This window comes from Brevibacillus reuszeri, from assembly GCF_001187725.1.
Taxonomy (GTDB): domain Bacteria; phylum Bacillota; class Bacilli; order Brevibacillales; family Brevibacillaceae; genus Brevibacillus; species Brevibacillus reuszeri.
In genome coordinates this window covers 2068534-2126204 of sequence record NZ_LGIQ01000009.1, presented here as the reverse complement: position 1 = coordinate 2126204, position 57671 = coordinate 2068534, and the positions used below count along the sequence as shown (strand labels likewise).

General features: G+C 45.7%; 48 protein-coding genes and 1 riboswitch (2 of these 49 only partly in view). Of the genes, 4 read left to right on the top strand and 44 right to left on the bottom strand.

Translation table 11 applies throughout. The features are described from left to right. The 8 genes from ADS79_RS24320 to ADS79_RS24285 all read right to left on the bottom strand — a co-directional run. On the bottom strand, window positions 1-278 hold the beginning of the coding sequence (locus tag ADS79_RS24320; RefSeq protein ID WP_049740921.1) for a sensor histidine kinase. Its footprint begins 865 nt before the window's first position; only the first 278 of its 1143 coding nucleotides appear in the window; it begins with the start codon at window positions 276-278; its stop codon lies off the left edge, out of view. Next, window positions 275-1291: a polysaccharide deacetylase family protein gene (locus ADS79_RS24315; RefSeq protein WP_049740920.1), complete on the bottom strand. Its 1017-nt coding sequence runs from the start codon at window positions 1289-1291 to the stop codon at window positions 275-277. Before ADS79_RS24315 ends, ADS79_RS24320 begins: the two co-directional genes overlap by 4 nt. Window positions 1292-1460: 169 nt before the next feature. Beyond that, entirely contained in the window at window positions 1461-2666 is a 1206-nt protein-coding gene (metK, locus tag ADS79_RS24310) for a methionine adenosyltransferase (RefSeq protein WP_174769593.1), read from the bottom strand. Between the two features lie 141 nt (window positions 2667-2807). Next, window positions 2808-2908, bottom strand: a riboswitch (SAM riboswitch). A gap of 131 nt (window positions 2909-3039) precedes the next feature. After that, window positions 3040-5607 (bottom strand): S8 family serine peptidase, encoded by a 2568-nt coding sequence (locus ADS79_RS24305; protein ID WP_049740918.1) that lies wholly within the window; start codon window positions 5605-5607, stop codon window positions 3040-3042. Window positions 5608-5788: 181 nt separating this feature from the next. Then, complete coding sequence (locus ADS79_RS24300) at window positions 5789-6784, bottom strand: SLAP domain-containing protein (RefSeq protein WP_049740917.1); 996 nt, start codon at window positions 6782-6784, stop codon at window positions 5789-5791. A gap of 40 nt (window positions 6785-6824) precedes the next feature. After that, window positions 6825-7787: an SLAP domain-containing protein gene (locus tag ADS79_RS24295; protein ID WP_049740916.1), complete on the bottom strand. Its 963-nt coding sequence runs from the start codon at window positions 7785-7787 to the stop codon at window positions 6825-6827. Between the two features lie 90 nt (window positions 7788-7877). Continuing rightward, window positions 7878-8822 (bottom strand): accessory Sec system S-layer assembly protein, encoded by a 945-nt coding sequence (locus ADS79_RS24290; RefSeq protein WP_049740915.1) that lies wholly within the window; start codon window positions 8820-8822, stop codon window positions 7878-7880. Between the two features lie 570 nt (window positions 8823-9392). Continuing rightward, a complete protein-coding gene (locus ADS79_RS24285; RefSeq protein ID WP_049740914.1) occupies window positions 9393-9755 on the bottom strand; it encodes a response regulator in 363 nt (120 codons plus the stop codon). Window positions 9756-10165: 410 nt separating this feature from the next. Here ADS79_RS24285 and ADS79_RS24280 point away from each other — a divergent pair, with 410 nt between their 5' ends. The 3 genes from ADS79_RS24280 (at window position 10166) to ADS79_RS24270 (ending at window position 13630) form a co-directional block, all read left to right on the top strand. Beyond that, on the top strand, window positions 10166-11755 hold the full coding sequence (locus tag ADS79_RS24280; RefSeq protein ID WP_049740913.1) for a hypothetical protein: 1590 nt from the start codon (window positions 10166-10168) through the stop codon (window positions 11753-11755). A 162-nt stretch (window positions 11756-11917) separates the two neighbouring features. Continuing rightward, on the top strand, window positions 11918-12781 hold the full coding sequence (locus tag ADS79_RS24275) for a tyrosine-type recombinase/integrase (RefSeq protein ID WP_049740912.1): 864 nt from the start codon (window positions 11918-11920) through the stop codon (window positions 12779-12781). Window positions 12782-12832: 51 nt separating this feature from the next. Then, a complete protein-coding gene (locus tag ADS79_RS24270) occupies window positions 12833-13630 on the top strand; it encodes a hypothetical protein (RefSeq protein WP_049740911.1) in 798 nt (265 codons plus the stop codon). Between the two features lie 228 nt (window positions 13631-13858). Here ADS79_RS24270 and ADS79_RS24265 read toward each other — a convergent pair whose 3' ends face one another. The 7 genes from ADS79_RS24265 to ADS79_RS24225 all read right to left on the bottom strand — a co-directional run bounded on the left by ADS79_RS24265 (window position 13859) and on the right by ADS79_RS24225 (window position 26934). Continuing rightward, complete coding sequence (locus tag ADS79_RS24265; RefSeq protein ID WP_049740910.1) at window positions 13859-14512, bottom strand: hypothetical protein; 654 nt, start codon at window positions 14510-14512, stop codon at window positions 13859-13861. 395 nt (window positions 14513-14907) lie between these two features. Beyond that, on the bottom strand, window positions 14908-15603 hold the full coding sequence (locus ADS79_RS24260; protein WP_049740909.1) for a hypothetical protein: 696 nt from the start codon (window positions 15601-15603) through the stop codon (window positions 14908-14910). 241 nt (window positions 15604-15844) lie between these two features. Then, the gene (locus ADS79_RS24255; protein WP_049740908.1) at window positions 15845-16738 is read right to left on the bottom strand and encodes a leucine-rich repeat domain-containing protein; all 894 of its coding nucleotides are present in this window, start codon (window positions 16736-16738) and stop codon (window positions 15845-15847) included. Between the two features lie 452 nt (window positions 16739-17190). Then, on the bottom strand, window positions 17191-17460 hold the full coding sequence (locus tag ADS79_RS24250; RefSeq protein WP_049740907.1) for a hypothetical protein: 270 nt from the start codon (window positions 17458-17460) through the stop codon (window positions 17191-17193). Window positions 17461-18348: 888 nt separating this feature from the next. Further along, window positions 18349-21987 (bottom strand): Ig-like domain-containing protein, encoded by a 3639-nt coding sequence (locus tag ADS79_RS24235; protein WP_049740904.1) that lies wholly within the window; start codon window positions 21985-21987, stop codon window positions 18349-18351. Window positions 21988-22138: 151 nt separating this feature from the next. Beyond that, window positions 22139-25264, bottom strand: coding sequence for an S-layer homology domain-containing protein (locus ADS79_RS24230; RefSeq protein ID WP_084766064.1), 3126 nt, complete (start codon window positions 25262-25264; stop codon window positions 22139-22141). 455 nt (window positions 25265-25719) lie between these two features. Further along, complete coding sequence (locus tag ADS79_RS24225) at window positions 25720-26934, bottom strand: TolC family protein (protein WP_049740902.1); 1215 nt, start codon at window positions 26932-26934, stop codon at window positions 25720-25722. A gap of 286 nt (window positions 26935-27220) precedes the next feature. On the opposite strand from ADS79_RS24225, the gene ADS79_RS24220 reads away from it, so the two are divergent. Then, window positions 27221-27880 (top strand): YigZ family protein, encoded by a 660-nt coding sequence (locus ADS79_RS24220; RefSeq protein WP_049740901.1) that lies wholly within the window; start codon window positions 27221-27223, stop codon window positions 27878-27880. A gap of 73 nt (window positions 27881-27953) precedes the next feature. Here the strand turns inward: ADS79_RS24220 and ADS79_RS24215 are convergent, their stop codons facing one another. The 29 genes from ADS79_RS24215 to atpD all read right to left on the bottom strand — a co-directional run. After that, window positions 27954-32462, bottom strand: coding sequence for an S-layer homology domain-containing protein (locus ADS79_RS24215; protein ID WP_049741130.1), 4509 nt, complete (start codon window positions 32460-32462; stop codon window positions 27954-27956). Window positions 32463-32638: 176 nt separating this feature from the next. After that, window positions 32639-33739, bottom strand: coding sequence for a glycosyltransferase family 4 protein (locus ADS79_RS24210; protein ID WP_049740900.1), 1101 nt, complete (start codon window positions 33737-33739; stop codon window positions 32639-32641). 27 nt (window positions 33740-33766) lie between these two features. Next, window positions 33767-34504 carry a WecB/TagA/CpsF family glycosyltransferase gene (locus ADS79_RS24205; protein ID WP_049740899.1) on the bottom strand — a complete coding sequence of 246 codons (738 nt, stop codon included), beginning with the start codon at window positions 34502-34504 and terminating at the stop codon, window positions 33767-33769. A 70-nt stretch (window positions 34505-34574) separates the two neighbouring features. Continuing rightward, complete coding sequence (gene fabZ, locus ADS79_RS24200) at window positions 34575-35033, bottom strand: 3-hydroxyacyl-ACP dehydratase FabZ (RefSeq protein WP_049740898.1); 459 nt, start codon at window positions 35031-35033, stop codon at window positions 34575-34577. A gap of 165 nt (window positions 35034-35198) precedes the next feature. Further along, window positions 35199-35720 carry a CDP-alcohol phosphatidyltransferase family protein gene (locus ADS79_RS24195; protein ID WP_049741129.1) on the bottom strand — a complete coding sequence of 174 codons (522 nt, stop codon included), beginning with the start codon at window positions 35718-35720 and terminating at the stop codon, window positions 35199-35201. A gap of 280 nt (window positions 35721-36000) precedes the next feature. Next, window positions 36001-36255, bottom strand: a complete 255-nt coding sequence (locus tag ADS79_RS24190) for a DNA-directed RNA polymerase subunit beta (protein ID WP_049740897.1) — start codon at window positions 36253-36255, stop codon at window positions 36001-36003. A 28-nt stretch (window positions 36256-36283) separates the two neighbouring features. Further along, window positions 36284-37105 (bottom strand): flagellar hook-basal body protein, encoded by an 822-nt coding sequence (locus ADS79_RS24185; protein WP_049740896.1) that lies wholly within the window; start codon window positions 37103-37105, stop codon window positions 36284-36286. A gap of 16 nt (window positions 37106-37121) precedes the next feature. Then, on the bottom strand, window positions 37122-38138 hold the full coding sequence (locus tag ADS79_RS24180; protein WP_049740895.1) for a flagellar hook-basal body protein: 1017 nt from the start codon (window positions 38136-38138) through the stop codon (window positions 37122-37124). Between the two features lie 6 nt (window positions 38139-38144). Continuing rightward, the gene (gene mreB / locus ADS79_RS24175) at window positions 38145-39161 is read right to left on the bottom strand and encodes a rod shape-determining protein (RefSeq protein WP_049740894.1); all 1017 of its coding nucleotides are present in this window, start codon (window positions 39159-39161) and stop codon (window positions 38145-38147) included. An 80-nt stretch (window positions 39162-39241) separates the two neighbouring features. Next, window positions 39242-39526, bottom strand: coding sequence for a sporulation transcriptional regulator SpoIIID (gene spoIIID, locus ADS79_RS24170; protein ID WP_003388385.1), 285 nt, complete (start codon window positions 39524-39526; stop codon window positions 39242-39244). Window positions 39527-40300: 774 nt separating this feature from the next. Continuing rightward, window positions 40301-41035, bottom strand: coding sequence for a stage II sporulation protein SpoIIQ (locus tag ADS79_RS24165; RefSeq protein ID WP_049740893.1), 735 nt, complete (start codon window positions 41033-41035; stop codon window positions 40301-40303). 91 nt (window positions 41036-41126) lie between these two features. Beyond that, window positions 41127-42140, bottom strand: a complete 1014-nt coding sequence (gene spoIID / locus ADS79_RS24160) for a stage II sporulation protein D (protein WP_049740892.1) — start codon at window positions 42138-42140, stop codon at window positions 41127-41129. Between the two features lie 193 nt (window positions 42141-42333). Then, window positions 42334-43659, bottom strand: coding sequence for a UDP-N-acetylglucosamine 1-carboxyvinyltransferase (gene murA, locus ADS79_RS24155; RefSeq protein WP_049740891.1), 1326 nt, complete (start codon window positions 43657-43659; stop codon window positions 42334-42336). 18 nt (window positions 43660-43677) lie between these two features. Then, on the bottom strand, window positions 43678-44424 hold the full coding sequence (locus tag ADS79_RS24150) for a YwmB family TATA-box binding protein (RefSeq protein WP_049740890.1): 747 nt from the start codon (window positions 44422-44424) through the stop codon (window positions 43678-43680). Window positions 44425-44524: 100 nt separating this feature from the next. Then, entirely contained in the window at window positions 44525-44755 is a 231-nt protein-coding gene (locus tag ADS79_RS24145; protein ID WP_049740889.1) for a DUF1146 family protein, read from the bottom strand. Between the two features lie 180 nt (window positions 44756-44935). Next, window positions 44936-46462 carry an NADH-quinone oxidoreductase subunit NuoN gene (gene nuoN, locus ADS79_RS24140; protein ID WP_049740888.1) on the bottom strand — a complete coding sequence of 509 codons (1527 nt, stop codon included), beginning with the start codon at window positions 46460-46462 and terminating at the stop codon, window positions 44936-44938. 3 nt (window positions 46463-46465) lie between these two features. Then, on the bottom strand, window positions 46466-48007 hold the full coding sequence (locus ADS79_RS24135) for a complex I subunit 4 family protein (RefSeq protein ID WP_049740887.1): 1542 nt from the start codon (window positions 48005-48007) through the stop codon (window positions 46466-46468). Continuing rightward, complete coding sequence (nuoL, locus tag ADS79_RS24130) at window positions 47991-49913, bottom strand: NADH-quinone oxidoreductase subunit L (RefSeq protein ID WP_049740886.1); 1923 nt, start codon at window positions 49911-49913, stop codon at window positions 47991-47993. The genes ADS79_RS24135 and nuoL overlap by 17 nt, the downstream gene beginning before the upstream one ends. 27 nt (window positions 49914-49940) lie before the next feature. Then, the gene (gene nuoK / locus ADS79_RS24125) at window positions 49941-50252 is read right to left on the bottom strand and encodes an NADH-quinone oxidoreductase subunit NuoK (protein WP_049740885.1); all 312 of its coding nucleotides are present in this window, start codon (window positions 50250-50252) and stop codon (window positions 49941-49943) included. Further along, window positions 50249-50758, bottom strand: coding sequence for an NADH-quinone oxidoreductase subunit J (locus ADS79_RS24120; protein ID WP_049740884.1), 510 nt, complete (start codon window positions 50756-50758; stop codon window positions 50249-50251). The genes nuoK and ADS79_RS24120 overlap by 4 nt, the downstream gene beginning before the upstream one ends. Before the next feature lies 1 nt (window position 50759). Beyond that, window positions 50760-51173: an NADH-quinone oxidoreductase subunit NuoI gene (gene nuoI / locus ADS79_RS24115; RefSeq protein WP_049740883.1), complete on the bottom strand. Its 414-nt coding sequence runs from the start codon at window positions 51171-51173 to the stop codon at window positions 50760-50762. An 80-nt stretch (window positions 51174-51253) separates the two neighbouring features. Continuing rightward, window positions 51254-52261, bottom strand: a complete 1008-nt coding sequence (nuoH, locus tag ADS79_RS24110) for an NADH-quinone oxidoreductase subunit NuoH (RefSeq protein WP_049740882.1) — start codon at window positions 52259-52261, stop codon at window positions 51254-51256. After that, complete coding sequence (locus tag ADS79_RS24105; protein WP_049740881.1) at window positions 52261-53409, bottom strand: NADH-quinone oxidoreductase subunit D; 1149 nt, start codon at window positions 53407-53409, stop codon at window positions 52261-52263. The genes nuoH and ADS79_RS24105 overlap by 1 nt, the downstream gene beginning before the upstream one ends. Before the next feature lie 3 nt (window positions 53410-53412). Beyond that, entirely contained in the window at window positions 53413-54882 is a 1470-nt protein-coding gene (locus ADS79_RS24100) for an NADH-quinone oxidoreductase subunit C (protein ID WP_412679384.1), read from the bottom strand. Then, a complete protein-coding gene (locus ADS79_RS24095) occupies window positions 54879-55397 on the bottom strand; it encodes a NuoB/complex I 20 kDa subunit family protein (protein WP_049740880.1) in 519 nt (172 codons plus the stop codon). Before ADS79_RS24095 ends, ADS79_RS24100 begins: the two co-directional genes overlap by 4 nt. Then, on the bottom strand, window positions 55388-55759 hold the full coding sequence (locus tag ADS79_RS24090) for an NADH-quinone oxidoreductase subunit A (RefSeq protein ID WP_049740879.1): 372 nt from the start codon (window positions 55757-55759) through the stop codon (window positions 55388-55390). The genes ADS79_RS24095 and ADS79_RS24090 overlap by 10 nt, the downstream gene beginning before the upstream one ends. Window positions 55760-56065: 306 nt before the next feature. Continuing rightward, window positions 56066-56806 carry a DUF6042 family protein gene (locus tag ADS79_RS24085; protein ID WP_049740878.1) on the bottom strand — a complete coding sequence of 247 codons (741 nt, stop codon included), beginning with the start codon at window positions 56804-56806 and terminating at the stop codon, window positions 56066-56068. Between the two features lie 221 nt (window positions 56807-57027). Further along, window positions 57028-57426 carry a F0F1 ATP synthase subunit epsilon gene (locus ADS79_RS24080; RefSeq protein WP_049740877.1) on the bottom strand — a complete coding sequence of 133 codons (399 nt, stop codon included), beginning with the start codon at window positions 57424-57426 and terminating at the stop codon, window positions 57028-57030. A 27-nt stretch (window positions 57427-57453) separates the two neighbouring features. Then, a protein-coding gene (gene atpD / locus ADS79_RS24075) for a F0F1 ATP synthase subunit beta (protein WP_049740876.1) crosses the window boundary here: on the bottom strand, window positions 57454-57671 show its 3' portion. 1192 nt of this gene lie beyond the right edge of the window; 218 of the gene's 1410 nt are visible here — the last part of the coding sequence; its start codon lies off the right edge, out of view — the gene reads right to left on this strand; its stop codon occupies window positions 57454-57456.

Sequence of the window (57671 nt, the reverse complement as noted above, 5' to 3'; positions counted from 1 at the left end):
TATGCGATCCGAATGTCTTCCTCGGTGTACATATGAAAATTACGACTCACCAATACGAGCCTGTTCCGTGATTTTTGGTACGCAAGCTCCAATGCATCTACCTTCTGAATGACCTTGGAAATTTCCTGTCGCAGCTCGTGCAAATCAAGCTTCAGCGAGTTGCCTTGTTGTCTTGCGTTTTCAGCTATATCAAATATTTGGGTTTTGCTTGTCTCAACCGTTTCGATCGTCCGCTTGATTACCCCATCGAGCACGCTGATGTCTATGGCTTTGTTCATGATTGCTCTCCTTCAAACTCATTTTTCGCTTTCGTGAACAGCTGATGGAGGCTGGTCTCATCCACATCTCGTAACCCGACGCCATTTCTCGGGATGGCAAACGGATTCGTTCCACGTTTTACTAGCCCTGGTGTAGTAGTAAATACATACTTGTAACCGGCTTGTCGTGCCGTCTCCAGCACGATGCTGTTGGTATAACCAAACGGCAGGGAGATTGCGTTTACGTCGTGACCAATCCAAGATCCAAGACCTACTCGTGACATCACGAAATCAACATAGAGCCGATTTCTATACTCCCCTTCGCCTTCCAAACGGTCCAGATCCTTTAAATAGACCGGTGCCGTCCCTGGTCCAAGGTCTCCCCATTCATTACGCTCCTCATCTTCATGCAGGCTGTACGTATGAGAAGCAACATCAACCAGTCCAGAGGCTATCATTTCTTTTACCTGTTGACGAGATAATGGTGTCGTCATGTTTTCGCGCTTTCGCTCTGCTACATCTCGTATCCTGCCTGCAATGGCAAAGTTGACGGATGGATACCCATATTCACGCATAATCGGGAACGCTTCTGTATAGTAGCTTTCATATCCGTCATCAAATGTAATGAATACCGCATTCTCCGTGGGCAAGGTACCTGTGTCAACAAATTGCGTAAACTCTGCAAGTGTGATCGGATGTAGATCATTGTCATGTAAAAACGCCATGTGCCGAGCAAACAGTTCTGGCGATATGACGTATTTCTGATCCTTTTGATCAGTTACATGATGATAATTTAAAACGACAACCTGATTGTTGTACCACTTTTTTTGAATTACGGTTGCTTTTTGGATTGCCGTGACGTTTGGCTCAGCATTCTGTGCATCACTTATGTAGTTAGACGTATCAACTTGGGGAAAAGGTTGCACTTTTTGCGCATTCTTTTTTACCAAATCCGATTCACCAAGTAATCCACCAGCCACAATAAGAAACAAAAAGGTAACAAACACGATCAGGAAGAGCCTTCTATTTCGCAAAAAACCCCTCCTCACTTCCCATTTTATGAGATTCGACATAACCCTACAAAATCCTTTGTCCGCGCGTCCCCAATAACTCCCAACGCCGGACGCGCACTATGCAGCCACGCTGACGATTTTCACAACAAAAAGAGCCTAGTAACAGTACTAGGCTCTTTCTTTACCGTTCTTATTTTGCAAGTTGTGCTGCTTCTTGCTTCAGTACTTCCGCTTTGTCTGTTTGCTCCCAAGGAACATTCAGGTCATTACGTCCGAAGTGGCCATAAGCAGCTGTTTGTTTGTAAATTGGACGACGCAGGTCGAGCTCTTTAATGATACCAGCTGGACGAAGGTCGAAGTTTTTGCGAACCAGTTTCACCAGATCTTCTTCGGAAATGGTTCCTGTACCAAATGTATCTACAGCGATGGAAACAGGCTGTGCTACACCAATTGCGTAAGCTACTTGAACCTCGCACTTGTCAGCCAATCCTGCTGCTACGATGTTTTTTGCTACATAACGAGCAGCGTATGCACCGGAACGGTCTACTTTGGTTGGATCTTTTCCGGAGAAAGCACCGCCGCCATGACGAGCATAACCGCCGTAGGTATCTACGATGATTTTGCGACCAGTCAAGCCAGCATCCCCTTGTGGTCCGCCAATTACGAAACGGCCAGTTGGGTTGATGAAGTATTTGGTTTCTGCATCCAGAAGTTCAGCAGGAACGACTGGCCCTACTACGTGCTCAACCAAATCTTTTTGGATTTGCTCCAGCGTTGTTTCTGGAGCATGTTGCGTAGAAATAACGATGGTATCGATACGAACAGGCTTGTCTCCATCGTACTCAACCGTTACTTGTGTTTTACCATCTGGGCGCAGGTAAGCCAGAGTGCCGTTTTTGCGCACTTCAGTCAGACGGCGAGCCAGTTGGTGGGACATGCTGATTGGCAGTGGCATCAGCTCAGGTGTTTCGTTGCAAGCAAAGCCAAACATCAGACCTTGGTCACCAGCACCGATTGCTTCGATTTCAGCGTCAGTCATTTTGCCTTCGCGCGCTTCCAGAGCTTGGTCAACACCAAGAGCGATATCAGCAGATTGTTCGCCGATCGCAGTGATTACACCGCAAGTATCTGCGTCAAAACCAAACTTGGCACGATCATAACCAATTTCACGGATGGTTTCACGAACCAGTTTTTGAATATCAACGTAGGTGTTTGTGGTGATTTCACCAGCTACGAGCACCAATCCAGTTGTTACAGATGTTTCGCATGCTACACGAGCATTTGGATCTTTAGACAGAATCGCATCGAGGATAGAGTCAGAGACTTGGTCACAAATCTTATCCGGATGCCCTTCAGTTACGGATTCAGATGTAAAGAGACGACGACCTTTTTGCAAAGCCATGAGAAAAATACCTCCTTTGACCTCATACAAATAGTGTGGTAGCCGAGACAGGATTTTATCGACGTAAACGCAATAAAAAAAACCTTTTCCGAGTTTTTGGAGGAAAAGGTTTGAGCGCTTTTTGCTTCCTTCATCCTCTTATCGGCCAGAACAGATGTCCGTTCTGCTGGTTAGCACCGCTCTAGTCGGTTGCCGGGTTTCATCGGGCCAGTCCCTCCGCCTGCTCTGGATAAGAGTATCCATTACGGAATATAGAATAATTGTTTTTTTCTATGGTGTCAATAGACACATTTTACAAAGCATGCATTTCCAGTACAAACAATAAGATCAGTTCCTTCATACCTTCTGCATTCGCATGCTCTTGCTGTTATAATTTGTACGCTTTGGAAAGCAAGACAACCACTTCAGCTCGCGTGGCGATACCCTGCGGTTTGAACGTCGATCCGTATCCGTTCACCCATTTTCGCGCTGTAAGAGCCTCGATCGCTGACGAAGCCCAGTGGCTGGTCGGCACATCCCGATAGGAGGACGTACTTCGGCTATACAGCATAAGCTTTTGGGCCCGGGCAATCATAGCCGCCATTTCTGCGCGGGAAATCGCTTGGTCAGGCCTCATGCGATTGTTCGGGTATCCCTTCAAGATGCCTTGCTGATAAGCCAGTCCCAAATTGTTATACGCCCAGTGACTTTTTGGCATGTCACTGAAAGCTGCGTTCCCTCTGTATGTGCTGCCTACAGATTGTCCACTTGCTCTCATCGCCTGAATGAGCATCGTCGCAAATTGCGCGCGAGTCACAGCCTGATTTGGCTTGAATGTAGCATCATCGAAGCCTTTGACAATTCCTCTACCACTCAGCTTCACGATCTCCGGGCGCGCCCAGTGATCGGAAATATCGCGATATCCTGCGACAAGCACCTGCTGGTTCACAGTCAAGCGATACAAATCGTATTGGAAGGGAGTACCACTATTCAAACGGATATAGTACTTACCTGGCTGCAAGCGCAAACCAACGATTTCTCTGCCCTGATCGGACAGCTCAGCCACTTCGTTTGTACTGGCCATCGCATAATCGAGGTTTTTCTCACTGTAGAGAGCAAGTCTTACTCCACTTGAAACCGGAACAAATGGCGCTCTAATGCTGACGTATGATTCTGCATTGACCCTAAATTGGAACCAGTCTGAATCTGTTGCCGTTGGAAAATTCCCTGTCATCAAGGTTCCACCTGCAAGCGGTGATGCCTGAAGATACGTATCATTCGGTTCATTCGTATCTTTCTTGATCGGGGTAAAACCCAAGTCCAGGCGGTACTCACCATTCACTGCATTTTGCTCATACTCACTGATGCGAATCAAATACTTGCCAGGAGACACGTCTTTTCTCACATGCTCTGTTGGATTATCACGAGTTCCATTGTCATAGGGAGCGTCCCAGACCGTATTTTTCCCCTGAGTTTGCTTGCCGATCGCCAAAACAATGTCCATCCGCTTGTTATCAGGAGTCACTGTTACGTCCATTTGACCGTATTCACGAACGTAGTACGAGAACCAATCCTGATCCCCTTCATAATGGAAGTTCCCAATGACACTGATTTGATTTCCTACGAGTGGTCTTGCTGTTGCTTCCGTATCATTTGGTTCATTGCGATCCGGGTTGATACTGAACCTGCTGGTCAAGACATACGTAAACGTATTGACTCCAGCTGTACGCACGATCTTTATATACATGCGTCCAGCTTTAGCCGGAACTGTGACTGTATCCCCATTACCGAAATACTCCGTAACAGGTTGCCGATTATCCGTGTAAAAAGTGGCTGCCATCGCTGAGCTTACACTCGAAGTAATGGACGAAGTAAAGTTCACTTTTCCATCATAGGGAATATCCATCCGGAACCAGTCAACCGTATTATTCGGCCCGAGCGTTGCTCTTATTTGTGACTCGATAGGAAAAGCTGCTGCAGTAGACTTGGAATCATTTGCCCCATAAAAGTCCAAGGACATCGGTGTGCGAACCGCTTTGTTCACATCCAGCAAGCCATACCCGGTTGTTCGGTTCCACCCCATCCCCCCAATAGCCGTAGCCGTCTGATAGAGCTGCATTCTTACATCCAAAGGAGTCATTTTTGGATTGCGTGCAAGAATAAGAGCAGCAGCACCTGCCACCTGAGGAGCAGCCGCTGAGGTTCCACTAAATGGACCATATACCCCACCGAGCTTGGTCGTATACACATTGAAACCAGGAGCCACGATATTCAGCTCGGGTCCAGTATTGGATTCATGGAGTGGCTGGTTATTGTTTCTTACTGCACCTACGGCTATAACCGTTGGATAAGCCGCTGGAAAAGCCACGCGATCTGCTTCATTCCCGCTTGCCGCAACGATGATTGCGCCATTTTTTTCAGCACGATTAACAGCGGTAACAAGCGCCCTGGAGTAGGACATGCTGCTCACTGACATGACGATGATTTTAGCCCCTTGATCCAGAGCTGTGTTAATTCCTTTTGCAATCAAGTCGACGTCAGCCACACCTTTTTTATCGAGCACCTTGATTGGTAAAATACGGGCATTCCATAGTACGCCCGCTACTCCTATGCCATTATTCCCTTTGGCTGCGAGGATACCTGCGACTGCCGTTCCATGCCCATTGTCATCCTGTGCACTTCTCCCCGGCGTGACCAAATTGATCCCAGGCAAAAGGTTGTCTTTCAAATCAGGATGATTGTAATCAGCTCCTGAATCAAGAACCGCAATGACAATGGATTCGTTGCTGTTTACCACCGACCAGGCCTTGTCTGCGTTGATTTGACTCAAATGGATTTGATTCCCCAGGTACGGATCGTTCGCCTTTCCCGAAGCAGCGAAAATAGGCTGAACGTTGGTGACCGTCATCGTTATGACCAAGACGATTGCAAAAATGACCTGTATCGTTTTCCTCATTTAAAAACAGTCCTTCCTTCTCTCTCCTGCTTTGACGCGCAGTCTAAAGGAATTCAGGTAGTATCGTTCCTATTTAGCATAGCGGATGTCATAGGCGACATGCAACCCCGACTATCCATTTTTTGGAATACTCTGATTGTAGAAAAACCCTTTTCACCTGTGGCAAAAAGGGTTCCTTAGATTACTGCAGCAATCCTTTGTTATCATCCATTTCCGGAACGACGAATGTTTCCGCTTTTTTTCTTGGTTGTGCTTTTGGGATATAAGCAGTCAACTCTGCTACATCTACCCCTTGCTGCTTCATCGAAGAAGACGGAATGTCGAATGCCCATACCCGCTGACTATTCGCCTCTACCTTCATATTTTGCAGGGTATAACTCACCCGTGCAACGGTTTCCCCTGCCTTATCATGCACAATAATCGGTACTTCTGTAAACTCCAGACGTTTTTCCAAGCCATTGCGGAATACAACAACGACTTTCAAACCGTTGTCTACACCTTTGCTGATATCGAGCACTTGCAGGTCAACCTCACCCGTTTTTACAGGTGTCTCTTCCGCTGCTTTCTTCATGTAGTGATCCGTCTCGGAGGAAGACAACCCTACATTCAGCTCATGGTTTTTCTCGGCTTGGTTTGTCTCCGGCTTTTTGTAGGTCAAAGTCAGAGGTACCTCTTTTTCCGGAATAAAGCTAAACTCATCCCAGCGGAACATAAACTCTACCGGTCGGCTAGTCATATCTCCAACTGGACCCGTAGCAAGCAGATCAAATGTCTTCTGTGCAACTTCTACCCCATCTGTCGTTACGAGGGTCAAAGGAAGCTTTTGCAACAATACATTGCGGTCCGTTGCATTCCGGATAAAGGTAAGAACCAAATATCCGTCATTGGTCGTTTGTGTATAGAAAGGAAAAACGCCTAGTTCATCACGAACAACAGAAGGAAGCTCGTCATGCACGTATTGCAGCAGCTCCTGCTCAGCTTCTTCCAATTGATTGTCCCATGGGCCGTTCAAGAGTAAAAACAGCTCTTTGGATTCAACACGGTTCGCGGACTGCTCAGGATGATCAATTCCGGATAACCCCAAATAAACCTCTTTATGCAAATGCTCGTGAATATCTTCTCTCACCTGTTCCAAGCTTTCTTTGGAACCAAACCAATTCTCCAGTAACCAGCTCATATGTCAACCTCCTCATTCCTGCGACAAAAAAGTAAACCGTTTATTCTACTTCAAGAACCCATCTACGCAGGTTAGCATCTGGCTTTTTGACTACGTTTGGCGGGAATACAACCAGCCAAGGGCGGCTGTGGCCTGCCTTCACACGAATCTTGCTCGTGTCCATGGTACCTTGTGCCACTACATCTCCATCAGCATCCGAAATCTTAACCTTCAATTTGTCTGGTCGATACTCCGAAGTCATACCATTTCTGAACAGCATGGCAGCTACTACATGGCCTTCTTTCGTTTTACCGATGTCAAAGCCAGTAATTTCTACAGTATGAATCGGAATCACCGGCAATGAAAACGCCAATTTTTCCAGCTTTTCTTTTTGACGATCGGTCATGCGCTTCTCCATCTCTGGATCAAGCTCAAGAGTGGATGGCCATACATGTGTGCTGTTCCCTGCTTTCATCACTACTTTCCAACGGCTGAAGGAGAAGTTGTCATGCAGGTAGCTTTCTTCCGGGAACAGTATCTCCCATGGGCGGCTTGTATGTGCTGGAATTGGACCTATATCAGAGAGGTCTACTCTCATCCGTGCAAAAGGCTCGTCATCCAGATAGATCGCCAGACGAATATTTTTGATCCGCACAGTACGATCTGTTGAGTTCCGGAAAAACATGGCCACTACGAGGCCATTTGGGTTCGGAACCATACTAAATCCAGTCACGCTGACCAAGCCTCTCACCATATCAGGCAATTCAGCTTGCAAAAAGCGAAGCGTGTATATCTTCTCAGCGTCCAGCTCTTGCTCCCACATCGGGTGCAGGGACAGCTCTGTATGAATCAAGTTGCCAGAATTCGTATTTTGAGGGGCAGATTCCGCCTCTTCTATTTCTACTTCACTTTCCTTCAGTTCAGTAGCCTCAATTTTTGATTCTTCCTGAATTTCTTTTTTTAACTCTTCGTTGGAACGATCTTTTGGATCTTTCCCGAAAAAATTCTTCATAAAAGAAAACATGGGTTACCTCCTTCACCGTCCGAGCACGAACGAAGCTTCTTCATCAATCTTTAAGATGTATTTCTGCACGAGCAAATCGACCTTTCAAGTCTAAGAGCCTTGAGGCAATCCTACTTTCCAACCTGAAAAATCCGGTTCTGCTTTTTGGATCATCTCCGGCGGATAAATAAACATCCACGGCTTGCTTGTGTTTGCATTGACAGTAAGGTTCAGTTGAAACGCACCTTCTGCAACCTTGTCACCGGTCGCGTCATAAAGGGCGAGAGGAAGCTGTTCAAATGAAAGGGATTGAGCAGAACCATTGCGAATCAAAAGCATCACATGAATCGCACCATCCTCAGCTCGGTGCAGTTGCATACTTTGAAAATTGACTTCTCCCTCTTTTAATGCCGGCAGATTCTTTGCCAGCTCAATCAGAGAATTTTTCTGTTCATCAGTCAGCGCTTTAATCCAGGACTCTTCCAGCTCCAGCTGTGATGGAAGTACCATTTTTTTCTGCGCCAGCTCAAAGGCAATTTTCCAGTTTGTCAGTAATATATCAAGTTGTAAAAAATGCTCCCGAGCAAATACAAACGACCACGGTCTTGCAGAACGCGGCGGAATTTCCCCTACCTCGCCCAAATCAAAGGTTTGGCGGGTGAACAGCTGTTGATCCCCGAACAATACCACCAGTGTCATCTCTCTCAAAAGTATAGGGCGATCTGTACTGTTTCGTACAAACGCCGTCACTTCTACACCTGCATCATGTGGAACGATGGACGTACCAGCCAGAGAGATATTCCCTGCTTCCAGTGGAGCAAGCTCCTGGGCCATAAAGGAGAGCGCATATTGCTCCTGCTGGCTGAGCTTTGCCTTCCAAGATGAATGCAAGGAAAGAGTAGTCACGATTCCAGTAGATCCCGCATTTTTTTCCTGCTTTTCCTGATGTGACTGTTCGGTATCAGAAGCGGACAAAATGGACTCCTCCTGAACCTGTTCACGCACCTCTTGCGTTGTCGGTGTTTTCCCCGTTATTTTCTTCAAGAAGGATAACATAGTCTCGCTCCCCACTTTTCTCTACATCTATATATAGAGTTCTGTTCGTCATTCACTATAGCATAGTGACATCCTTTTGCAACATAGAAAACTTGGCATTCTCCGCTCATAATCAAGCTTTATCAAGGAGTCACCAAGGCACAGATAAAACGGAAACAAAGGATGTGTAATATTTGTTAGGATACCTGTATGCCTATTCAATGTCAAGGAATGGCAGGCAGTGTGCAATTTCCGTTTTACATATCAAACCTTTATTGGTAAAATAATCCATGTCTAAACAAATATCTTGGGGATTTACCTATTTGTCGGCTGACGCGTTCAGCCGACTTTTTTTGTTCAGACAATACATTCAGTTGCATTATTCTCCCTTTAAAACAAATCCCTTCATTATATAGACGCTTTTTTGAACGAAATGTTTCGTATAAGATCGCGAGAAGTCACAAAAAAAGCCTCCAGGCTACGAACCGAAAGGCAGAGCTATTTCAAGCTATGTCATTTACGTCTTACACTGCATGCGGATTTTATTTAAGCTGATTGATTCTTTTCCTTATATCCAGTCCTCTGTCTCCTCTATATCGCTAATACTTTCATGATGGAGTCTTTTACTCGTTCACTAAGAAAGGGTTTTACAAGAAAGTCTTTGGCCCCTGCCTGAAGTGCATTCACCACCATCACTTGTTGACCCATCGCCGAACACATGATTACTTTTGCTTTGGGGTCATAAGCCCGTATTTCTTTTAATGCAGTGATTCCATCCATACCTGGCAACGTAATGTCCATCGTAACGAGATCAGGTTTGAACTGCTTGTAGAGCATCACTGCCTCTTCCCCGTTTTTCGCTTCCGCTACAACGTCACAACCAGTTTTTAATATCGTGTCCTTTAATATCCCTCGCATAAATGCCGCGTCATCTACAATCATTATTCGTTTCATAGGCTTGGCTATACCCTTTCTGTCATGACAAATTTTTTCTCTACCACGGTCTTTTCCTGACATTGTAGCAAATCGGCGATTGAAAAAACCCTAACTAAAGAAAGGTTTTTTCCTAAATCCATTCTAATAAAATGACTACATCACTTCCAAATTGCAGGGTTTTCCATTACTTAGTAAATAGCATCAACCATATTCCTTTTTTCTACAAATGAAAGAGTAACAGAATAACAAAAAAACCAGAATACAAGTAAGTTTCTGGAATTGATGAACGATTTGAAATTCTTGTAAGGGTTAGTGCTATTACCCTTACTAGCGTTGAAGTTACTCTGGCAGCACCTGTTGCTAATGTAACTGCTGACAAATTCAACGTTACTCTTGGCGAAGAAGCTGTAGCTATTTCTGGTGTTCAATTGAAGGCTGGCACTGAAAAAACATATGTACTGAGCGTTTCTTTAGATGGAAAATCCGGAAGCCTGAAAGTAAACGATGTTGAGAGTGTAGCATTTGATTTCTCCGCAAATGGTCTTGCTAACGCAATTGCTGCAGTAAAAGCAGCTAACTCCTCTAACATCGTCGCAGCTCTTGAAGCTCCTGTTCTGGGACTGAAAGCTATCGACTCCACTTTGGCTGCTGAATACGTTACAGAGATCGGCAAGAGCTTCGTTTCTAGCCGCGAACTGATCCAAGCAGCTGTAGATCGTGTTAACGCGGCTGCTGGAACTGCTATTGGCGAAAAAATCGCTGCTGTAAAATCTGCTAATGGTCCAGTAGCTCTCTTGGATGCATTGGAAAAATTGGGCGTACAACGTGTTATCGGCCTTGCTCATGACGGTGGCAATGCTGTAATTGAAGGTACACCAAGCCTGGCTGCTAAATACCACACAGCTATCGCTTCCCAAACTATTGCAACAAAAACAGACGTACAAGCTATCATTGACACTGTAAACGGTGCTGAGGTAACAAAATTGGTTGTAGCAGCAGAAGCAGCAGTTACAACTGATAGCGTTACAGCTGCTGCATCCCTGCTCGCAGCTTATGACAACGGAATCGCTGATGATAAAGTAGAAGTTGATCTGGGCAAACGCCTGGATGTAGTGACTGCACTGGTTGCAGTTAATGCAGCTCCAGATGCAGCTGGTCTTTTGACAGCTATCAAATCTGCTGACCTCGCACTGGTTGAAGTTGTAGATGCTAACGCTGATGCTTACAAAGCTCAAGTAGATGCACAAGCAGAAGGCTTTAAATTCGCAACTGTAGCTCAACTGCAAAGCTTTGTGAAACAAGTCAATGCGACTGTAAATACATCCGCTATTGATGCAGTAAACAAAGCAGTTGATGCTCCTGCATTGCTCACAGCTTTGAAATCTTCTGTACTTGGCCTGAAAAAGGTTGCAGATGCTAACGAAGCAGCTTACTTTGCCGCTCTGACAGGTAAAACTTTCACAACGGTAACTGAGATCCAAGCTTTTGTTGATGGCGTAAACAAAGCACAAAGCGAAGCAGCTTTGGTTGCTGCAATCAACACTGCTACAAAATCCAACATCGAAGAAGCTGTTACAAGCTTTGTAGCAACTTTCGCTAACGATGCTTATATCAACGTTGGTAGCAAAAAACGCGCAGAAGTAATCTCTACTTTCTGGGTTAACCACGGCGAAGGCAGAAGCGAAGCATTCACATCTGCCGCTGAAGTATCTGCTGCTCTGACTGCTGCTGTATCTGAGTACGAAGGATACATCAACGGAATTAACAGCGCGAAAAACATCACTGAAATGCGCGCAGCGTTCGATGTTTTCATCGACGATCTGGAAGCAGCTTACGGTGATGAAGTAACTACTAAAGTAGAAGAACTGCAAAATACTTCTGTATATGCAAACGGTTCTTTCACAATTGAAGCTGCTACATCCATCTTTGAAGCACTTCAAGTAAAACGCTCCGATGCTGATACAACAAATGATGACTTCGCTACTGTTGCTGAAGCATTGGCAACACTCTCTAAGTAAGTTTACTACCTAAACGTATGACACGAGGGAGCCTGATAACTCCCTCCTAACCATCACCTAGACGACAAACATCGAGATTCCTCTTTGTTTGTCGTCTATTTTTTTATGTCCAGGACAATAATGGTGGTTAAGAGCAATTACTACCAGAAGGTGAATTAGTTAATGTTATTGAAGAACGTCGTACAGAGCTTTATCCAATACCTGTCCTCAATTGGTCGTAGCGAAGAAACCATCACAGGCTATCAAAAGGATTTGCATTCATTTATACGTTTTCTAGAGGACAAATACAACTGCGATATTTACATAGATGAAGTCACTACAAACGATATCGAAGACTTTCTCCTTTATTTAAAGGAAGCACGTAATTATGCCCCGGCGAGCCGTTCTCGCAATTTACATACGCTTCGTTCCTTCTTTACTTATGCTTACAAAAAAGAGTTGGTTGCTCGAAATGTTGCCCTGTCTGTAGAACGAGTATCATTGCAACGCAAGGAACGGACATACCTCACTGAGTCAGAAGCAGAGCTGTTAATACATAAGATTGATCATGCTCTCATTCGTTTAGTTGTCAGAGTTCTGTATATGACCGGATTGCGTATATCGGAGTGCCTCCATCTCACATTAGATGACGTAGACCTCGATAATCGCGTCATTCACGTCAAGGCAGGGAAAGGGAACAAGGACCGCACCATACCGATCTCAGACCGTCTGCTGCCTCATCTGGAAGCCTACATACAAGATGATCGCCCTGTTACAGGATCAGCTATCTACTTTTGCACACAAAAGACTGGCAAGCTATCTCCTGTATATGTCAACAAAGTTATATCAGAGGCTGTGCAAAAACTGGGGTGGAAGAAGAAGGTAACGGCACATATATTGCGCCACAGCTTTGCCAGCCAGCTAGTGAAAAAGGATGTCAATCTGGTTCATATTCAAAAGCTACTGGGACATTCCTCTTTAAATGTAACCAGCATCTATACCCATACGGACTTGACTCAACTAACGAAAGCAATCAACACCCTCTAGTTTTGGATATGACTGTACGTTAGCAGAGACTTAGCATAGGAGTGCACTTCAATGGAATCAAATACAGATAAACAGGCTATCTACAGCGAGCGCGTAACCGAAATCCTTCGGGGGCTGGTTGAGGGGAAGACAAGAGATGAGCTAGCGGTAGAATTCGGCTATAAAAACTACAAAACACTCGACATTTATATGCGGCGCAAAAATTTTGTGTGGGATCGCTACAAACAAAACTATGTTCATGCATACAGCAAGCTGGATAGCCAGGAGATAGAGATAGGTACAGCCACCTCCTCTAAAGCGGCGACAGTGATTTCCATGTTCCAAAAAGATGGCGCTGATGCCAAAACTATTGCAAAACGACTTGGTTTTACTGATCATCGAGACTTGGCTACTTACATGAAAGGCAAAGGCTACAAATGGTCCTATGAAATCGGGAACTATCAGAAGGTGTACGGACGGATTGCAACTGAGCAGACTTCAGTGGCTGTTCAAACTAATCAATTGCCACTAATAAATGAAATGCCCCTTCCCTCTACGGGAGTTTCACTTGGAGATAGCAAGGAGCTGCTAGAACGATTCTGGCCCCTTCTGGAGCTTCTTGAACGTAATCGAGACAGATTAGTTGACCTGATCGTTCCTGGTGCTGAGAGCGGCACTGTACCGCGTTACGCAGTGCCTGGCATCTTTGTCACCAAGTCAGTGCATATGACCAACACCCTTGATCAAATGGTGCGGGAATACAGCAAGGAGAAAAATATCAGTCAGCGAGATATATTCGCTGTTGCGTTGATTGAGTTTTTTCAACGGTATGGGTATGAACGGGAGATTGAGACGTTGCTCGGACGGTAACGCTGTTCAGAGGATTTTTTCGAAGAGAAACAAGGAGAGGCTTAGGTGTTTATACTGACCTACTCATAAAAACAAGGGCCCGCTCGAATGAGGCAGGCCCTTAACTTCTATTTCTTGGCGAAGAACCTCATAAATTAAGGGATAGCTACGATGAGGTTAACGATATTTATCTGGTCACTGTTATCCGTTACAGTTACAGATAACCTTTTCTTATCTTTTCGTGTTCTCCTACTTTTTGGATATAGTGATCCTCACATCTGTGTCAGCTACTTCATAGGTAGACGTAAATAATACGCTGGAACCCGAAACGCTAACGGAGACACGGAATATACCGTTGCCATCATTGAGGTCTTTAAAAGCTGCTGCGATTGCATTTGCAACATCAGATGGCCCTTCTGTACCATTCAAGGTAACAGTCGCAGTCTCATTTACGCTTCCATTGGTAAACTTTACTTCCAGGGTACTTGCTGGATATGGAGACTGGGTAATTTCGAGTTCATTGACCTCGGCTGCCCCCCCTGTACCAGCTTCTCCCGCTCTCCATTCATAGCCTGATCCGACAACACCTGTGCCATCCAAATCTTCAAGCGTGATCTGTATGTCTTTGTCTGCCGCTGGAGAGGGTTCGATCGCAAAGAGAGAATCTCCGCCCATCGTTATGTCGTAATTATTTTTCAATGCCTCGTAATACGGAGTAAGCAATTTCCCCAGAACGTCATTCGCACTATTACCTTGGTTTACTGCAATGTTAATTTCTTTAAAAATCTTGCCATCATCAAACGTAACCTTAATATTTCCATCCTGCGTTGCACCTTGCAGAATTTGCAGGCGATTTGTTTCTTTTACTCCACCACTTGGAGCTTTACCTTCCTGGACTTGCATGGTACTCCACTCAATCTCTCTCTCGCTATTCTCGCTTTAACCTCAATTCTATCTCGGCTTATAGCGAGCCTACACCGTGCAGGCGACTTTCATCGCACACGGCGTTCCGTCAACAGATAAGAAGATGTTTCATTTTACAATGGGCATTTTTATCCTAGCAAACTCGTCTCACAAAATTCTCACAAACGAAATTGGAGTGAATGGCTATTGTAGCCTCTGTCGCCGATCAAGTAAGATCTCACGATAAAAAGGAGTACAGAGATCATTTCTCTGCACTCCTTTTTGGAAACCAATCATTGAGAATGTGATAAAACGACAATCCGAATCAAACTGATATACCTACCTAAATTGTTCCTGCTTCGGATGGTTACAGGCACTGATCGCTTCACTTCCCCTTAGTCAAGAGTTACTCTCAGATCAGGCAAGTTACCAGTAGTAGTAGAAGTAAACACCACATCGCGATTAGATACGGTTACATTGTAACCAGCAACAGTTAGTAGATCTCCAATCTTAGCGGCAACCTGCTCTTGCGTATCACCAGCTGCTACTGCAACAGTAGTTGGTGTGTCGTTTACAGTCACGATTACGTTACCAGCGTTAGTTGCACCAGAGGAGATGGCAAGAGTAACAACCTCAGCGGTTTGAGCCACACCCGTAGTTGTATTCGCAGAGATAGGTGCGTCAGGTACACCAGTATGGTTTGTTGAACCGTTAATTGCAAAGTTTAAAGTTGTGTCATTTTCTGCTGGAACTTGCTTGGTTAAGATGACTTTGCCATTAGAAGCAGTAATGTTATACCCTGTAACAGTTACGGTTTCAGCGATTTTATTCACTATCATATTAGCACTTTCCGTTCCATCTAAAGTAACGTTAACAGGGTCTGCTGTAACGCCATCTGATGTTACCGTAATAATTAAATCACCTGCTGCAGTTGACCAGGATCCAACTGTTGCCGTTTCAACTTGAGCTACACCCGGAGTTCCATCAACAACAGACGCTAAACCAGATACACCAGTGCTATTCCTGCCTAACCACAACACCTCGTGGTTTTCGGTCAGGCCTACACCGTGCAGGCGACTTTCATCGCACACGGCGTTCCACCAACGTATAAGAAGATGTTTCGTTTTACAATGGGCATTATTATCCTAGCAAACTCGTCTCACAAAATTCTCACAAACTTTTTTATTGGGAACAGATGCTTCTTAGGGGAAATAAGGCAGGGTTTTATCAGAAGGTGTAGCCGCCGGCCCGATCATAAAAAAAGAGCCTACCCGTTCGAGGTAGACCCTATTGCAAAGCTTCAGGTGGTCACTAGATAGCATTCAATTCATCTCAATACTTATAATTATATAGCCCCAGTTTTTGAATTAACGCTTGGTGTACACTTTTATTAGGCTCTACGGTAAAATCAATGTTCGTTCCTCGTAAATACAATCCTATCAAGCTTTGCAGTTCTGTAATATGCTCGGGGAACTCTGTGAATGGATTATTTGACGCATACAATCCTGTTAATGCTACAAGGTCAGCGACATCTAATCCCGTTAAACGATTATTTTCTACATGAAGCGACGACAGTTTTTCTGATCCTTTTACTTCAAGTGAGGTTAATTGATTATTTGTTAGCACGATTGACTTGATCTTTGACTGATTCGAAAGATCAAGCTCGGTCAACTGATTATTCTTCGCTTCAAAAATTTCTAAATAGGACAAGCCCTGCATACGAATTTGGCTCAACTGATTATCATTGGCTACAAATATCTTCAAACCTGGCATCGGAGTCAAGTCAATCGAAGTGAAATCATTGTTTGAAAGACTGAAAAAGGTCATCTTGGTTAATTTACTTGTGTCAAGCTGGGAAAACTCATTGCCATCAATATATAATTCGATCAAGTTCTCCGTCCCTGTCAAATTTAAGTCTTCCAACTGATTTTTGCGTAAATCTAGGTATTTCAAATTATTCAAGTTTTGGACGTTTACACTTTCTAATTCGTTTCCTTGCAAAAATAGGCTTATCAACCTTTTTAATTTCAGATCGCTGGCATCAAATGAGACTAAACCATTTGCTCTTAGTGAAATCGTATAGACATCTGAACCATTCAGGATTTCGATACCGCTTAAATCTATGATTCCAAGGTTGTCCAAATCAAGATTAGCATTTTCCCAATTGCTTCCCGATTTTGCGTAATCAATCACGATTTGTTTGGTAATATAGTCATCTACATCCATCCCCAGCCAATTTGCAATCCCTTGAGCGAGGGCGGGGTCCTTAAACTGTGTGCTAATTTTTACAGGTAATTCACTATTCTCGACTTATACCACTAATTGTGGCCTTCGTTTCGAGCCTACACCGTGCGGGCGACTTTCATCGCACACGGCGTGTCATCAACAAATAAAATAGAAACGTTATTACAATGGGCACATTCATTATTTCATTAAGTGGGATTACATTCTGTAGTGGAAACCATATTTGAGACAAAATTGAGACTGGATATAGTAGATCTGAATCGGCTACACAGATTTGGAATTACACTTTCGGTCTGAAGATTAGTTACGTCTCTTCTACAGTGAGAATTTCGCAGTTTCTTCCTTTGTACCTTCAATCTGCGAGCCTCGGCATATTGGTTCAAAAACTCAAGCACGTTGACCGCCTTACGAATCGTCGGTTCGCTCACGACCATTTAGGAAACGCTCACCTCAAAGCTGTCATTAACAGTACCACCTTTACCATCATCTGCGGTAACAATTACAATCGCAAAACTTGAAATTCCGTTCGTAGGATGAAAAACGATTTTCCCATAGTTTGAGCTACCGATCACGTCGTTAAATGTGTATACAATGCCAGTACCACTTTCAATTGCAACCGTAATAGTCAGATTATCTCCATCAGGGTCAAAAAAATAATCTGTAAGCGAGATAACCTCCGACATCGCATTATGTGGGAAAACCACATCAGGAATTCCAGCCCCTACAAGTATGGGCTCTCGATTGCTATTCTCGACTTATACTCATCACAAAAATGAGAGCTTTCGATTCGAGCCTACACCGTGCAAGCGACTTTCATCGCACACGGCGTTCCATCAACAAATGAAGAAGGAGCAAAATAAAGAAACAACAAAGAGGATTGCAGAAACAATCGCTCTGCAATCCTACTTTGCTGTTCTTCATTTGTAGACTTGAGAAAATACAATGCCCATTGTAAGTTCTCGTATCCTTCTTATCCGCTGACTGGGTTCCTTCGCTTCGGCCAGTTTTCTCCTCCCCGCCTGTGTTGCCACTACGGGTACAAACGGCAAGCCATCTACACTACTACGAACCCGCTGCCATCTTATCAGCCTCTCTGGTGCTATCCCACCTCTTCTGATAAGACTTCAAACGTTCCACCTTGTCTATCCCTATTTTTGCTGACCGTAGGTCCCCACTATACAATCCGAGAAAAACAGGTTTAACAGCCTGAATTGTTCCTGCTTCGTCTGTACGATCTCGCATACATCGACTGTTGCCAAACCCCTAGCGCTTATTACCTGGCAACAGCTATCTCGTATTGGGTCGCCATGGATTCGTCTCCTGACCATAGCCAGCTTTTAAAGAGCCCCGCCTTGCTTCCAGCAAGTACGACTTCACCTGACTTCACGAGAGCAGCTGGTATAGGACTGCTTCCGTGCAGGAGGATTAGGCACATGAGTTTATAGGCTGTTCTCATGGATTGGGATTTCGCCAATCTATTCGACAGGGTAGTTGGAGAGTAGCCTCTTAGAGTTAACTATGAAGTTATTCCAAGAGGCATTCTCCACTTCTTTCACTCAGATGAGTTTATGAAGTAACGTTTCGTGATTTTGTTAAGGGGTTACCAATCCATCAAAAGTATTTTCAGCCGTTGCCAGAGCAGTTACTGCTGCGTCTACTTGTGTTTGTGTAGATGCAGGGTCGTTCTTCACAGTATTTGCTGCATCAATTGCTGCTTGGAAGTTTGCTTTTGCTGGAGCAGGATACTCTCCAGACGCATTTCCCTCAGTTGCTGCATCGTGCTTAGCTTGTGCTGCTGTTACCGCAGCAGCCAGTGCTGCTGTATCTACAACAACTTTACCTGCTTCAAAAGTAGTATCAGCCGCTGTCAGAGCAGTCACTGCTGCGTCTACTTGTGCTTGTGTAGATGCTGGATCGTTTTTCACAGCTTCAGCTGCAGTAATTGCAGTTTGGAAAGTTGCTTTAGATCCCGCTGCATAGTTGCCATTTGCTGCACCTTCAGTTGCACCATCATGCTTAGCTTGTGCTGCATTGATAGCAGTTGCTAGCACTGTAAAATCAACAACTGCAGTTGGTACTTTTCCTGATTCGAATGTAGCTTCAGCGGTAGCCAAAGCTGCTTCTGCATTGTCTACTTGAGCTTGAGTAGAATTAGGGTTGTTTTTCACAGCATTAGCCGCTGTAATTGCAGCTTGGAAAATTGCTTTTGAACCCGCTGCATATTGGCCTGGAAGTACCCCTTCAACTGCATTATCATGCTTAGCTTGAGCTGCAGTGATAGCAGTGTTCAGATCAGCGAAATCTACTGGAGTTCCCAAGTTTGTGATGTTGTATGCAAGTTTCAATTGCAGGTCTCCAGAGATCTTAGTACCTTTTTTGTTTTCAAGGTATTTAGAAATGTTGAGTACGTGTGGTGCGTTTTTACCATTCAGAGTGCCTTGTGGCAGAATGATGGTAATCGAATCTACAACATCTGGTGTAGCATCTGTATAACCTGGGATGTCAGCAACGATTTGAGATCCGATTGGTAAGTCTTTACCATCGATAGTGTAGTTAGATGTCTTCAGAACGTTCTTGAAGTCACCAGTAGTGCTAATTGCTGAACTGAAAGTTACAAAGATATAATCATGGTTAACATCAGCATCAGCAGCATCAACATCCTCAACAATTAGATCTGTATCAACATCAGCAAACGCCCATACTACTTTGAATACATCAGCACCCGGTGCAGTTCCTTCAACAGTAAACTTCTTGCTGATAGATGCAGCTGTGTTTCCGATATCATCGGAGATCGAACGAATTACCAGTGTCCATTCGCCAGCTGTGAGCGGTTTATCTGGAGTGATAGTCAGCTCATAATCATATGGATCAGCTGCCACTGGGGCAACGGTAGCAGTGATTGTTTCGCTATTACCCTTAGCGATAAATTCTGCTGTTGGTACTGGCAACGCAGTTTGTTTTTCTGCCAGAGTTTCTTGCTTAGTTTTCGTAGGATCATTTGGATCAAGCACTGGCAATTTAACTGGCTCGCTAAGAATTGCTTTAAATGTAGTACCAGCAACAACTTCTTTAACATCAACAATTGATGGGGAAGTAAGGTCTGGTGTCAACATTTGACCGTTCAGTGGCAAGTCAATGACTACATTTTGCTTACCATTAGCTACGTTAGTGAATGTCTCGGCAGCAATGTGCAAGCGATACTTGTCATTAAAATAGTTTTTTCCGCTTGTAGAAGTTTTATAAACTTTCGTCCAGTCGATTTGAGTTTCTACAAGGAACTTATCTTCTGTATCAGCTACTTTGGTAACTTTCAAGTCTGCCAAATCTGCCAGATCAGCCGCATTACCAATAGTGGTAGCAGTTACCGCTTTCCATACTTTGCTAACATCATCCCAAACTTGAAGCTCGATAGCAGTTTTTGCATCAGCGCCAGTTTCTTCTACAGCTACGTTAAAGTCCAGCAACCACTGTTCAGGCGATTGTACTTCAACTGTTGCTGTAGGTACACTTTCATCAGCTACTACATTAAAATCAAGCGTTTGGGTATTTGCAATGTTCAGCTTGTCAGTTCTTGAAGCCCAGTCTCCAATTTTAGATGCCTGAATGGAATGGGAGCCAGCTTCAAAGTATCCAACTTTTTTCTTGATAGTAACTACGTGACGAGTATCCGCTCCACCTTGTGCGTTTGGTACAAAATCGCCAATAGAAATATCATATTTTGTAGAGTCAAGTTTCACACCGTCAATTGACCAGTTCTCGTAAGTTGTTACAGTTTGGTCGTCAAGTGATTCAGAGAATGTTACTACGAGAGTTCTGAGATCTTGTACTTGTACGCTTAGTGCAGCTGGTTGACGAGCGTCAGTTAGCTTAAATAGAGGTGCTTTGCTTTCTTGGCTCACTCCATTTGTTCCGTCAACTAATTTCACGAAAATGTTAGAGTTATCAACCAATGGGAAGTCATTATTAGCATCGTTTTTATCGAGAACCAAGATCAACGCTTGATTGTTGCCTGGAACAGGCAATACACCTTTTACGTCAACTTTGTCTAAACCGGTCAGGTCACCTGAGTTTGGAACATTAGAGTAGACTTCAAATCCAACTCCAGGATTCAGAGCACCATTCTTATCGATGAAGTAGTCGAGTTGAACATCTTTATTGAAGTACACTACTACACGATCAGCTTGGCTCGCTCCTGCACCAGTAACAACCGGTTTTACACCAGGGACAATAACATCTGGGTTAGGACTGAATACTACGTTTGTTTCAGTCTTAAGACCAATCAGATCTTTATCTGCAGCTTCAACGATTTGGGCAATGATATTAACATTGGCATCTGAAGTCAGGAACTCAGATGTCAGAAGTACAGTTGCTTTACCGTTCTGTACTGTTACGCGTCTTTCAGCCAATGTACCATGTGTAGTACTAAATGCAACTTCAATATCTCCTGTATTGAGCTCATTGCCAGCAGCATCTTTCACGTCAAAAGTAATGAGCGTTTTAGATGCACCATCAGCTTTAATTACTTGATCAGCTGCAGCTACATGTAATTTAAATAGCTCAGTAGCAGCTGGAACTTCAAAGCTCTTCTTGATATCGTCAATTGTAGTACCACCAACTTTAATTCCAGTTACTGTCAACTCATAAGTTTTACGAGCTTCTGCGCCTGAAACTTTGATAGTTACTACTTTTTTAGCAGCATCCAAGCTTGCAGACTCAACGTTCAAACCAGGAATTTTAAAGTTTGCAGCTACTGCTGCGTCAACTGCTTTATTAAATTGAACTTTAAGTTCAGTTTTGGTAATAGCACTTACCGATTCAACTTTCAAATCGCCAGGAGTAACGCCAATTTCAGTTCCATCTGGATTTCTCTTAACTGCTTCTACTGTCCCGTCTTCTTTAACAGCATTGAAACCATCTGCACCATCGATATCAGCAAACATTGCATCCGTAACATCTACTAAATGCGATTTTGGATTGCTAACAAAAAGTAATTCTGCAAGGTTTCCACCTTTAGCTTCACCGTCTTTGTCAACATACAGAACGTCTGGAACAGTGTCAATCATTTCATCCAAGAACTTATCCATATTGGCTGCCATAGCTTTAAAGCTATAGTACTTGTCTACGTTTCCACCGATGTAAATACCTGCTTTTGGTGCTGCGAAAGCAGATGCTGCCATACTAGCAACAAGTGCTGTAGACAACACGGAAAGTGCTAACTGTTTTTTCTTCACGTACTACCCCTCCAGATCTGTTATCTGTTTAGATATTCTGTGTATTCGTTAAAACAATCTAATAAGTTGGGACTGGTGCCACGTACGAAACGTTAGCACCAGCCAAAATTATTAGACTCGTACTCAAACTCTCACTGATTGGAAACTTTGATTAGAATTTCACTTCTTCAGTAATAGTTTGTTCTTTACCATTTTTGTCTTTGTAAGTGAGCTTCAGTTCGCCTACTTCAAAGCCACCCTTACCGATTTGAGCTGCAGAGAAAGTACCGTCTGTAATTTTTACATTAGACGTTTTATTTCCAACAGTCCAAGTAAAGGAAGTTACTGCTTTAGGGTTATCAATTTTACCAGATACTTTGTAGTTAAATACGCCTTCGAGCAATTCACTTTCAACGGCTTCACCCTTGATATTGCTGATTTCAGGGTCTACTGGATCTGGATCTGGCTTAACTTTAGTTTGTTTCAAGAAAGCTTCTACAGAAGACTTAGGAACGTCGTATTTCTCAACTTCATCATCGCTAGAAACGATTACTACGTAGTCAAAACGAGTACCGTTAACATCAGCTGCGTCGATCAATACGATGTAGTCGCCTTCATCTACGCCGTCTTTACCGTCGAGGTCATCGTATACATCGATGAAAGCAGTACCAGCTTTCGTGTACAGTGGCTTTTTGTTGTAAGTGATGGTGTTGCCATCAACTTTGTCAACGTGAGCTACTACCATGTTGTCGATTCCAGCTTTGCTCCACTCATTTGAGTCAAGAATCAGTGGCCAGCTATCGTCGCCAATTGCGTTTCCGTTGATAACTTCAACTACATCATCAACTTCAATTTCATTATCGGAGTTCGTAGTGAACGAGATGAAATCTCCACGTTTGATGCCTTTGTAGTCTCTCAGATCTTCTTTATCGCCATCCAGCTTGAACTCTTTTGTAACAACGGAATCGCCGTCTTTTGTTACCAAAGTAACAGAGTCTTGTTTGTTGGATGTACCATAGTCTTTAACCATACCAAATCTTACATCGCTACCCAGACCGTTACCTTCAACTACGAAGATAGCTTCAACTTCGCCTTTGTCTTCGTTTACAGTGTAGAATACGGAGACATCGCTCTTATCAGCAATAGATTTGAACTTAGCAGTACCAGGCGTTTTCAGCTCAGCGCGTTTGTCTTTAGTGATTTCGCCAGTCATTTTGAAGATTGCAGTTTTGTCAGTTACTTCGTAGTCGCCAACAACGTTGTCATCTTCATCAGCCAGTTTATCCCAAGCAGATCCGGAGGAAGCGATCAGTTTAGTGTCCAGGATTCTTACTTTGTCTACGTTACCTTTGGAATCGTAGTTCAGTTCCAACAGTACAGTGCTGCTATCTTTTCTTGGTTTCAAGATGTCAACCAATTGTTCTGATTTACCATTCTTGTCGAAGTTTACACCTTTAGCATCGTAGATGTTCTTTTTGTCAAGAGAGATGTTTTCTTTCTTGCCTTTTTGAGTCATAACTACGAAATCATAAGTATCTTTGCTTGTGTTTTCAGTAGCTTGACGAGTTACGATAGCTTTTGGTTTACGATCGTCGATCGCATCTTTCGTCTCGATGTGACGAACACGGCCAGAAGCATCCAAGAAGAGTTTTACATCTTCTCCATCGAGGTTGCTGATCAGATCCAAGTTGCTGCTATCGATCTTTTTAACATCTTTGTTAGCATTCTCGGAGTAGGAAGCATTGCTGTATACTTTCAAAGTTTTGCCACCAACAGTTACACGGATGTCTTTGCTGTTACGGCTAACTACTTTATCAACTTTACCTTCAACTACGTTACGAGTAGCGAAGATGAGGTATTTGTCTTCATCGCCATCTGCATAGTAGATGCTGTATACATCGAGTTCTTTCAAATCGCTGAATTTAGCTGGTTTGCCATCCAAGAATACGAGGAAGTCTCTTCCTTCGTCTTGGTCTTCCAGCTCGTTGAACTTGGAGCTATCCAGGTTCGTGATTTTTTTCTTGTCAGCATCGATTTTGGAGATAACTTTAGAACCGTATTTAACGCCTTTAACGCTCTTGTCGATTGTTTGGTCGTCAATTACGTGGATGTAAGAGATCTCGTTAGCATCGTTCAGTACAACTTTAACACCGTAAGTGTCGCCGCCCTTGTCTTTAATGATCTTTTTCAGACCATCAACTGGGTCGTTGAAACGAGTGAAGTTGTAAGTAACTTTTGTATCTTTAGTCAAACGGTAGGATTTACCGCTTGCATCCAGTTCCAATTTCATATCTTCCAGATCGGATTTGGACAGGCTAGTAGCATCTGTGTAAGCTTTGCCTTTGAGGAAGAAGTCACTTACGCGGTCCATAACAACTTCTTCATCTTCGGAGCCTTCCATCCAAACGATAACATTTTCTCTGTCATCTTTGATCCAAACTTGAACTTTTTGGCCATCGTATTCGTTAGGGTTGATGCCATCAGCTACTTTGTAAGTAGTGTTGCCCAAACCAGCGTCTTTACCGTTCAAAGTAACTTCGTTAGCTTTTACTTTGCCCAGGCCGATAGCTGGAACGTTAGTTACGAGTGGCAAATCTTCGGAAGAGTTACCGGATTCATGGGACCAATCCATGTCACGTACAGTAACTTTCAGATATTTAGTCAAGAGAGTTTTGTTAGTGATTTCGAAACGGATGTCAGTTCCGAATTCTTTTTGCTCCATCAAGTCAACGCGAAGAGCGTTGTCGAGCATTTTGAATACATCGCCACGAACTGCTGCATTGTTAGGGTTGTTGATACCTTTTGCAATGTTCAGCTCGGAAGCTTTGGAGATCATGCTGTTTGGCCATACACCCTTAACGGATGGCTCATAGCCCAGTGCACGAACGATCATCGTTACTGCTTCAGCGTAAGTAACTTGGTTTTGTGGTTTGAAGGATTTGTCCGGGAAACCTTTTACGATTTCTTCGCCGGAAGCTACGTTTACGTAACCTGCAAACCAGTCACCAGTTTTAACGTCTGTATAAGTAGAGTTGTATTGTGCCAGTTTGGAACCTTGCTCCAGTCCGCGAGCGCGAACGATCAGAGTAGCAAACTCTGCACGAGTGATTGTTTTATCAATGCCGTATTCGCCATTGCCATAGCCTGCTACCAGGCCAAGAGCTTCAAGGCGTTTTACGGTTTTCTCCATAGCAGCGTCCATTTTAGGAGCTGTAGTTGCATCTTCTGCTGCGAAAGCCATTGGAGCAACAGTAAGTGCGAGTGCACTAGCCAATACACTGTTAACGACCTTTTTCATAACCTTGTGTTCTCCTCCTCTAGTATAAACAAATTGTTCTTGGGGAATATTTTTTGTTAATCTATCTTTCTTTTTAAAGCCCGAATCCTGCAAGCGCGTGTCACCTCCTTTCGCAGGACAGCTTCGCTTTTTTTGTGTTAAAAACCTCTAGTATATTCAGTATTGTGTAAAATGCAACAATCACTAGTGTAACACAAGTGCTAGAATTCGTGAATCTTTTTTACACAATTCCCCGTATTTCGTGTGACATCCTATTAAACGCCTGAGCTAATCAAAAGTTGCGGTACCTTCGAAAAAAAGTTTATCTTTTTTTTTGAAGATCTTATTCACCTGTATATGTACAAAGTGACATCCGCCACAATTCGTATTATAGGGTACGTCGGGCGGGCTGTCACCATTGAACCTTTTTCCAATTCCATTCAAAACCTTACAAATCTTTCTTGTATGTGTAAACCTTAGTTACCCAAAGATGTTTCAAAGTTTACAACTGCCAGATTGTAGGAGAGGATCGCCTTTTGATACTGGTTCTCTCTGCTGGACAGCTCTTCTTCTGCCTGAACAACTTCCAATGTAGTTGCAAGACCGTTTTCAAAGCGCAGATTGGTCAAGCGATAGCTTTCTGCAGCAGAATCCTTGGCTTTTTTCTGGAAGTCGATGGATTGTCGTGCCGCATCCAGATTGAGATATGCTTGCGCAACTTCTTTGGAGATTGTGCGTTTTTGCTCTTCAATCGTCTTTTGTGCTTTTTCTACATTATTACGGGCAATTTTTCCTGGCATTGTGGAGAGGAAAGAGTATTCATTGATCAGCTTGACGTTCAATTCAGCCAAATTCAACTCTTCCTGTACCTTTGTCATTTCCACGCGCTTGGTGAGTGCCTGCGCCTGTGCTTGCTCCATTGTCATTGAAACAGGGGCAGTCTGCTTGTTAGAGGACTTTACGTTCCATTTTTTCGTCAGATCCACACCCAGAAAATCATTCAGGTCCATGATCGCAACCTGTACGCTGTTTTCTGCTTGTGTCAGGGCAGCCTGTGCTCCTGCTACACCCATTTCCGCTTGCAATACATCTGTTTTTGCTTTTGTTCCTACATCAAAAGCAGCCTTGGCTACCTTGAGCTGTTGTTCTGCACGTTGCAAGCTTTGTTTCTTCAACTGATAGTCATCTTGCGCAAAGATCAAATTGTAAAAAGCGTTTTGTGCACCGAGTTTGATTTTGCTTTCTGTCGCATTCACTGCCAGTGCATTCAGCTTTTTCGTCAATTCACCTTGTGCGTTCCCTACCTGCTTCGCTTTTGCTGCATCCAAGGTATCTCGCATTTCTTCTGGCATATCTGCATTTGTTTTATAAGATAGAGCTTGGTTTAAATCTGCGTTTTTGGCGTCGATTTTAGCATTCTCAAGTGTAACGTTTGTTTTCAATGCCTGTTCAATCGCTTTTTCGAGCGTCAGCTCTTCCGCAGCATTTGTAGCAGGTGCAGTGGTAGTACCTGTCTGTGCCGCAACTTTATCCGGTGTTGCTGGTGTTTGTGCTGGTGCCGTCGCAGTCGTTTTAGCTGCTTCAGAACCTGTATTTGCAGATGCAGTCAAGGTTCCTGCGCCAATCGCTGTGGTCAATACAGCTGCCAAACTGATCGTCATCCATTTCTTGCTTGAGTATGGAAAGTTCACTTGTTTCCACTCCTTTAAATTGTATTGATCGTAAAATCTTTCACGACTTGAAATAATACAGTTTGTCCCAAGATCACTATATCACAGAGTATTGTTTCGCACACGAAAAATTAATGCCATACCAGCATTTTCATAAGGGATTACGCACACTTTATCATGTATAGACCCTCCCTTTCCTTTTTAGTCCATTCTTGCCCCATAGATTACTACGATTATGTGTCAAAAACATTTCAGTGTTCGCCAACAATTCTTACACATGCTATCCTTTTGTTGAGGTGAATGAACGATGCTTACGCAATACAAGACTGTAGCTGGCTACGGTGACGATACGATCGTCATTGAGCGTTCCCGCTTCATTGGATACGCTCAAAGGGTCACAACCGAGGAAGAAGCAACTGCATTTATTGCCATAATAAAAAAGAAGCATTGGGATGCGACCCATAACTGCTCCGCTTTTGTTATCGGCGAAAATGATCAGATCCAGCGTTCAAGTGACGATGGCGAGCCAAGCGGCACGGCAGGCAAGCCGATACTGGAATGCATCAAGAAAAATGGGGTCAAGGATACCGTTGTTGTCGTTACCCGTTATTTTGGCGGGATCAAGCTCGGTGCAGGCGGACTGGTCCGCGCTTATACAGCTGGCACGGTTACAGCATTAAAGGCTGCCAAAATCGTTATTCACACGCTGCACCAAACCATCTCCGTCAGTGTAGATTATACCTGGTGGGGAAAAGTCGAAAATGAGCTGCGCATCGGTGAGTACCGAGTGAGTGGGACTGATTTTACAGACAAGGTAACGGCGCATGTTCTCATTCCCGAGGGCGAGCAAGATGCTTTTGTCGAAAGAATGGTTGATTTAACGAATGGACAGGCTAAAATTCATATGGGTGAGAAAGAGTATGTCGAGGTTCCGGTTGAAGCAGTCGGGGATGTAGATAGTGAATAAATGGCAAAAGAAAAGCTGAAGAGACGAATGTCTTCTTCAGCTTTCTTCTATTATATATGTCTGAAATCTACGCTTACTGCTTAGGCAGTTTTTTCAACTGAACCATAACGCGGATGGTGATGATGGCCATCTCGGCACGAGTCAGGTTGTTTGTTGGTTTAAAGCTGTATGTTGGTTTCTTCGCATCGGCTTCATTCGGCTCACCGTTCATCAATTTTGCTTTGCTGACGACAAGTACGGATGGAGCTGCATAGTACCCAACATCTTTGGCATCTGTAAACATCTTGCCCAGCGCCAGTTTTGAAGCTTCTAAAGTGCCCAGCTTCAAATTCATGGCACGAGCAATCATGATCGCAGCTTCTTCACGAGTCAGTGAATCATCTGGGCGGAAGTAGCCAGGCTGTTTTCCGCGAATAATACCCGCGCGAGCTGCTGTCTCAATATACTTGTACTCATAATCCCAGGCATCTCTGTTTGGTCGTACATCTGTAAAGGTTGGCTCCAAAGGATCGCGCTCATTGCTATCTCGATATGGTCCTGCATTGATTGGCAGAGCCATTGCTTTTACAAGCATCGTTGCAAATTCGCCACGTCGCATATCACGGTTTGCGCCAAAGCTGCTGCCACTGTATGCTGGCATGATCCCTTTTGCATACAATGTCTCCATTGCATCACGGGCAAAATCATGACTAACTACGTCATCATACGATTCTCTTGTTTTCATTACCATATAGAAACCAAATCCGGCAAATGGAACTTGTACTGTCTTGGCACCGGTATTTACAACTCCGCCAAGATTTTTCCACTCATCACCGTTGTGATAATAAATGGTCAAGATATTGTTGGCAGCATTTACAATCGATGGATCGTATTTGATTGTAAGTGTTCCTCTACGGCTAGGTACGAGATTGTCTTGCCAGCGGCTCTTGAAGTCCTCAGCATCACCCTCATCGTAATACGGGTCACGTCCGCCTGGAGCTTCGATATCACCGGCATCGACGTAGTAAAGCGGACTCGCATAGTTAAAGTTGGATTCAAGTACCAGCCTGTCCTCTAAGTTGTCGTCAGCAATGTTGACTTGACCTGTTGTACGGTCTGCAATCCCGAAATAGAGGGGTACATCGACAAAAATGTCTCCATTCGGATTTTTTACTTCTTGGCCTGCACGACTGTCATCAGGAGACAACAAAACAGTACCTGCAGGGAATTTCAGATCAAACTGCTTGTCGAATACACTAAAAGACACTTTTTTACCTAACACATCACGGTATTCGGCACCGTTAACAGTGGAATTGGCATTGTAAATCTTGATCTCGTCATTATACGTGCTATTCCCTACTACGACAGAGAACTTCACTGTATTCAGACCCTTTTTCAGTGCTACGGTCGATGTGAAGACATAGTAGGTCTCGGGAATTGTTTTCCCCGCGTCATCGTCGTAATAAAAATCAGGGTTTGTCGTATTTTTTACTTTCGCTTCTGTTTTACCGAACAGAACCTTGTTTGCATTTTCTGCAAAAACCTTCACAACCGCACTGTTACTATTCACGATGATGTATTGATCCGTTTCTTTCGCTTTTACTGGGGCTAGGACTTCCCAGCTCGAATATTTCTGATCAATGTTGATGTCATAGCGAATTACGGTTCCATTGTCATCTTCTGCTACGATTGTGTATACAGTCGTCCCACCTTTTTTCAAGGTAAGAGGGAAGAGTGCAAGCTTTTGCTCTTGCTCTTTGGCATCGGTGACAGCATCTTGAATTTCTTCTACGAGATCACCGTACTTCTTCGTGCTCATTTTCCCTTCAAATCGGGAGCGGGACTTCGAATCAATATTGTGGTCATCAAACAGGTCTCTCAGGTCATTATTCAACGCTGCTTCCAGTCGTGCATTCACGTATTCCTGATTGGTTGTGTCTTGATCCCAATCCCCGTTTTTGAAACGGAAATCATTGATTCGTTTTCCATTCTTCTCAATGTATACGTGCGTAGCATCCTTTACCGTAAAGCTCAGACCACTCAAGAAGTTAGCACCTGTATTGTACGATGGATCAGCTGCTTTTTTGGTCAGCTCTTCGGTCTTTCCATTAGAGGTAATCTCCAGCTTAATGTCTTCAACGGCTGGTGTTTTGGATGAATTGTAGGAAACATTGTACGTAAAGACCGTTTTCGGGTCATCTGTCAGAGTGACCTTGAGAACGTTGTTTCCTTTTTTGTAATTCAACTCACTTTTTTCAATCAGGAATGTTCCCTTATTTGTATCGATATTGCTAGCTTTGATTGTGATTGGTGCGCCATTCAGAGTTGCTTCAATGTTGCTTGTTTTCAATACATAGTTGTAAACTTTACCATCAAGATTCCGAATGTCATTTTCGCTCTTAACCTGATAGCCATCCTCAAAGCTCCGCACTTGGCCAGTTGCATCTACATACGTCATTTGAACGTAAGGTGTAATTCGTACATCGAGTGTGTAAGTAGCGGTTGTTGGGTTAGCTCCTGTGTATCCAATTTCGAGTTTGCCTAAGCCTTGGGACAGCTTTTTCAGCGTGAGTGTAAACCCGTTTGTTCCAGCTCCGCTAATCACATAATCAGTCCCTGAGGTCAATGCCTGATTGTTATATACAATCGAGATATTCCCCGTCGTTGCAGCAATATTCTGTGTGACTACGTTCAGCTCTAGAGGTGAGGTAACAATGATGTTAGCAGAAGATGGTGACAATACTTGTGCGCTCGCCAAATTGATTACGCGCTCAATGCTCGGTTTTGTACTGTCCAAATACTTCAGTTGATATTCGTAGTTAGCAATTGCAATGTAACCGGACGGTGATGTAACAGTATTATCCGATGCTTTTTCTAAATACTGATAGCTGAGGGCAACCTTGTAGGTTTTTCCATCCTGGAATGTTCCAGCTGGGACCGGCAAACTCACCGTATATTCGGTAAAGCCACTTTGCGGATTTCCGATTGGCGAGAAGGTTACACCTGTTGTGAATTCTGTTTTGTTGGAGCCTTCATAAATCGTGACTTTAAAGTCTTGGAACAACTGCTGCCCTGGAATATCTACAAAACGCAGCAATGCTTTTCCGTTTAGAGTCATAGCTGGAGAGACTGCTGTCCCTTTTACTATTGCTGGCTGGCTCGGCGTCAACGCCACACCGCCCAAAGTAACATTGTAAAACTGGTCAGAACTACCCGATGAGGTGGTCGCTACGATCAGATTTCTTGTAAACGTTCCGACCTCTTTATTTTGGTTAAAGACTCTGATTTCCAATGAGTTTTCCCCAAGCAACGATGGAACACTCAATCCAAACGAACCTGTACGGTTTACCTGTGTTTTGACAACATCACCTGTACGCAGGTTTTTTACTTCAACGCTATCTGCGTTGAGCGCTTTCCCGTCCATGTTCAGATTGAGACGATTCAGCGATGGTACGGTAATATACGTTGGATTCGTAGTTACGTTCGGATCATTCAGCGGCGTGTCGTTAATTTTCAAATCACTAACGAGTGGCGTGTTATTATACTGAACGTAAAATTGGTAATGCTCTTTGGTTACATTCCCTACCTTCTCATAAAACGCGATCTGATTAAGACCCGGCTTCAAGCCAATGTTATGGAAAGTAAAGTTGCTGCCACTAATCGACGGCGCGGTATTGCTCAAATCCTGAACCGTTTGTCCATTATTGGTGATGAGTTTCAGACGAAGGCTGCTCCCCGTTACCCCACTACCATACGTACCTGTCAGTGTAATCGTGGAATCTCCATAAACGACAGGATTGTAAGCTGTCGTTCCACCTGCAAAGTTGGTAATGGTGATTGGGCTATTCATCGAGTTGTATTCGTAGTAAATAACATCTCTCTCACCCGTATTCGGAGCGTAAATCTGAACCGCATTCAAACCAGGGGCCAAATCGAAGTCTGGTAATGGATTAGCTGGTCCGCCAGCACCATATACCGTACGGATCGTTGTTCCGTTCACTTGCACTTCGACCGCTTGTGTTTTATCTACCGCAGCAGGTATCGAATAAGTATATTGCAGTCCCGATACTGTACGGCTCGTCACTGGTTTAGGATCACTCGCATATTCGCCTTGCCCGGAATTCGTAAACTGTAGAGGTCCTGTTCCAGACGACGCAGGGTTTGGCGTATATTGGAAGTAAATTTCCGATGTATCATTTGTAGGATCTAGGGTGACTTTAGGTCTTACTGTTACTTTTGTCACTGCCCCACTGCTGTTTAAATAAAAATCCGGAAGAGTAATCGTGTTGTTCACAAAAAGTTGTGTGTTTGGAAGCGCGACTCCATCAATTAACACATCAACACCTTGTCCATTTTTGGAATTATCCTTGTAGACAAGTTTCACACCATACACCAATCTCGTTATGGTCTTGAGCGGAGTCGTAAATGCATTTCCATTGCCGGTTCCTGTAGCTAAATAATTTGTTGGTGTGTCAATTCCAGCATTCCAGTTGGAGCCTAATGCTGCCGAAGCAGGTGCAGCCGGTAAAAAACCAGTTACAAGTAGCATTATCGCCAGGCACATAGCGAACCAACGACGGAATTGTTGATTTAGCCTAATCATCTTTTCACCTCTCCACATTATTCTGAACCTCTTGATTGTCCCGTTTTCATAAAGCCACGGCACTTATTTCTCTCTATGTATATCGGCTAAACGCCTTCTGCAGTTAAGTGTTTCCACCTAAATCGCATGAAAAAAAAGCCTCTGCTATAAACGATCGCAGAGGCTTTCCAGCTTTATTAATTTGTTCGCCGTTGCTGCTCGACGTACTTGATTTTCAACCGACGATACGTATTAATCAACGGACGATGACGTCTGCTGACGAGTCCAACGATCTCCGTCCCTAAGTGAATGCCAATCAAAAGGATGACCATGACGATGATCGTCGTCCATTTGGTCGTCTTGGTCAACAGGATTGCCATCGTACCGAAGAAGATGCTGATCGAATAAATCGTCAGTACGGTTGAACGGTGTGAAAGGCCCATGTTAAGCAAGCAGTGATGCAAATGTCCTTTGTCCGGACTCGAAATTGGCTTTTTGTTCACGATGCGGCGTACGATTGCAAAGAACGTATCCCACAACGGAACGCCCAGCACGACGATTGGGATAATAAAGGAAACGAACAACGCTTCTTTAAAGCCCATGATCGATAGTGCAGCCAGGTTAAAACCTAAAAAGAGTGAACCAGTATCGCCCATGAACAGGCGCGCCGGGTGAAAGTTAAAGTACAGAAATCCAAGAATGGCTCCGAGGAGCACGAAACAGTACGTAGCGACTTTGTAGTCTCCCATCAACAGCGCCACTACTGCCATTGTTCCAGCTGCAATCGCTGAAACACCTGCGGACAAGCCATCCAAACCGTCAATCAGGTTGACTGCATTGGTTACCCCCACAATCCAGAACATCGTAATCGGGATTGCGAGCCAAAAGAGCCAGCCACTGCTAAAATCAATGCTGCCCATATAAGGCAGATTGACTACGCCAATTTTCAGTCCGAACGGAATCACGACGATCGCAGTCGCGACCAGCTGACCAAGCAGCTTCCACTTTGGCGAAAGCTGATATTTATCATCCAGCATCCCGACAGTCATGACAATCGTACTACCAAAGAAAATTCCAAGCATTTCAGACATGCTCGTATATGGGACGAACAAAAAGAAAGCAACCATATAGCCTAAGTAAATGGCTAATCCACCCATACGCGGCATGATACGCGTATGTACTTTGCGTTGGTTCGGGGCATCTACGGCCCCAACCTTTTCTGCCAGCTTTTTGACGTACGGTGTTGCAACAAACGATATGATCAGCGAAGTCAAAAATCCGAGGATTAATGTAGACATCGACTGTTCTCCTCTCTACGGATGCATCTAGGAACGGCTACTCCATTTTTCTTTTAAAACGGTTACGACAAACCGCGGAATAGCCAGCTGACGCTTCCAGCGAGAAGGCTCGGAAGCAAGTCGATAAAACCATTCCAAATGCAATTTCTGCCAAACCTCAGGAGCGCGCTTCACTTTCCCGGAAATGACGTCAAAGCTGCCGCCTACTCCCATCATCAGCGAAGCATTCAATCGCTCACGGTACTTGACCAGCCAATTGTCCTGCTTGGGAGCGCCCAAAGCAACAAACAACAGATGCGGCCTCGTTTCAGCGATTTCCTGCACAATTTGTTCTTCTTCCTCTTCTTTAAAATATCCGTTTCGATAGCCAACCAAGCGCGCTTGCGGATAACGGGCCTGCAGCTTGGTGGCAGCCAGCTCAATTACTTCCGGACTGGCTCCGAGCAAATATACATTCCATCCATATTGATTAGCCTCTGCCATCAACGCTTCTAACAGCTCTACCCCTGTCACGCGCTCATAGATAGGCTGATTGGTCCATTTTGCTGCGTATACGATACCAATTCCATCAGGAACAACATAGGCTTGTTCTACAATAGAACGAAAGCCCTGATGCTCTCTCGCAAGCATGACGATTTCCGGATTGGCGGTTACCACGTGGGTCTTTTGTCCGCTCTCAATCCGTTCGACCATATCTGCTATTGTCTCGCGGAACCCGAGAGTAGAAAACGGAACATCCAATATTTTAGCGACCTGTTTGGCCAATTTTTTCACCTTCAATGCATAAGTAGCCCAATAGCCATTTTACCCGAAAAGAAAGGCACATTCAAGATGATCATGAATGTGCCTTATCTCCTGCAGTCAATGCAAACATCATGCCGCCCTCTGCTACCACTTTCCCATTTACCAAAGCTTTCCCGTTTGCTTTCACGACCGTACCGCGAACACGAGTCAGCTCAACGTCCAAAGTAAGCGTATCACCAGGCCTTACCTGATCCTTGAAGCGGAATTCATCAATCCCTGCGAACAGACCAATTTTTCCTTGATGTTCCTCCAGGCTCAGCATAGCTACCCCGCCAACCTGCGCCAAAGCTTCCACAATTAGGACGCCAGGCATGACCGGATAACCAGGAAAGTGGCCCTGGAAAAATGGCTCGTTCATCGTTACATTTTTGATCCCGACAGCTCGCTTGCCAGATTCCAGCTCTACGATTTTATCAACCAGTAAAAACGGGTATCGGTGAGGAATGATTTCCTGAATTTGTACGATATCAAGTGGCGCCTTAATTTCCATGAATCCCAACTCCATTTCCATACTTATCTAAACTTGTCCATGCATGAAGACCCTACAGCAAACTGAGAATAAGACAACTCCCGCCTTTCTACAATCGAAAGAAACGGGGTTAAAATAAAAGGGGCACTTCCTTCCTATGACGGAAGTGCTCTTTTTCTGCTCTCCCTACGAGCGATTCAACAACCGAAATTTCCCCAGATAGATCACACTCGTAATGAACGAGAATGCAATGACTGACCAAAGAATCATTTCGCCGTACTCATATCTATACATGATCAATGGTATCACCACATACAAAAAGATGGTTGTCAATTTCCCGTACGTATTGGCTGGTACTGTCTTTTTACCACGCAGGTGATAAACAGCCCCTGTTACAATCATTGCCAGTTCACGCACAAAGAAAAACAGGGCGGCCCACATGCTAATCCGCTCCGTTGCAAAAAATGACGCAATCACTGCCAGCATCATCAGTTTATCAGCCAGCGGATCTAACACGATTCCAAGTGTGGTTACGAGCTTATGCTTTCGCGCGAGGTACCCGTCCGCGATATCTGTCAATCCCGCCAAGATCAAAATAGCCAGCGCTATTTCTAAATGATACGGGTTTGGCGAAAAAAAGACATACAGGTACAAAGGGATGAGAACGATGCGAAAGATCGTAAGCAAATTAGGAAGATTCACGGACATCCCTCCGTATAAAAAAGTCGCTTCCTTTTCAACCACTCGGTTTATTATACTCTGCGGACAAACATCGCAACAAGTCCCCTCAAAACGTTCATAACCGTTTTCCCCTCTCGTCGGGGGTCAAAAGTGTTTGACCACAAGCGGCCACCTTCACTTTTATGACAAAGTGCCTCAGCGTAACATCTAGCATCAGCTTCGGTGAAAAAGTCGAGACGTCGTTCACAGAAAAAAACGAGCCCTAACCAATCGGTTGGGCTGGCAATGATGACTGCTAGCTCCGTTTTTACGTCTCGGCAAATAGCAAGTCCCACATATGTTTGTATGTACCCAAATCAAGCACTTCAGAAGCTGGCTTATGCCCGACCACCCCATAACCGATCATCAGGCCGATTACCACTGAGAAAAAGAGCAGGAGTGGGACCAACACGATCTTGGCTACTGTAATTCTCCAGTTTTTCCCGCTCCGTTCGCGTACTTTCGTCTTCGCTTTCGCCTCTTGGGTATCACGCGGGATACGCTGTCCCTTCTCTCGTTCCATTCTTCTCTCCCCCGTCATGCCGATTGGATTACCTACTTCTAATCGAATTGGCGATACCCATCATTTGATCGCTGATTCCAATTGCCCGTGAGTTCAACTGGTAGGCACGCTGGATGTTTACCAGCTGTGACATTTCCTCTGTCATACTGACATTGGAGCCTTCCAATGCGCCTTGGCGCACGGTCGCGATTCCTTCAGTCACAGCATCAGCGTATTTATCCGTTAGTTGAATCGGATCTTCCAAATCTGCATCATATAAATCTTTTCCGACTTGTTGCAGCTGATCCGGGTTGTTTACTTTCCAGATGCCAATTTCCGCTACCGGATTATCGTCATCACCATTGAAGACTCTGCCCTCTGCGTCAATTCGTATCGGTTGGTTTGGGTCTGTCAGCTGAACAGGAATCCCGCTTTTATCCAATACGTAGTCACCAGCTGGCGTTGCTAGCGTATACCAGTTTAACGCCTTGTGCCTTGTGATTTTAAAATTGCCGTCACGTGTGAGGAAATAGTCATCTTTGTTATCTGTCTGACGAGTAACCGCAAAATAGCCGTCGCCTTCAATCAGAACGTCTGTTGGCACATCTGTTATTTTAACATTCCCTTGTCCAAGATCCAGTTTCGTAAGTCCTAGACGGGCACCACTGCCAACCCGCAGACCAAATGGTGTATTTCGATTTTGATCGTCTACTTTTGGCTGCTCGTTCATCGAATCGGATAATAACTCGGAGAACGATGCTTGCCGACGCTTGTAACCTATCGTATCTAAGTTCGCCAGATTACTAGCTGTATTATCCAAAGCCTGTTGAATTCCGCGCATAGCTGATGTCGATATATTTAAAGATTGCATCTTGGTTCCCTCCTCATTATCCGTTTACTCGTCCAAGTTCATTAGCAGCCTTTTCCAAGGTTCCGTCAATCGTCGTAATAACCTTTTGATTCGCTTCATAAGCACGCAGTACACTCATCATGCTCGTAATGGTTTGAGCAGGGTCAACATTCGAACGCTCCTGCCAGCCCTGTTGAACTCCGTAGCGTCCTCTTACCTTCGGATCATTGTATACATTATTTGCCAATGCATCGATATCTGCCTGAAGAGCTGTCTCTATTTTCTCGACATCATTGGCCACATCAAATTGACCATCCAGACGATATCGATCCGATCCTTCTCTAACCAGCTTTCTCGATGGATCTGCAATCACATTCAATCCAAGCGTCGCATTCAGTTCTTCGAGTCTTGTTGCCGTCGGTTGACCAGGTGTGTTTTCGAGATATTCGATCCACAATTTCCCCTTGTCATCGATTCTCAGATTTTTGCCGGCATTTTCATTTGCAGCCGCTGTAGAGTCATTCGGGTTTTTATTGACCTGAATCGCCATATTGGCATTATCCAGCACGTAATACCCTTCAGCCGTGACCAAATATCCTTCAGCGTTTACACTCCAATTGCCATTTCGCGTGAAGCGAATGTTTCCATCATCGGCTGGCTGCGTCAGATCGTCTATCGGAGCCACACTATAAAACAAACGCCGCTCATTGCCATCCTCATCCGGCTGAATGTTGTCCATCAGCGCCACATCGTATGGATTATGCGTTTCTTCGATATCTCCTTGCGTAAAGACAGGAAGAGCCTCCGACATGTACACTCCCGTGTTCAAGCGTCCGATCATGGCAGCCTGTCCACCCATGTTAGGAATACCAGGGATATCAGGCCCCGTATTATCGCGAACACGTGAGATCAATTGCTCTGGAAAAGAACGCATCAAAGCCAAGTCCTGTTTGAAGCCCGGTGTGTTGATGTTAGCCAGATTGTTTGCGAGCGACTCATGCTTGTTCTGCAAAGCCAACATCCCTGATGCAGACGTATACAAGCCTCTAATCACGTAATCTTACCCCCTGAATAACCGCTTATTCCGGTGCGCTGGTACCTTGTCGAGGTAGTCCAGCATCATTCCTGTTCCTTTCGCTACGCACATCATTGGCTCGTCCGCTACCAATACTGGAACTCTCAATTCATCCGCCAGTATTTGATCGATGCCATGCAAAAGAGCGCCGCCGCCGGTCAGGAAAACACCCTTATCAATTATATCGGCAGAAAGCTCAGGAGGTGTTCGTTCTAAAACAGATTTTGATGCTTGTACAATCGCACTAACCGACTCGGCCAGGGCTTCTTGGACTTCGCCCGATTGAATGGTAATTGTTTGCGGAAGCCCGCTTACCATGTCTCGACCGCGAATGTCCATTTCGTCCTGGCGCCCGCCGGATACGGTTCCGATCTGAACTTTGATATCTTCAGCCGTTCTCTCACCAATCAGCAACTTGTATTTATTTTTTATGTACCGCATAATGGCCACATCAAATGTATCTCCTGCAATTTTGATGGAGGAAGACGTGACAATATCGCCCATAGACAGTACCGCTACGTCAGTTGTACCTCCACCAATATCGACTACCATGTTGCCAGACGGCTGAAAAATATCCATACCTGCACCTACTGCAGCTACTTTCGGTTCTTCCTCAATGTATACTTCTCGTGCTCCACCACTGCGTTCTGCGGCTTCACGAATCGCTTTTTGCTCTACAGATGTAATATTGGTCGGGCAGCAGATCAATACACGTGGACGTGCAAACATGCTTTTCCCACCAATTTTGGTCAAAAAGTGCTTGAGCATGGCTTCCGTGATTTCAAAATCCGCAATAACACCTTCTCGCAAAGGTCGGATCGCCACAATGTTACCTGGGGTTCGCCCCACCATACGATATGCTTCGTTCCCCACAGCCAATACTTTCCGTGAATTACTGTCTATAGCCACGACAGATGGTTCATCCAGGACAATGCCCTTGCCTTTAACAAATACCAAAACATTGGCCGTTCCCAAGTCGATTCCGATATCTTTGCCAAACATGAAAGGTCCTCCCTGTTACCAGTTACATTTCTATCTAATATCATAGGCTCTTCTACGTGAGAGGACAAGGAAATTCTTTCTTACACACTTTCCTCCTGTTCTACTCGAACTTTTTTACTACGACGTTTGTACTTGATCTTGGTTGCTTCGCCGCCACGCAAATGTCTGATGGCTTTGTGGTATTCCAGAATTTCCTTTACTTGGTTGGCTAACTCTGGATTTATCTCAGGCAACCGCTCAGTCAAGTCCTTGTGCACTGTACTTTTGGAAACACCGAACTCTTTGGCGATCATCCGAACCGTATTTCTCGTTTCTACAATATATCGGCCGATTTTGATGGTCCGCTCTTTGATGTAGTCGTGCACGTCACTCGCCTCCTTGTATCTACATTGTCTGATACAATATATGGGTGGGTGCGGACACATATTCTACGTTTCCAAGCCTGACAAGCCAGCACGGCCCCATCTTTTTTCAACAGTTTGTACCACTTGGGGGGTGGCTGTAGTTTAGAGAAGCTGATTTCCAGGCTCCGCTCCGGTCTACGTCCCACTGAAAGTGTTGTCTGTCCGCTACGCAACGACTCGCGGGGGAACGTAAAAGCAGTAGCCGCTACGCCGGTTATTCAGGGTTACGTTCCTTTTTCCCTCGATTCATTGCTCCGCTGGGTAGGACTTCGCTAGTCGCTCGCCTGGAAATCGGCTTCTCTTTCGTTACAGTTGTTTTTCTGCGATCAGTTAAAGAAAAATTATTTTTCGCCAACGCAAGAGAAGTGAATACGATTTTGAGTTCCCGACCTCAATGTATATGCTTTCAAGCATCGAAAAAGTCTTAGGGTTTTTCTTTTTTTTTGAGGAACAACTGCTACGCTGGAGAAGAATATTTCCAGGCGCAGCTCCTTGTGAAGTCCTACTGAGCGGAGCGCCGAGCGGCGGGAAACAGAATCGCAACCTTGTTCACACTGCGTAGCGGCTACTGCTTTTGCGATTCCCCGCCGCTCGGCGTGGAGCGGACAGACTATTCATCCAAGTAGGACGGAGCAGAGAGCATAGTCTGGAAATATTCTTCTCCCCGCCAAAGTCACCTTTTCAACACAAAAAAACCACCTGCAAAAGAGTTTCCTTTACAGGTGGTTCGCAAACTTATTGATTTTTCGCTTCTGTTTCCGGAGAAACCAGATACTGCTCTGGATTTACCGCTTTGTTATCCACTCGGACTTCAAAGTGAAGGTGAATGCCAGCGTCTTTTTCATACTCATTGCGTCCAGCAGATCCAAGAACCTGGCCTTGTGTGACTTCATCGCCTGGTTTCACTGTTACATTATCCAGACTTTGATACACAGTCACCATCTTGTCGGCATGCTCGACCTCCACTACCTTACCAACGAGCGGATCGACTTCTACCTTGACTACTTTACCAGCCAATGCAGCAATGACGTCAAAGCTCTTGCCATCGGTCGCCTTCAGATCAATACCAGTGTGCGGAAAGTAAGAATTATTGTACTTCACCAAAGCTTTTTGCTGATTTTCCTTGGAGGCTTGCTCATCATAGTAGCTCATACCCAAGTCGTACGTGACACCTTTTCCTACTGGCCATGCCAGTGGTTGTGGACTGCTTGTAACAGGTACAGACGGATTTTCCTGCGGTGTTGTCTCAGGATTTGCAGGTGTTGTTACTGTCACGTTCTCATTATTGACGCTTGTCAATTTTGATACCGTGTCCATAACGGTTCCTTGATACCACATCACAAAAGCGAGAATGATTGCTGCGGTGCCGATGTAGATCGCTGGAAACGCCCACTTCTTACCCAATACTTTTTTCCAAGAACTAGACTTCTTGAATGGAATCGGTTGATTTTGATTCTTTTGATCTTCCATTTTATTCATCACCTCATCCCTCAGTATCGCCAGAATTTTGGCGTATAAACCTGAGAGAGTAGGGAAAAGTAAAAATTTGCTTACATTTTAGCTAGACTTGCAAAATACGAGTGTAATCCTGCAGGTTGATGCCCTGATAAAAATACTTCACGATCTGTTCTGCATTCTTTCCGTTTTTGGCCATTCCGTTTGCGCCCCACTGGCTCATCCCTACACCGTGACCATAGCCTTTAGTCGTAATAAACACCTGGCTTCCCTTCAGCTCCATCGTAAAAGAAGAGGAATTCAAATTGAGCTTTTCACGAAACTCACGACCCGTAAACTCTTTTCCACCTATACTGATTTTCCCGACCCGATTTCCTGTCGTCGTCCTCTCAATCCGATACCATGCCCCATTCGTAGAAGCCTCCTGAACGAGCTTGACCCCCAAATCCTTCTCTAGCTCAGCTGTCGATTTGATGACCGTTTCCTCATAACGGGGCGATTGAATATCCCATGGACTCGCTACGCTTTTTAAATAAGGGATGGGCTTTTCCCAATACTCATCGGAATTCTCCGTAAATCCGTTGCTCGTCGAAAAAAACGTAGCATCGATCGGCTCGCCATTGTATGTAAGCACAATCCCTGCTGTTTCTTTTACGGCTTGTGTGATGCGCTGGTTTTTCCACTCATACTGATCTTTCCATCGTTCACGGCGCTGTCCTTCATCCATGTAGACCTGGTGACGAACGGTATCGAGAACCTGCCCTCCTTCTGGCACATCATCAAATTTTCCTTCGTTCAGTCTACGCACGATATATGTTCTGGCAGCCAGGGCCTGTGCCTTGAGAGCCTCCAGCTCGAATTCTGCTGGCATTTCTGCTGCCACCACGCCTGTAATATACGTTTCCAGCGGCAGTGTTTCCACCACCTTTTTCTCTGTGCGATAGACCTTGATGGAAGTCGAAGACAGCTCCTGCGTCACCTGATTGCCCGGAGCTGAAGCAGGTACATGCGCTGGTTCCGCAACCTCTCCTCCTGGCGAAAAGAAATGAACGAGCGCAGCAGGCACCATTACGAGCAAGATCGGCAATACAATAAACCAAATGAGTAGATAGCGTTTCATGCAACAGATCCTCCCCGCTTTGTGCTAGACACTCCCATTTTATGAGTATCCGCCAAGCGATAGAACGAGAGAATAAGAGGGAAGCGAGAATGCGCATTTTCATGAAGCTCTTGCATAGAAACCGAAAAAAGCGTGCAAAACTGTTGCCAGTTCGCACGCCATTTTCGGTTTTGCCATCTATTTGACATATTGATCAAGCAAAATTAGGAGAGAAGCTCACTTTAATGGTTTCTGTCACGGTTGCCTCACGTTTTTCTGTTTCTGGTACGTAACGCTCTACATCTGCCCCGAGTGCAAGCAGTTTTTCTGTAAAGTTCACGTAACCACGATCAATGTGATGCAGGGCAGATACCTCTGTTACTCCCTCTGAAACCAATCCAGCCAGCACCAGTGCAGCACCTGCGCGCAGGTCTGTCGCTGCTACTTTGCTACCAGTCAACTTGGAGCCGCCTTCTACGATTGCACTGCGACCCTCAATCTTGATATTGGCATTCATGCGGCGGAATTCCTCCACGTGCATGAAACGATTCTCAAAAACAGTTTCTGTCACAATGCTGGTCCCTTCGGAAACAAGCAACAAAGACATCATTTGCGCCTGCATGTCAGTAGGGAATCCTGGGTAAGGCAATGTCTTCAGATCAACCGCTTTGAGTGCGCCTGTACGACGAACGCGAATCCCATTCTCCTGCTCGTCTATTTCCACGCCCATCTCACGGAGCTTGGCTGTAACGGATTTGAGGTGATCGCAAATCGCGCCTTCAACAAAAACATCTCCACCCGTAATCGCAGCAGCAACCATAAAGGTGCCCGCTTCTACACGGTCAGGAATCACACAATGCGTGCAGCCACTCAGCTTTTCCACGCCTTCAATACGGATCGAGCCTGTGCCTGCCCCGCGGATTTTTGCCCCCATCCGGTTCAGGAAGTTGGCCAAGTCTACAATCTCCGGCTCTTCAGCCGCATTTTCAATCACGGTAGTTCCCTCTGCCAAAGCAGCGGCCATCATGATGTTTTCGGTGGCTCCTACACTCGCAATATCGAGGTAGATTTTTGCCCCTTTCAGTCGGCCTTCCACGCTTGCTTCAATAAACCCTTGTCCGATCTCAATCTTGGCTCCCATGGCCTCAAACCCTTTTAGATGCTGGTCGATCGGGCGAGTCCCGATGGCACAACCACCTGGAAGAGCGACACGAGCCGTTCCTTTCCTGGCCAAAAGCGGTCCCATCACAAGAAAGGACGCTCGCATTTTGCGAACCAGTTCATAAGGGGCTTCTACACTAGTCAGCCTAGTAGCATTAATGGTCAGCACTTCGTGATCATATGTAAGGGAGATTCCCATCGTTTTCAAGAGGTCGCAAATCGTCCTGACATCGTCGAGTGCAGGCACGTCCGAAATGACGCATGTCCCTTCCTCGGCCAGGATAGATGCTGCAATAATAGGGAGTACGGCATTTTTTGCACCAGAGACTTTCACATTCCCTGTCAATGCCTTACCACCGCGGACAATAATTTTATCCAATGTGTACCCCTCCGCGTGCTAATATTCCGCTGTGATGATTGGTGTTCCTATGGTGACCCAAGTTCCAGCATTACTGCTATCACGATGAGTTGCCACCTGAAGGTTCATCTTTTGCCCGTTTAACGCGATGAACGGTTCCCACATAGGGGTATGCCCGGAAATACTGACCACCGTCTCATCTTGCAAACGTTCGAGTTCTGTTGCCTGAAGGGTAGAAAAAATCGACAAAATCTTACCCTCCTGTTGGTCAACACCCATCTTAACATTGTACATTCCGCGAATACAAGTGCTAATTTGCGGAATAAAGTTGGCTTTGCTCAAGGCATTCGCGAACGTTTCCTGTATTTGTTCAATATATAGTAGGGATTGACGACTTCCTGACAACTGTAGCACTACATATGTGTCAAAAGAACCATTTTTAGGAACACCTGTAACCTCATAGCGCAGTTGTACGTCGTCGTGCGTATTCGCGTATTGATACACAAGGATATTGTTCTTCCGCGAGAATTCGATTTGGGAAAAAGGAATCTCTAGTTGTTTTGCCCAATGATCCGCCAACTCTTTGATTTCTTCCTGACGCAGGACCTGCCCCATAGCGGTACGGGCACGCACCTGAATCGTTGTTCCTGTTGCTCCAGAGTCTTCCAAAGCACCTAGCAGCTGTGCAGCCACTGGCTTTACTTCTGTCGCCTGCGCAGGCATCCAATAAACTACACCCATGACAAACAATAGAGCTAGTGCGATCCAACCAGACCATTTCCCCATAACAACTCTCTCCCCATTTCACGTACATCTCTTTGTACTTCTCATTTTGCACATGAAAATGGGTGGATATACCAGCCAGCTCTAAATGAAGTTTAGGCAATTACGAGAACATGTTCCCGAATGCAAGGGACCAGCCCAGGTAATCGAGGAAAAAGCGCGATACCTCATAGCCGATGACGATGGACAGGAAAATCTGCAGCAGCTTTGCCTGTGCGCCACTCGGCTTTTTTACTATTTTTTCAAAGCGAAACGATTGGAGAGCCCACCATGCCAATCCAATGAAGACGATGGAGAGAATGATGCTCAAAAAACCGTAAATTTCTTGTGACACACTCGTTTCCTCCTAAATATGAAAAACTTTATCGAAGTCTTTCAAGATAGAGCGACCGCTTATCAGCGAGAAAGTATTCCCTGTAGCCGTGATTTCCTTTTGACCACAATAGAAAAAGGGACAGCCCCAAAAATGGACTATCCCTTCTATTGTACATGAAGTGCGAATCAGTTTCGAGCCTCACTGAAAGTTTGGAGGCAGCATGTTCCCGAAATCAAAGGACGGATTAAAGTGAGTCTGGACATAGTCGGTAATGAGGCCCGGAAAAGCCCCAAAGAATACAGTTGCAACTGCCATTACGAGCACAAATACCCAGATGCCTCTTGGTACTCGCATTTGCGCTTCTGTTGCCCCAGGACGCATGTACATTTGTCGAATAATCCCGAAGTAATAGTAATAGGAAATGACGCTGGTCACAATCATAATCGCACTCAGCCAATAGTTCTCCTGTGCCAATGCGCCCATGAACAAGTAGAATTTCCCGAAGAAGCCTGCTGTTACCGGGATACCTGCCAGGGAAAGCAAGAAAATGCTCATCGCAACCGCCATGATGGGAGAACGATGGTACAAACCGGCAAACCCTTTCAAATCCTCAGTCTGCTGCTCCTGCGCCACAACCATGATGACAGCAAAAGCTCCAAAGCTGACAAGCAAATACGCGAAGAGGTAAAATATCACTTCACTGAAAAAGAGCGTTGTCGGTGGTACAAACGGTACTAGCAAATAGCCAGCCTGGGCAATCCCCGAGTACGCCATCATGCGTTTCACGTTCGTCTGGCGAAGCGCCATCGTATTCCCGATGATCATCGAAGCCGCTGCCATCAAGCCCAGATACAGACTACCTTCCTGGAAAAAGAATCGTCCGACACCGTCTGTAACGTTAAAGAACGAGATCATCACCACACGGAACAGCAGCGAAAATCCGGCTGCTTTCGATACCACAGCGAGAAATGCTGTGATCGGCGTAGGAGCACCCTGATACACATCTGGTGTCCACATGTGGAACGGAGCCGCAGAAATTTTGAATGCTAAACCAACTACGAGAAACGCAAACGCTACGTAGACCAAGAACTGATAGCCCGCCATGCCAGCCTCAGCCAGGCGCATGGAGATTTCATAAATATGGGTTGTTCCCGTCAAGCCGTAAATATACGACATCCCGAACAAGGTAATCGCTGTAGCAATTCCACCAGAGACGACATACTTGAATGCCGATTCATTTGATTGTAACGACTTTTTGCGTAGTCCAACCAGAACGTAGGAAGACAGGGACAAAAGCTCCAGTCCGACAAAGAGCGTAATCAGATCGGCAGACGAAGCCATGACCATCGCTCCCAAAAGACCCGTTAGCAAGAGATAATAATACTCACCCGAATGCTGAACGTCCCCCTTCTTTAAATAGGAAAGGGAGATGAGCAGAGCAAAGGACGTACCAGCGAGGAACAGCAATTTGAAAGCATTCCCGTAGTCGTCGATGCGGATCATGTCCGCCATGTAGCTATACGGCTTATCGAGTGTATTTACATTGACGAACACAAAGACTGCTGCAAGTACCACACCCACCAAGGAGAGCCAGCCGATCACTTGCTTGCCCAGACGTTTTCCTGCAAAAAGATCGAGTAGTGACAACAGCGTGGCAAAACCAAGAATGATAAATTCGGGCAGAAGGTAACTCCAGTCATATTGGAAAATATCTTTAACGTCCATGGATTACCCTCCTATTCCCGTTACGATGGGTACGATCGTTTTCAATGCCTGTTGCATCGGATTGCCGAGGACAGCTGGATACACACCGATCAAGATAATGCATCCCAAAAGAACGACCATCGGAATGACTTCCATCGGCTGCGCATCTGCAATCCCTGTAAAACGGCTAGGCATAGAGCCAAAAGTCGTCCGCAAGATAGCGCGCAGTAAATATACGGCAGTGAGCACGATTCCGATAGCGCCAACCGCTGCGAGCACAGGCATTCGCCCGAACAAGCCGAGGAAAGCAAAGAACTCGCTGATAAAGCCGGACATGCCCGGAAGTCCGAGAGACGCCATACCTCCCGCCAGCAAAACTCCACTGACGAATGGCATTGACTTCGCCAAACCACCCAAATCGTCGAGCATCGAGGTCTGGGTACGGTCCCAAATGACGCCAATCAAGAAGAACAGCAGCGCCGAAATAAAACCGTGTGATACAACCTGGAACATCGCTCCCTGAAACCCGATGGTATTCATCGACGCAAAGCCGAGCAGTACGATTCCCATGTGGCTGATACTGGAGTATGCCATTACCATCTTTAAATCCTTTTGTACAAAAGCGAGCACAGCTCCGTACAGGATGTTGATAATCCCTAAAACAGCTAGCCACGTAGAGAACTGATACGCCTGCTCAGGGAAAAAGCCGATTCCCATCCGCAATAGACCGTATGCACCCATTTTCAGCAAAATCCCTGAGTGGATCATGACGATGGAAGGCGGAGCCTGTACGTGCACCTTCAACATCCACGTATGGAAAGGGAATACTGGCAGCTTGATCGCAAAGGCAATAAACAAAGCCATGAACAATCCAAAACGGAAACCCGGAGTAAGAGCCGCTGAGATCGGATGCTCAGGTGTCGTCAGAATGGCACCAATCTGGTCAATATTTAAGGTGCGCATCACGACAAAGATCACGATAAAAGCGATGAGCATGATCCCGGAGCCAATTCCGTTGTACAAAAGAAACTTGTTGGCAGCCTGCTCTCGCTCCCCATATCCCCAAATTCCAATCAGGAAATAGGTTGGCACCAGCGTCAGCTCAAAGAAAATAAAGAACAGGAACAAGTTATCTGCTGCAAAAACACCGAGCATTCCGATCAACAGCAGGTGAAACAGGATAAAAAACTCCTTCAAGCGCTTTTTAACTTGCCAGGACGCAACTGCTGCGAGCGTCGCAATGATAGCTGTCAGCAAAATCAGCGGCATCGAAATCCCATCAACACCAAGCTCGTAGTTGATATCAAAGGTAAATACTGCGCCTGTCTGTGCCATACCGATCGGAATCGAGATCCAATCGTGCTTCTCTACAAACTGCAGATTGGCTGTGTCGTATTTGAAAAGCCCGAACATCCACAAAGCCAAAATCAGTGGGAGCAAGGTACCGATGATGCCGACCAGCTTGATCGTACCACCCTTTTGACTCGGCATGAACGCAATCACGATGATCGCCAGCAGCGGAGAAAACACCAATGACGACAAGAGGATATTAGTGACCGAATCCAAAGAGTCCACCTCCCTGTGCCGTCAAACTAATCGCAATAATGAGCAGCAACAGTCCAAACAGAACCACTGCTCCATACGACTGTATTTGTCCGCTTTGCACTCTGGCGTGCAGGGACCCGATTCCTTGTGTGATCTTCGCTGTCAATCCTACCAAGCCATCCACCACATACTTGTCAAACGCGTTTAAGATAAAGCCTAGCCATCCGAGTGGAATCACAATTACGTAATGGTAGAGCTCATCGACAAAGTACTTGCGATAGGAAAGCTGATAGAGCCACGGCATCGCTTCGGGAATGGTGTCGGACGGAATCGATTTTTTTCCGTACATGAAATAAGCCAATACCACTCCTAGAATCGAAATGCCCAATGCTACAATCTGTAGCCAAGCCGCAGCGTGCTCGGTTCCATCTCCAAATACGCTTGCAATCGCCGTACCTGTGCCTGTGGAAAGCAGCCATTCAGTAAGCAATGGAGCGTATGGAGTATTTACAAAGCCGGCAACCACTGCGAGAAGTGCCAGGATCAATAGCGGTCCCGTCATCACTGCAGGTGATTCATGTGCTTCGTGCTTGCTCCGCGGCTTTCCAGCAAACGTCAGGAAGAACAGTCGGAACATATAGAAGGCAGTAAAGAAAGCCGCCAATAGCGCGATAAACAACAAATCATATCGGTGCGCGCCGTACACTGCCCCCAGAATAGCTTCCTTTGACCAGAAGCCTGCAAACGGGAAAATACCCGCAATTGCCAAACAGCCGATCAAAAAGGTCAGTGCAGTGACAGGCATTTTCTTCCACAACCCACCCATCTCAAATACATCCTGTGTATGTACTGCGTGGATGACGCTTCCTGCTCCCAGGAAGAGCAATGCTTTGAAAAAAGCGTGAGTCATCAAGTGGAACGATCCTGCCACATAACCAGCGGCACCAGCAACCCCGAGAGCCATCATCATATAACCAAGCTGACTGACGGTAGAATACGCAAGCACACGCTTGATATCCCTTTGCGTCAGACCAATCGAAGCTGCGAAAATCGCTGTAATGCCTCCCACGTATGCTACTACGGTCAATGCTGTTTCCGAAGCAATGAACAACGGATAAGTCGCCGCAACCAAATACACACCAGCCGCAACCATCGTAGCAGCATGGATCAGGGCAGATACTGGTGTCGGGCCTTCCATAGCGTCCGGCAACCACGTGTGCAGCGGGAACTGACCTGATTTCCCCATCGCACCTACGAAAATGAGGATAGCCGCAAGTGTAACCATCCACGGCTCCAGTCGTCCAAATGCTACACTCTCAAAAATTTGCGAGTATTCAAAGCTTCCTGTCCACCAGAACAATAAACAAATTCCGATGAAAAGGCCTAAGTCCCCAATACGTGTCACGATAAAAGCCTTTTTGGCAGCTGCCTTGGCTTCTGGTTTGAAATAGTAGTATCCGACCAACAGGAATGAACAGACCCCTACCAACTCCCAGAAAATGTATACTTGCAGCAAATTCGGCGAAATTACGAGCCCAAGCATGGAGAAGGTAAAGAGTGCCAGATATTGATAAAACACAGGAAAGCGTTCGTCCCCATGCATGTAACCTTTAGAGTAAATTTGTACCAGCAGGCTGACCAGAGTCACGATGACGAGCATCATCGCATTGAGCGGATTGACTTCAAATCCCATCGTGATGAGAATATCGCCTACTTGCAGCCAATCGAGCACGAACTTGTAGTCTGCTGCTCCATCCTGAAATCTCGCCCAGAACGTAAACAATGCGATCAGAAATGATACAGCCGTCAGCGTAATGCCGATCAAGGCCGCTCCTTCTTTCAGCTGGCGACCAAATGAGACGATCACGATGAAAGCAAGAAGCGGAAACAGAGGGATCAGCCAAGCATAATGAAAGAGAGTATCCATCTTTGTCCTCCTTATCAGGTCTCCATCTTATCGTTTCATTTGGTCCATTTCGTCTACGTTGACTGTGGCTTTGTTGCGATACAGCGCAATCAAAATGGCTAATCCTAATGCTACCTCAGCAGCAGCTACTGTCATCGTAAACAGTGTAAAAATTTGTCCGGCGACAGCTGGATACAAGCCGAATTTCGAAAAGGCCACCAGATTGATATTCACTGCATTCAGCATCAGCTCGATGGATAGCAGCACGACGACAGCATTGCGCTTGGTCAGTGCCCCGTACAAGCCTACACAAAAGAGAATCAGAGCGACCATCAGATAGGAGGTAATGCTTACCGTCATTCGTTATCCCCCTCCTTTTTCGCCATAATGATCGCACCTATCAAAGCGACCAAAAGCAGTACGGACAACAGCTCAAACGGGATGACGTACTTGGTGAATACCTCTAGTCCGATTTCTTTGGCATTGCTCAACGTGGAATCCACAGGTGCTGGTGGGGCTGGCCAAGGTGTATTTTGAATCCCCCAGAACAACAATCCGAATACGCCAGCAACAAACAGCAGGATAAATCTATTTTTCCATGTGCGTCCAGTTCCTTCGTCATTGGCGTCGTGCTTGGTCAGCATGATCCCGAACAGCATCAGAATCGATATTGCGCCTGAATAAACGAGTACCTGTGCGACACCGACAAAGTCGGCACCTACCAGCACGAACAAGCCCGCGATGCTGATAAAGGTAATCCCCAGGGAAATGACCATGTGCACGACACGGGTAAAGCTGATCATAAAGACGGCGCCACCAATCGTCAGTAGGGACAGGATAAAAAAGGCTACAAATTCGCCAGTCATGCTAATTCTCCTCCCTGACGTTGGTATTGTTTGCGTCCAGCCATTTCAAATTCTTGTACAATTCATCCCTGCTGTAAGCAGCCAATTCGAAGTTATTGGTCATGACGATCGCTTCTGTCGGACAAACCTCCGTACAGAGATCACACAGGATACACAGTTCAAAATTAATATCGTAAGTATCGATGATTTTTCCTTTTTTCTCTGGATCAGGATGCGGTTTCCCCGTCAATTGGATGCACTCTGTTGGACAAACGCGCGCGCATTGGTTGCAAACGATGCATTTTTCCGGCGAAAAGTGCTGAATGCCGCGAAAACGGGGCGGCATGGGAAACGGCACATCCGGGTAGAAATGGGTTACCTTTTTTTCTGTAAGCTTTTTAAATGTATACCCCAGGCCTTTGGCCAGTCCTAGCATGTGTGTCACCCCTCAGATTTGAGAACTTGGCTGCGCCGAGACTCTGGCGAAGCCTGCGCTATGAAACACGAGCCGTCTAATTAAAACATGCCGTTCTGGTAAGAGACAACGACTGCAGTGAGCAGGATATTGAGCAGCGCCACTGGCAACAACACTTTCCAGGCAAACGACATCAGTTGGTCGACACGCATGCGCGGCATCGTGGCGCGAATCCAGAACTGAAGGAAGACGTACAGTGAAAACTTAAGAATAAACCAAACGATCCCTGGAATAAAGCCCAACGCCGGATGAATCGGCAGCCATCCACCCAAAAAGAGAATCGTAATCAGCGTACCCATTCCAAACATATACACGTATTCAGCCAGCATGAACATGGCGAAGCGGAAGCCTGTATACTCGACGTGGTAGCCACCTACCAGCTCTGACTCTGCTTCCGGCAGGTCAAACGGAGAGCGATTCAGTTCTGCCTGTGCAGCAATAATAAATACGCAAAATCCGATGAACTGCGGAACGATATTCCAGACATCCCGCTGTGCTTCGACAATTTCCCGAAGATTCATGCTGCCCGTCAGTAGAACGATACCCACCACGGACATGACCAGCGGCACTTCATAGCTGATCATCTGCGCAGCGGAGCGGAGACCCCCGATCAGCGAGTACTTGTTATTCGATGCCCAGCCTGCTGTAATGACGCCCAAAACGGTAATTCCGGATAGCGCGATATAGTACAGGAGGCCGATGCCCAGATCAGCAAATTGAATGCTTTCTGTAAAAGGCATCACTGCCAATACAGCAAAAGCAGGTGCATACGCTAAAATTGGCGCCAGGGTAAACAAGGCTTTATCTGCATCCTTGGGACGAATATCTTCTTTTAGCAGCAGCTTGGCTACGTCCGCAACCGTCTGCAATAAGCCCAATGGACCTACCCGGTTTGGTCCGATCCGCAGCTGCATCCAACCAATTACTTTTCGCTCAAAGTAGATGGCATACGTTACAAATCCCAACAACACCGCGAGCAGAACGACAGCAGCCAGGATAAACCAGATGGCTGTACCCCATGAGGGTGTTTGCTGCAAGAGTGCACTCATTAACAGTCAACCTCCCCAAGCACGATGTCGATACTGCCCAGAATGGCGATCATGTTGGCAATACTCTCGCCCTCCAACAACTTGGGCAAAATTTGCAGATTCGTAAACGATGGCCGTCTGAATTTCAATCTCCAAGGCTTATCCTTTCCTTGGCTGGCAATATAGCAACCGATTTCTCCACGTGGTGATTCGATGCGGACATACGTTTCGCCTGCTGGCGGACGGATCACCCGAGGTACCTTGCCCATAACTTCTCCCTCGCTTGGGAATTGCTCGAGCGCCTGCTCAAGTATGCGCAACGATTGCTCGATCTCAGCCATGCGCAGATTGTACCGTGCCATGCAATCTCCCTCCGTAGCAGTCGGTACATCAAATTCAAAGCGATCATAGATGCAATACGGTTCGTCCTTGCGCAGATCCCATTTTACGCCGGTAGCCCGTAGCATGACTCCTGAGAGAGAATAATCCAAAGCAGTTTTGGTGTCGAATACTCCGATACCCTTGATACGGCTGATGAAAATTTCATTGCCTGTCACTAATTTATGATAGTTGTTCAATTCTTTTTTCATGTATTGAACAAATTCTTTTACCTTGTCTGTCCAACCTGGAGGCGCATCCCATTTGACTCCGCCAACCCGCATGTAGTTAAAGGTCATACGCGCACCACATAGCTCGTTAAACAAATCAAGAATCGATTCGCGATCACGGAACGCATACAGGAATGGACCCATTGCACCGATGTCCAGTAGATACGTTCCCCACCATACCAAATGGCTCGCCACCCGATTCAATTCCATTGCGATCAATCGCAAATACTGGGCACGGTCGGGAATTTCCAGCCCCATCATGGTCTCGACAGCATGACAGAGGACATAGTTATTGGTCATCGCTGACACGTAATCCATCCGGTCTGTATACGGGATGATCTGGGTATAGGTCAGGTTCTCCGCCAGCTTTTCTGTACCACGGTGCAAGTATCCCATCACAGGGTCAGCTTCTTTGATCGTTTCCCCATCAATCTTTACGACCAGTCGAAATACTCCGTGTGTACTAGGATGCTGAGGTCCAACGTTCAAAAGCATCTCTTCCGTGCGAATTCCCGTATCAGAAGAGGTCTCTATTTGAGTTGTGAGGATGTTCTGGTTCATCTGCTAAACCTCCTCGTCGAATTGCACATAATCTTTACGTAGCGGGTAGCCTACCCATTCATCTGGCATCAGGATTCGACGCAAATCGCTATGTCCCGGGAAATGAATCCCTAAAAGATCGTATGTTTCCCGTTCATTCCAGTTTGCTCCGTGCCAAATGTCCATAACGGATGCGACGCTTGACTCCTCTCGGCCGGTTTTGACCTTTACTGCCACGCTTTGCCGATTTTTGTAGGAGTAGAAATGATAGTAGACCTCAAGTCGATCCTCATAGTCAACACCGTGCAGATTGGACAAGTACTCGAAGCCTAATTGCTCGTCATCCTTCAAGAACTGTGCTACCTCGTGCCATCGCTCATTCTGGATTGTCAAAGTCGGAACCTCTTTAGCCAGTTCATTAATATAGGCGGCTTCGATTATGTCTTTTCCAAACACATCTGTTATACGTGCGATGTACTTATCTAGATACGGTTGGTTTTTGGACGGTGCCTTTGGAGCTTCCTCCTCAGCAGTTGCCTCTCCGGTTTGAGCAGCCTTTGCCTTTGCTGCGGCTGCTGCGGCTGCTTTCGCTTTTGCCGCTGCTGCTGCCTTTGCTTTGGCATCATCTCCATCCGCATCAGAAGCATCTGCACCTCCAGCTTCTCGTGCAGCTTTTGCCTTTGCTGCGGCCGCCGCGGCTGCTTTCGCTTTTGCGGCTGCTGCTGCCTTTGCTTTGGCATCTGCGTCGCCGCCTGATTCTGAAGCCTCTGCGCCCTGCTCTGCCGCTTCCTTGGCCTCTTTCGCAGCCTTTGCTTTCGCAAGCGCTGCTGCTGCAGCTGCCTTTTTCGCTTCGGCTTTTTCCTCTGGCGTCATCTCGGAGACTGGCTTTGCTGGCTGGACTACTTCGGTCGCTTCCGACGCTTCTGCTTCCTTCGCAGCTTTTGCCTTGGCAATCGCTTCAGCAGCTGCTGCCTTTTTCGCAGCCGCCTTTTCTTCTGGCGTCATCTCGGAGACTGGCTTTGCTGGCGAAACTGCTTCGGTCGCTTCAGTCGCTTCCGACGCTTCCGCTTCCTTCGCAGCTTTTGCTTTGGCAATCGCTTCAGCTGCCGCTGCCTTTTTCGCTGCCGCCTTTTCTTCTGGCGTCATCTCGGAGACTGGCTTTGCTGGCGGGGCTGCTTCGGTCGCTTTCGCTTCTGCTTCCTTCGCAGCTTTTGCCTTGGCAATCGCTTCAGCTGCCGCTGCCTTTTTCGCTGCCGCTTTTTCTTCTGCCGTCATCTCGGAGACTGGCTTTACTGGCGAAGCTTCTGCCTTTTCGGTCACAGCTTCTGCTTGCGAATCTTCTTTTATCTCTGCATCTGTCTGTGCATTTTCCACAGCAGGAGAATCTGATTGGTCTTGTTCTCTTAATTTTCGCAAAGCTTCGGCTTTGGCTCGGGCTTCAGCCGCTGCCTTCGCTTTTTCCTCTGCCGTTGGCTTGCGATTTTCCTCCGTCATTGACTGGTCACCTGCTTCCCAGTCTTCGCTTCATAGCGAATCTTTTCCTGCAGCTTGTTGATTCCGTAGATTAATGCTGCTGGATTCGGAGGACAGCCTGGAATGTACACGTCCACAGGTACGATTTGGTCTACCCCTTTTACAACGCTGTAGGAGCGCACGTACGGGCCACCAGCGGTCGCACAGGACCCCATAGCGATCACCCATTTTGGTTCCGGCATCTGATCGTACAATCTGCGCAGGAGTGGAGCCATCTTTTTCGTCACCGTACCAGCCACAATCATCACGTCAGACTGTCTTGGCGAGGCACGAAAAATGACACCGAATCGGTCAAGGTCATACCGCGCTCCACCTGTTCCCATCATTTCGATTGCACAGCACGCTAGGCCAAAGGTGAGTGGCCAAAGCGAATTGCTACGAACCCATCCTTTTACCGTTTCCAGTGTCGTAAACATTACGTTGCGATTCAATTCTTCTTGCAGTTCAGGCGCAATACTTGTCAGATCTAGTTCCATTCCAGCACCTTCTTTCTCCACGCGTAAATCAGACCTACTACCAGTAAGGAGATAAAGATGACCATCTCCACCAGGGCAAACAGCCCCAGCTCTTTGTAAGCGACTGCCCACGGGTACAGAAAGAGCGTTTCTACATCGAAAATGACAAACATCAGGGCAAAGATGTAGTACTTCACATTGAAGCGTACCCAACTGTCACCGACCGGAATGTTACCGCTTTCATAAGTAGTTTGCTTTTCACGTGTCGGTTTCTTTGGACGCAACAATGGACCAACAAAACTGACAGTAGCCACGGGTAACAGCACACCAAGAATCAAAAAGATCGCTACGATGACATAATTGTTGGCATAGATGTCAATCACCCAGTTCCCTCCGCTTCTACAAAGGTATGAATCCAATTTGTACTGCCCTTTTAAAGAGGCTAAACCCCCGTTAAAAGGTACTACCTGCAGCATCAAGGATGTTGGTATGATCGCTGTCACTTTTTTGATACTGCTAGAAAAAAATACCTTTATCATTATATCAAATTGCCCACAGAGTGTCTAACGAAAGCCTTCCTTATGTGCCATAAATAGGGAAAAAACTCAGGGTAATCTCCCTAAGTTTTTCCAATGGAGTATGATGACCAAACGAATCGATTATCGGGGTCATCATTACTATACGTTTGATTACTGAACATTAGAAGAGAACTGTTGTCCCAGGAAGTCCTCATAGATTCTTTCCCATACGATCGCAAATGACATTGGCTCATCATCTGGAATGTCCAATACATTTTCGATTGCTTCTTCCATATATGGAGTCAGCTTAATCAGTACCTCAGCCAGCATAGCATCATTTGTACCCAGCATTTCTTTCAGGTCATTCTTGGAAAGATTGAATGCATTCTCATCTTTCTCGTGCAGCATCATGACCAAACGGCTAAATACCGGATGTACCAATGATTCCAGCTTGATATGTGCCAGAGCCATAGCCTCTGCCTCACTCAATTGGAACAGCTCGGATGCATCTGGAAATGGATGAACAGGAACATCCCATACATCGCCATTATCAATAACCAGTCCCCACTTGATGAAAAGCTGGATCGCCTCTTCGCGTGAAGCCGGATATTCAATATTGGAGCGTCCCAGGAACGCTTTGAAGCGGTTCAACAGGTTCACATAGCCTTTAAAATCTTCTTCAGATTTAAATCCTTCAGCAACAAGCTCTGTAAAAGTGCCTTGCAGCCCCTCGATCTCATCCAAAGCTTTTTCCATCTCAGCTTTTGTTTCTTTTTCCGTAACTACGTAGCATATCGCTTGAAACAGAACATTCATTTCATGAGACAGTACGCTTGACCAACCATTGGCTCTAAAGCCGTTAGGAATCACTACGCCATCTTGATTATGGCGGATATCGCGAACGGTTTGCATCAGTTACACTCTCCTTATAATCCCAGTCGCCAATGCCGTTTCATCCCGCTGTCATCCTTATCGAACACGCTTGTCGGCAGGGCATTAGGTTTATTATACACAGAAACATTAGGCAATTACCAACTGGAAATATCATGCCCTGTTACCACCTGTGCTCATTCATGTACGTGAACCGAAAAATCCCCGCTGCCACAAAGGGCGCGGGGATATCAGCTTACGCTTTACTTCGTTACGTCGAGACGTGCCATCGCACGTTGCAGCGCACGTTCTGCACGCTGTACGTCGAGCTCGGCATACTTCTCAGCCAAACGCTTTTCGGCGCGAGCTTTCGCTGCCTTCGCACGGTCGACATCAATGTCTCCCGGCAATTCAGCCGTTTCAGCAAGGATGGTAACTTTATCACCGCGCACTTCCATGAAGCCGCCGCTTACAGCCATCAATACTTCTTTATCGCCTTCTGTCTTAATCCGAACTGGCGCTATTTTCAGCGGGCTGACAAGCGGCATATGGTTCGGCAAAATACCGAGGTCCCCTTGAACGCCGCGAGCAATGACCATTTCAGCCTGACCGCTGTAGACAACCCGTTCAGGAGTTACGACTTCAACTGTCATCTTACTCATTTAATCGTCTCCCCTTTCCAGGGTGTCTTACGCCATTTTCTTCGCTTTTTCTACCGCTTCTTCAATCGTACCTACATACAGGAATGCTACCTCTGGCAGTTGATCGTGCTTGCCTTCGAGGATTTCCTTGAAGCTGCGAACAGTTTCTTTCAGTGGTACGTATTGACCTGGATTACCTGTGAACTGCTCGGCAACGTGGAAGGACTGGGACAAGAAACGTTGAATACGACGAGCGCGTCCAACTA

What these genes read in the sequence shown, in the direction of transcription:
- ADS79_RS24085 (WP_049740878.1), bottom strand. Translation starts at nt 56,806, where the DNA reads ATGCAAACCGTTCGCGATATCCGCCATAATCAAGATGGCGTAGTGATT.
- fabZ (WP_049740898.1), bottom strand. Translation starts at nt 35,033, where the DNA reads ATGGAAATTAAGGCGCCACTTGATATCGTACAAATTCAGGAAATCATT.
- ADS79_RS24165 (WP_049740893.1), bottom strand. Translation starts at nt 41,035, where the DNA reads ATGGAAGATCAAAAGAATCAAAATCAACCGATTCCATTCAAGAAGTCT.
- ADS79_RS24220 (WP_049740901.1), top strand. Translation starts at nt 27,221, where the DNA reads ATGCTTACGCAATACAAGACTGTAGCTGGCTACGGTGACGATACGATC.
- ADS79_RS24290 (WP_049740915.1), bottom strand. Translation starts at nt 8,822, where the DNA reads ATGTTATCCTTCTTGAAGAAAATAACGGGGAAAACACCGACAACGCAA.
- ADS79_RS24185 (WP_049740896.1), bottom strand. Translation starts at nt 37,105, where the DNA reads ATGCAATCTTTAAATATATCGACATCAGCTATGCGCGGAATTCAACAG.
- ADS79_RS24305 (WP_049740918.1), bottom strand. Translation starts at nt 5,607, where the DNA reads ATGAGGAAAACGATACAGGTCATTTTTGCAATCGTCTTGGTCATAACG.
- mreB (WP_049740894.1), bottom strand. Translation starts at nt 39,161, where the DNA reads ATGTTTGGCAAAGATATCGGAATCGACTTGGGAACGGCCAATGTTTTG.
- nuoL (WP_049740886.1), bottom strand. Translation starts at nt 49,913, where the DNA reads ATGGATACTCTCTTTCATTATGCTTGGCTGATCCCTCTGTTTCCGCTT.
- ADS79_RS24275 (WP_049740912.1), top strand. Translation starts at nt 11,918, where the DNA reads ATGTTATTGAAGAACGTCGTACAGAGCTTTATCCAATACCTGTCCTCA.
- nuoH (WP_049740882.1), bottom strand. Translation starts at nt 52,261, where the DNA reads ATGAGTGCACTCTTGCAGCAAACACCCTCATGGGGTACAGCCATCTGG.
- ADS79_RS24300 (WP_049740917.1), bottom strand. Translation starts at nt 6,784, where the DNA reads ATGAGCTGGTTACTGGAGAATTGGTTTGGTTCCAAAGAAAGCTTGGAA.
- ADS79_RS24285 (WP_049740914.1), bottom strand. Translation starts at nt 9,755, where the DNA reads ATGAAACGAATAATGATTGTAGATGACGCGGCATTTATGCGAGGGATA.
- ADS79_RS24095 (WP_049740880.1), bottom strand. Translation starts at nt 55,397, where the DNA reads ATGGAACTAGATCTGACAAGTATTGCGCCTGAACTGCAAGAAGAATTG.
- ADS79_RS24210 (WP_049740900.1), bottom strand. Translation starts at nt 33,739, where the DNA reads ATGTCTACATTAATCCTCGGATTTTTGACTTCGCTGATCATATCGTTT.
- ADS79_RS24100 (WP_412679384.1), bottom strand. Translation starts at nt 54,882, where the DNA reads ATGACGGAGGAAAATCGCAAGCCAACGGCAGAGGAAAAAGCGAAGGCA.
- ADS79_RS24080 (WP_049740877.1), bottom strand. Translation starts at nt 57,426, where the DNA reads ATGAGTAAGATGACAGTTGAAGTCGTAACTCCTGAACGGGTTGTCTAC.
- ADS79_RS24195 (WP_049741129.1), bottom strand. Translation starts at nt 35,720, where the DNA reads ATGTCCGTGAATCTTCCTAATTTGCTTACGATCTTTCGCATCGTTCTC.
- ADS79_RS24295 (WP_049740916.1), bottom strand. Translation starts at nt 7,787, where the DNA reads ATGTTTTCTTTTATGAAGAATTTTTTCGGGAAAGATCCAAAAGATCGT.
- ADS79_RS24105 (WP_049740881.1), bottom strand. Translation starts at nt 53,409, where the DNA reads ATGAACCAGAACATCCTCACAACTCAAATAGAGACCTCTTCTGATACG.
- nuoK (WP_049740885.1), bottom strand. Translation starts at nt 50,252, where the DNA reads ATGACGGTAAGCATTACCTCCTATCTGATGGTCGCTCTGATTCTCTTT.
- nuoN (WP_049740888.1), bottom strand. Translation starts at nt 46,462, where the DNA reads ATGGACGTTAAAGATATTTTCCAATATGACTGGAGTTACCTTCTGCCC.
- ADS79_RS24215 (WP_049741130.1), bottom strand. Translation starts at nt 32,462, where the DNA reads ATGATTAGGCTAAATCAACAATTCCGTCGTTGGTTCGCTATGTGCCTG.
- ADS79_RS24120 (WP_049740884.1), bottom strand. Translation starts at nt 50,758, where the DNA reads ATGACTGGCGAATTTGTAGCCTTTTTTATCCTGTCCCTACTGACGATT.
- ADS79_RS24270 (WP_049740911.1), top strand. Translation starts at nt 12,833, where the DNA reads ATGGAATCAAATACAGATAAACAGGCTATCTACAGCGAGCGCGTAACC.
- ADS79_RS24150 (WP_049740890.1), bottom strand. Translation starts at nt 44,424, where the DNA reads ATGGGGAAATGGTCTGGTTGGATCGCACTAGCTCTATTGTTTGTCATG.
- nuoI (WP_049740883.1), bottom strand. Translation starts at nt 51,173, where the DNA reads ATGCTAGGACTGGCCAAAGGCCTGGGGTATACATTTAAAAAGCTTACA.
- ADS79_RS24190 (WP_049740897.1), bottom strand. Translation starts at nt 36,255, where the DNA reads ATGGAACGAGAGAAGGGACAGCGTATCCCGCGTGATACCCAAGAGGCG.
- ADS79_RS24255 (WP_049740908.1), bottom strand. Translation starts at nt 16,738, where the DNA reads ATGGATGTAGATGACTATATTACCAAACAAATCGTGATTGATTACGCA.
- ADS79_RS24230 (WP_084766064.1), bottom strand. Translation starts at nt 25,264, where the DNA reads ATGAAAAAGGTCGTTAACAGTGTATTGGCTAGTGCACTCGCACTTACT.
- ADS79_RS24265 (WP_049740910.1), bottom strand. Translation starts at nt 14,512, where the DNA reads ATGCAAGTCCAGGAAGGTAAAGCTCCAAGTGGTGGAGTAAAAGAAACA.
- spoIID (WP_049740892.1), bottom strand. Translation starts at nt 42,140, where the DNA reads ATGAAACGCTATCTACTCATTTGGTTTATTGTATTGCCGATCTTGCTC.